We start from the raw sequence: 57,671 nt of genomic DNA on the forward strand, positions 1-57,671 counted from the left end.
TGAAATAAAAATAAAGAGGTGAACGTTGTGAATAAGGGATTAAAGCTGTTTGGCCTGTTTACCTCCTTTGGAATGCTGATCGTGCTCCTGCAGGGGGCACTTGTGACAAAAACAGGCTCTGGAGAAGGCTGCGGCGCAACCTGGCCACTATGCTTCGGTGAAGTTATTCCTCAATCTCCTGCACTGGAGACAATTATTGAATACAGCCACCGGCTTTGGTCGGGCTTGATGGGGCTTTTTGTTATTCTTCTGGCTATCTGGTCCTGGAAAAAACTTTCCCATTTACGTGAAACCAATTTTATGTCTTTAATGGCGGTGCTATTTATAATTTTCCAGGGGCTGATGGGAGCCGGAGCGGTGATCTGGGGCAATTCAGATGTAGTACTTGCCCTTCATTTTGGAATTTCAACGATATCATTTGCCGCCGTCGTGCTCTTGAATGTTCTCTCTTTTGAAGATGGCAAATACGGAGTTCCTGCTCCGCGAGTCACAAAAGGATATCGTTCTTATCTTATTTTTGTTCTTCTCTATTGTTACGCAGTGATTTATACCGGCGCTTTTGTGAAGCATGCAGATGCGACCTATGTATGCGGCGGTTTTCCTCTCTGCAATAGTCAATGGCTTCCTGAATTTACTGGCTCATTAGGATATGAAATAAGCATACATGTAGCTCATCGCTTTTTTGCAAGTATTTTATTCTTTTTACTGCTCTTTTTAATGATCTGGACTATCCGCAGCTATAAAGAATTCCGCAGTCTGCTGATCCCGGCTGTTGCCATTTTTGGACTCGTGATCGTGCAGATTACGGCCGGAATTTCTATTCTCTATGTGTCTTCTTATTTGACACCAGCACTTTTTCACGCACTAACTATCACAATACTATTTACGCTTCTATGCTATATGACTATGATCATTACCAGAAAACCAGCAGGTTAATCAAAAAACACTGCCGCATTGGAAATCGAATTCCAGCGGCAGTATTTTATTGCTTTTTAAAAGAAGTCGTATATAAAGGGAGTCTGTTCAGGGAGCAGACGGCTGAACTGTGAGATGCTCTCCTCTTCCCCTGTAATTAGTCCTGAATCCACTGCCTGCGATACGTTCAAATAGCCTAAAGTAAGAGCAGATAACGATTGGATTGACATTCTAACACCGTCCACTGCTTTGTTTTTATGTGGTTCAATTGAAATTCTGCCATCCTGGAAGGCGAGCACAAAGCTCCCATCGTTCCAATCACAAAATGAGTCATCAATCACAAGTGTCAATTCCCACTCGCCTTTAAAGGAAAACGGAAATTCCTCCAAAAGCTTTTGTACATCCACTACTCTCGCCATAAAATAACCTTCATTCTCTTCTTTTACTTTCGGGTCAGGAAGCATGAATCGATAGGAATCACCAGCATATGTGTGGATTTCGGCTTCTTCAATCATCGAATCGTGATTGGCGATAAACGCCCACAGCTGATGTTTTGCCTCATTATGAAGTGCCACAAGCTCAAATACCTTCATTTTCAGATTTTTAATTTCATAAATAAGATAACCAGCGTCTTTTCCAGACGAGTCTGAAAACACAGCAATCTGCCCAGTTTTTCTAATAAGAGTATTCTGCTTCCACCATTCTTCATCTCTTGCAATCATTCCGTTAAACAGTTTGGCAAATGGTTCATACACTTCCTGCAGGATCTGCCATTCTTCTTTCGTGATTCGCCTGATCTGACCCTGCTTTAACCCTCTTTTTTCTGGAAGCTGCTCTTTTGTCATTTTCCATGTATATGTATCCGCAAACATTTCCCAGCCAAACTTTCGATAAAAGGAAACGGAAAACGGGTAGAGAAAAGAAAATAAACAGCCACGCTCCCTCATATCCAGTAAGGAAGCCATTAACAGTTCTCTTACAATTCCTCCTCTGCGTGCCTCCGGCCATGTAGCAACACCTGCAACTCCGCACATCTTTACTTTTTTTCCCCCGGCAAAAACCTCAACAGGCAAGAGGTGAAGTTTGGAGAAAAGCTGGCCGTTCTGAACTGCCACCCAAATGTCCTCAGGTTTTATCTGCTTTCTGATTACTTCGATTTTGTCTTCGGTCAACGTGTGCTGAAATGCAAATTGTCCTAATTCCAATGCTTCATCTATCTCTTCGACTTTAAGTTTTCTAAGCTCCATACCGTTAATCTCCTTTGAACATCGCTATCGCTTTTTTTCGCTGCAGAGAATGAGTGACTGCAGGCGCTGGATAATCCTTGCCTATAATGCATTCCGCTTCTTGCTGCTGCCTTTGATTCATTTTCCACGGCTCGTGAATATACTTTTCAGTAACGCACCTTAATTAGGGCACATATTTTTTTATGAATGTGCCATCAGGATCAAATCTTTGACTCTGCCGGACAGGAGAAAACACTCGAAAATACGGTACAGCATCGACACCAGTAGAGGCCGCCCACTGCCAACCTCCTGCATTAGAAGCCGGGTCGTAATCAACCAGCTTTTCTTGAAAATACTTTTCACCGAGCCTCCAGTCCATTAAATAATCCTTGACGAGAAACGACGATGCAATCATTCTGCCGCGGTTATGCAGCCATCCTTCACTGTTCAGCTGACGCATAGCAGCATCGACGATGGGAAAACCGGTCGTTCCCTCCTTCCATTGCTGCAGGTGCTTTTCATTTTTCTCCCAAGTAATGTTTCGATATTGTTCTTTTAATTCCTTCCTTTTTAAATGAGGATGCGCAGCATAAATCATATTATAAAAATCACGCCAAGCCAGTTCACTTATAAAACTTTCTGCCCCTGCTGAGCCCTCCTCCAGTAATGGAGCAATAGCATCATTAATAGTCCTGATAGATATTCTTCCTGTTTTTAAATATGGCGACAGCAGGCTTGTGCCGTCCTCAGCTAATATATCCCGTTTTTCCTCATACTCCTCGGCTATATTCTCTGTAAAAAACTCAAGTCGTTTCATTGCATCTGCTTCAGTCGTCCTGGTCCAGGCTGTTTCTGCCCTCAATAAATAATTTTTAAAGCTGGCCCGCGCTCCGCTGTCGATGAGCTTTTTTTCGGCCTGTCTATTTATCATATCAGGCAGACTGCAGTTGTACGGTGCCATCTTTTCTAGAGTTCTCCACTTTCGATAATAGGGTGTAAATACTTGATAATAACTGTTGTCATCCTTTACAATTTCGTCTGCTGCATGAAAATGAGCATCCTTAAAACTGTAAACTTTCACCTCATTTTTTTCAAACATTTTTTTGATTTTGTGGTCTCGCCTTGCAGCTTCTGGAGTCTCATCTTCATTTAAAAAAAGTGTACTGAGCTTAGGCATCTTTTCGAGAAGCTCGGTAAAAGCCTCCTCTACTTCGCCGTATAACAAGGTGAGATGAATTCCTTTTTCACTGCATTCCTGCTCGAAGCTATTAAGAGATTGAAAAAAATAATCATGATGCGGACACTGTTTCTGTAAAAATTCAGGGTCAATGTGAAAAACAAACATCCAATTATCATCATGTTCAAGCAGATGCTGTTCAAGCTCAAACATCGCCCGGTTGTCATTCAGCCGCAGATCACGGCGGAACCATAATACTGAAGTTTTGTTCATTACTTACTCCTTTAGAACTCTTTATTTATATCACTCCATCCTATACCCCTTTCACTACTCTCTAACAGCCTCCAGAAGAAATCTACCCTATTTCTCCGCCGATCCTCCGGCCACTGCTTCCGCAGTATCCTCAAACAGTACTGGAACAAGCGCCGCGGAAAGCATACGCCTGCAGGGATGAAATCAACAAAATCAATACTTTTTTGTTTTCTAAAAAATACGGAGCTGCATAAGCAGCTCCGTACCAGAATCTTATTATTGATCAAGCTCGATTAGCAAATCTCCTGATTCGATTGCGTCTCCATCCTTCACATGAACATTTCTGATTTCTGCGTCAAATGGCGCCTGAACGGTCGTTTCCATCTTCATAGCTTCTGTTATCATCAGATGGTCCCCTTTTGTTACCTTTTCGCCTTTTTTGACTAACGTTTTAATGACGGTACCCGGCATCGTGGCACCAATTTGATTCGGATCTGTTTTATCTACTTTCGGTCGTTCAATTATATTTGTTTTTACATTCTGGTCTTTAATCATAACTTCACGAGGCTGACCATTAAGTTCGAAATAAACAATTCTGTTTCCGTTATCCTGAGGCTTTGAAATCGAAATCAGTTTAACAATCAGAGTTTTTCCCTGCTCAATTTCTACTTCTATTTCTTCCCCAAGCCGCAGACCATAAAAGAAGGTTGGTGTGTCGAGTACTGAGACATCACCGAACTGTTCACGGAATTTCTGAAATTCCATATAGACTTTCGGGTAAAGGGCATACGAAATCATATCATGGCTTGTCACCTGGCGGTCGAGCTGATTATACAGATCTTCTTTGATCTGCTGGAAGTCTGCTGGTTCCATGTTTTCACCAGGACGGTTCGTAATTGCCTCGCGACCTTTTAATATAACGCGCTGTAATTTTTCAGGGAAGCCCTGGTATGGCTGGCCTAAATATCCCTGGAACATTTCAACAACAGAGTCAGGGAAATCAAGGTTCTCGCCCTTTTCATACACATCCTCTTCATTTAAATCGTTTTGAACCATATAAAGCGCCATATCACCAACCACTTTTGAAGATGGGGTTACCTTGACCACATCACCGAACATGTCGTTCACGCGGCGGTACATCTTCTTTACTTCATTCCAGCGGTTACCGAGCCCTACTGCTTTAGCCTGCTGCTGAAGGTTGCTGTATTGTCCTCCAGGCATCTCGTGCATATATACCTCTGAGTGAGGAGCATTCATGCCGCTTTCAAACCCTTTGTAATACTTCCGGGTGTACTCCCAAAATTCACTTAGCTCCTCCATCGCTTTCACATCTATATTCGGCTCCCGGTCGGTACCTTTCACAGCATAATAGAGGGAATTTCCACTCGGCTGAGAAGTGAGACCGGCCATGGATCCAACGGCCACATCCACGATATCTACGCCCGCTTCGATCGCGCGGGTGTATTGAAGAATACCGTTACCGCTCGTATCATGTGTATGCAGATGGATCGGGATGTCAATCGAAGATTTCAGTTCCGAGATTAGCTGATAGGCTGCTTCAGGTTTAAGTACACCAGCCATATCCTTTATACCGAGTATGTGAGCACCTGCTTTCTCCAGCGCCACAGCCATATCTCTATAATATTTCAAGTCATACTTGTCCCGCTTTGGATCAAGAATATCTCCTGTATAGCAGATGGCCGCTTCAGCAATCTTGTTGTTATTGCGGACTTCATCGATTGCAAGCTGCATGCCTTCGAGCCAGTTCAAGGAATCAAATATCCGGAAGACATCAATACCTGCCTCTGCTGATTTTTCCACGAACTCTTTGATGACATTGTCCGGGTAGTTTTTATAGCCTACTGCATTGGAAGCCCTCAACAGCATCTGCAGCAAGACGTTTGGCATTTTCTCACGAAGAACCATGAGACGTTCCCACGGATCCTCATGCAGAAAACGCATAGACACATCAAAGGTCGCTCCACCCCACATTTCCGAAGAAAATAAGTTAGGAAGCATTCTTGCCGTCGGCTCTGCTATTTTCTTAAGATCATTTGTCCTGAAGCGTGTCGCAAGCAGGGATTGGTGGGCGTCACGGAAAGTGGTATCAGTCAGAAGAACTTCATTTTGTTCCTTGACCCACTCAGCCAGCCCTTCCGGTCCTCTTTCATCTAGGATCTGTTTTGTCCCGCTTGGAACTGCCTCACTTTTCTTTACTTTTGGAACACGAGGATTATCAAATATCGGCTTCTTCTCGCCCTCAAGGCCGGGATATCCATTTACAATCGTTTCACCGATAAAGGAAAGCATTTTTGTACCGCGGTCCTTCCGTTTTGGAAAAACAAACAATTCAGGAGAAGAGTCAATAAATGACGTATTATATTTACCTGATAAGAAATCCTCATGCTGAACGACATTTTCAAGAAATGCAATATTTGTTTTAATGCCCCGGATTCTAAATTCACGAAGGTTTCGGAGCATTTTTACCGCTGCTCCTTCAAACGTCAAAGACCAGGTGGAGACTTTTACGAGCAGGGAATCATAATGCGGTGTGATGACTGCACCCTGAAAGCCATTGCCGGCGTCGAGACGGACTCCAAAACCGCCGCTTGACCGGTAAGCCATGATCTTTCCTGTGTCCGGCATAAATTGATTGGCAGGATCCTCGGTTGTTACTCTGGATTGAATCGCATAGCCAAGTGTAAAGATATCCTTTTGCTTTGGAATAGCAAGAGTTCCACCATGCAGCGACTGCCCGTCTGCTACATGAAGCTGCGTCTGAACAATATCAACACCGGTAATCATTTCGGTAATTGTATGCTCTACCTGAATACGTGGGTTTACTTCAATAAAATAAAATTCTCCATCTGGATTTACCAGAAATTCTACGGTACCCGCATTTATATATTTGATTTTTTCAGCGAGCTGAACGGCTGCTTCACAAATTTTTTCGCGGAGATCATCTGATAGTGATACACTAGGTGCGATCTCTACGACTTTCTGGTGGCGTCGTTGAACTGAGCAGTCCCGTTCGTATAAATGAACTATATTTCCCTCTTTGTCACCAAGAATCTGCACTTCAATGTGCTTTGGGTTTTCAATGAATTTTTCGACATACACTTCATCGTTTCCAAAAGAGGACTTTGCCTCTGATTTCGCGCGGTTATAAGATTCCTCTACTTCATCTTCGCTGCGGACAATTCGCATACCTCTGCCGCCGCCGCCAAGAGAGGCTTTTATAATAAATGGAAATCCATGTTCTTCAGAAAATTGTTTGATTTCATCGAGACCATCTACAGGACCGTCACTTCCAGGAATGACTGGAAGGTCTGCACTTATTGCTGTCTCTCTTGCTTTGACCTTATCTCCGAACATCCTTAAATGTTCAGTTCCCGGCCCGATAAAAATAATACCTTCTTCCTCGCAGCGCTGGGCAAATTCAAGGTTTTCAGACAGAAAGCCATAACCTGGATGAATCGCGTCCACGTTATTTATTTTAGCTGTTTCAATAATGCTCTCAATATCAAGGTAAGCATCGATCGGCTTTTTTCCTTCGCCAATCAGATAGGCTTCATCAGCTTTATAGCGGTGAAACGCACCCGTATCCTCTTTGGAATATACTGCTACTGTGCGGATATGTAATTCTGTACACGCACGAAAAATGCGGATCGCTATTTCTCCCCGGTTCGCGACAAGAACCTTTTTAATGTTTTCTAATCCGTTCATGATTATTCCTCCTTGGTATAGTTACTCTCCACTCGTCAGTATGAATCTTGAGCTTATATCTCTTGCTCTGTTATGTTTACTGACAATTCGAAATATATTTTATCATACCATTTCTACATCAACTGTCAAAATTTTTAGAGTGATTCGTTTCAACAATTATTTCTTTACCCACACTTTAAATAGGATAAAACAGGAGAGGAAATGAGTAATTAATATTTATTTATACTTCTCAGCGTGTATCATTTATATAACTGAAGGATAAAAAGTAATTTTGGAGATTATCTCTCATTACGTGGATTATACAATAATCATGTTTCAGTTACGGTGAAAAAAATTATAAAAAAAATCTCTTTGAATGAATTTCATACGTCAATTTCAGAACTAATAATGCGAATATTGACAGGCATTTTCCCTATATCACTCGATTTTCGCTTCAGGTGAACGCTTTCCGTGGGCTTGGCCTTAGCACAGGAGTTCCGATATTTACATGCATGACAGGGAATTCGGCTGCCTTTTCGGCCGATAGCGGAACCAGTGTCCGAAAGGCCAGCTGTGGCTTCTAGAGGACGATTTTTTAGAATCCCTGCGCTGAAGATTCAACATTATTTTCTGATTTTCCGAGTGTAAGCCGCACCATTTAGATTTTTTCACGAAAAAAACCAAGCTACTCATTATGAATAGCCTGGTTTTTATTTTCCTACGGTGGCTTCGTGAAGAGAAGCAAGCCTCCGTTCTAATTCAAAGAGGATCTGTTTGCCAGTTGCCTCATCTATTAAATTTAAACGGATAGCAAAATCAATTTCACGGGACAAGCCAAACATCTGTGTATCCAGAACCTCTTCATAAAGAGGGCACTGGGGCATCGTAAGATTATCCATTTGTACTTCGATCAATTTCCGGATCTTTTCTGCGTCGGCTTTGAGAAGGGCGTATGCTTTTTCGCTATGTTCAGTTGCCGCCTTTACGCTCAAGGTGATCCCTCCTACTAGTTAACTACCTGTATATATCTTAGCGGCTATGAATAAAAAATGCAAGGTAAGACTTGTTAGCAAAATCCTACACTTAAAATATACTCAGCTTTCTTCGTTCTGCGAGTGTTTCTAGTAGTTTTACTCCGCCCGCACTGTTTCCTTTTTCATCCAGCGGAGGACTTACAATGCCAATCCCCGTGCCGTCCGGAAGCGCACTGACAAGTGCTCCTGATATACCACTCTTAGTCGGGATACCTGCTTTGATGGCAAACTCTCCACTTGCGTTATACATGCCGCATGTCACCATGAACGTTTTAACAATTCTTGCGATGCGCGGTGGAATAATCGATCGTCCAGTTGCGGGATCATTTCCGTTTCTTCCAATGACACTTCCGATTTTTGCCAGATCCCTGCAGGTTACACGCAGTGCGCACTGTTTTATATATACTTCAAGAAGCTCCTCCATATTCCCATGAACGACTCCGTGACTTTTCATGTAATGGCACAGCGCCAGGTTTAAATCTGCGTGTTCAAGCTCAGACTGAGCGGTCTCTTCGCAAATATTGATTGAAGTATTCTCGGTAAGCTCATGTACAAATGCCAGCAGCCTTCCCAATTTTTCTTCCGTTGAATTTCCAGCGAGAAGGCTTGTCACTGCCAGCGCTCCTGCATTGATCATAGGGTTCATCGGTCGGGAAGGCCTGCCTTCCTCCAGTGCCTGCAGAGTATAAAATGGATCTCCGGAAGGTTCCATTCCGACTTTTTGAAATACTGCCTCTTCCCCCTTATCCATCAAAGCAAGAGCAAGACTGATAATTTTTGACACACTCTGCAGCGTAAAAGGTTCTTCTACTTCCCCTGCAGTAATCGTTTTCTCACCGTTACAGACAACACAGCCAAACAGCCCGGGATCCGCTTTTTTCAGCGCCGGTATGTAATCAGGTATTTTTCCGTTCCGTGCCGCAAATCTGCATGATTGTACCAGCTGGCGGAGCTCATGTTCTTCCATCACGATTGCCATGATCCTACTCCTTTTTAATAGGTAGTTTCCACATGTGCTTTCATTCTCATACAGATATAATTTTATGATAGGATAATGGAAGCAAAGTATTTAGATAAAATTGAGTCCTTGTAAGTGCACAGTGATGCCCGCGCCGCACCGAGTCAGGCGCCGCGTAAATAAGGTCTATAAAGGAATTATTTGAGGAGGATGCAAAGTGGAATTTATCGTATTTATTTCCGGACGGGTCCGATATCCAATTACTATTGACCCGACGGTATGGATATTTGACGAAAGAAAAGTGGATCTGACCACTTACTTTGATCAGGACAACAGTGAAGAAGCAGAGCTTGAGCGCTACACGAAAGCAATATCTAAACAATGGGACAAAGAAATTACGGAGGGATCGCAGGCTCCGAAAAAAAATCCTACGAATGAGGTGCGCTCTAAAAAAGAACAGTTGATTCACGGCACCTTTGGGATACCGTTCCGACCTTTTATAGAAAATGCGGAACCTGAAGACGGGGCGGAAAAGGTAGTCATTCAGACTTCTGAAGGAGCGGAGCATATCGTCGCGCTGGAGCAGGCAAAAAGGTTTATAATTGGCTTTTCATATGACGGCCAGCCTCTCCGTGAAACTGGACCGATTCACGTATACAATGGTGATGGGAGCGACAGAGAAAATCCGATTCGATTTGTAACAGGATTTAAATTAGCATAGAGAACAGTCAGAGGTAACACTAAATACAGCCCGTGACTAAATACCTCTCGACCAAGTCCTGTTGCCAACATCGACACTAGCACGTCCGGTGCGTCGAGGAACAGCACGAGTCTCAAGACTCCACAGGCAGTGTTCTTTCTGCCGAGGAGGCTTGAGCCGTTCCCGTGGAAAACGAAGCGTTTTGACGGAGCACATATTGAAAACCCATAATGAACAGATAATCCAGACAGATTCATTAGAATCGTCTGGATTTTGCAATAAATAATTTACTTTTGTCCCAGCCTCTCACTTATTTTGGTGTGAATTTGACCACCAGTGCGGGAGCTGAACCATCAGAGGCTGTTGAGCCGGCTCATTTCTTATAATAAATCTGCTGCCAACTGGGCAAGGCCGGAGCGCTCTCCCTTTTCAAGCTTTACATGCCCGCTGATTGCTTGATCTTTAAAAGTTTCCACAATATAGGCGAGACCATTATTTAATTCATCGAGATACGGGTGGTCAATCTGTGCCGGGTCCCCCATGAGGACTATTTTACTACCTTCCCCTACTCTTGTTAAAATGGTCTTCACTTCGTGTTTTGTTAAATTTTGTGCTTCGTCAATAATAATAAACTGGTCCGGTATGCTTCGGCCGCGGATATAGGTCAGTGCTTCTACTTGAATAGATCCCATCCCGGCAAGAATTTGATCAAGCTCTCCCGGTTTATTTGCATTAAACAGATACTCTAGATTATCATAAACCGGCTGCATCCAGGGGCGCAGTTTTTCTTCTTTTTCTCCGGGCAGATAGCCGATATCCTTTCCCATTGGAACGACTGGCCTTGCCACTAAAAGCTTATTATACCGGCCCATATCCTCCGTCTGCAAAAGCCCGGCAGCCAGAGACAGTAGTGTTTTTCCCGTGCCGGCTTTTCCCGTCAGTGTGACGAGCGGGATGTCTTCACGCAGAAGCAGTTCGATGGCCATTTTTTGCTCTACATTTCTCGGCTTGATGCCCCAGACATGCTCAGGGTCGGTTACGAACGGCTTGACCATTTTTCCGGTTTTGTCGACCTTGGCAAGAGCAGATGAAGACCCTCCCAGTGCATCCTTCATAATGACAAATTGATGAGGATAAAGCCTTTCCTTCCCAAGTTCCATGACTGGAAGTTCATGCTGCTTATAATAATTATTCATGACATCCGGAGTGACCTCCAGCTGAAGTCTTCCTTTATAAATATTATCGTATTCAGTGACACGGTCGCTTAAAAAATCCTCTGCGTGGATGCCCAGTGCATCTGCTTTGACACGGACGAGCCCGTCCTTACTGACAATGATTACTTTTTTGGGATTTTCTCTGCCTTCCTGTTCTTTTTGCAGGTTCATTGCAACGGCCAGGATGCGGTTGTCATTTGTCATCTCCATAAATGTTTCTTTTAAATAGTGATAGGAGCGGTGATTTAATTCCACTCTCACCGTTCCACCGTCTTTGAGAACAACTCCTTCGTGAAGTTTACCTAGATGACGGAGTCCATCTAATATTTTTGCCGTTTGCCGTGCATTTCGGCCAATTTCATCCATATATCTCTTTTTACTGTCCATTTCTTCTAGTACTACGGCAGGTATGACGACTTCATTGTCTTCAAAATGAAAGATCGCCCGGGGATCCTGCAGGAGAACATTTGTGTCTATCACATATATTTTTGTCAAAGGATTTCCCCCTATTTTCCGCATAAGCTCTCTCTAAGCTTGTTCTATAGAAAGTGCTGGTACGGAGAATAAAATAAATACTGCTTTCTTTTTCTTATGCGTAAGGAAGATGGATATTGCGTAATTGTGGCTTACTTTTATAAATTGATGAAAGAACCCAGAAAAAATGGGCTTCCAGGTGACAATCCCGGACTAAGCCCTTTTTAACGCATTCATAACTTGACTATCCAGTTTTGCCGCTGCTTCAGCGTCATACATTTTTTCGTAATCAGGCTCTGCGGTCATTTTGCCGCCATAAAACATAATATCGCGCACTTCAATGACTTCGGTCTCAATTAATGCAAGCTTAATCGGAACATCAGACATTTTTTCTTCAAATATTCTTCCCCTGCCGGAAATGGCATAGGTAGATCCTTTACAGATTACCGTTAGTACAATCTGGTCATTCGCCTTAATGTCTTCCACAAGTCTTGAGCGGTTATCGATGGAAAATCGTATCTGCTTATCACCAATGGCATACACCCAGGAAATTGCCCGGACTGCCGGACCGCCTGTTTCATGATCTACAGTAGATACCGCGACATACCTTTCCTGCTGCAAATATGTCTGCAGCTCCGTACTTAATGAAGTTTCTACTCTGTTTGCCATGTCCTGACCTCCTGTCCCGTAACTTTAAAGCCCAAAGCTGCCTGGTTCTTATGACAGCTCTTATTTAAATAATACGACATAATACCGTAAAAATCCTTTCCCCATATTTATTTTTTCTATTTTTGTCCCCATTCATACGTTACATTTAACATGTTATACTAAAATGGCATGTTCGCCCTATGTGACATTGGAGTGTGAAAACAATGAAGGTAAAATGTGTCATTTGTGATACTATTAATGATTTAAATGATCGATCCCCCCAGGCAAAGAAGCTTCGTAATCGTCCAATTCACACTTATATGTGTGAGGAATGCGAAGAACGAATTAAAGTACGAACCCAGGAAAGAAGGGATACCGGGCACTTTCATCTTTACCGGGATCCGAAAAAAGACGATGACTGGTAAAGAATAAGTCCTTTAATACCTGATATAGAAGAGCCCTGGCGTGCAGCCGGGCTCTTTTTATATTGTGTCCTTTATCCAGCGGTCCACCCCGCCTTCGCAAGAACATCAGCAAAAGTTACTGCGTCCGTTTTCAGGGGTTTCCTCCATTCCGGAAGGAAATTCCGAATCAATGACTGCCCCCCTGCGACGCTCCATAATGAAAAATTCTCTTCCTGCCACCGTTGAGTCCTCACAATACAAATACGGCCTGGGTGCCAGTGGAAATAAGGGATGCAGCGCCTTGAGAACCTCACTTTCCCTTTTCATATTATGTGCTTTTTCTGCCACTGGACCGAGTGGCGGCCTCCTGAGAACAGCTTCCCAGGAGCCTTTCTTCAGAAGGTAGGTTAAATTAGAATGTCCGGATGGAAATTGCTCAATAGTTAGTGGATCTTCTGGTAGATCATTCAGGTGATTGTGAAGAAAATTTTCAAGCCGTGATACATTCAGCTCCTCCCCTTTGCGTACAGCAATGGTTTCGGGAGATTGACTATTCATTATTTGAAACCTCCAATGTATCCTCCTTCATGTCTTCCAGCTTTTTTCTCATATCATGCGGAATCTTTTCTGACTTCTCATTTTCAAAATTAAAATGAACGATGACTGCTTTTGCCTTTGCAATTAATCCTCTTTCACTTGAAATCTCATGAGACAGTTCAAAACTCGAATTTCCGATTTGAGTTACTGTTGTTTTAATGTGCAGCGTTTCATCAAAATATGCCTGCTGGATATAGTCGCACGTGGTAGAAGCAAGAATAAACGGCCAGTCACTAATTTCCATGCTCGAGCCGAGTTGCCTGAAACATTCGACTCTTGCTTCTTCAAGGTAAATAAAATAACTGATGTTACTAACGTGGCCCAGACCATCCGTTTCAAATACTCTGACCTTTACCTTCCATTCATGTGCCATTATTATGTCCCCTTTTTAATTATGCTTAAAGGAAGGATTTCTCTTTTCGAAAAATGCCTGAACCCCTTCTTGTATATCCTCTGTTTGAAATACCTCCACAAATAAATCCATTTCCTGTTTAATGCCTTCGTCTAAAGGCAGCTGCAAACCATCGTCAACTGACTTCTTAATCCTCGAAAGAGCCTCAAGTGATTGAGAGGTTATATGCGATGCCGCCTGAATGGCCATCTCCATTCCTTCTCCCTTTGGTACAACTTTGTTTACCAGACCTATTCGTTCAGCTTCCTCTGCATCCACCGGCTCTCCGCCAAACATCATCTCTTTAGCTTTCGCCGGGCCGATCAGCCTTGGCAGCCGCTGCGTGCCGCCGCCCCCTGGAAATAAACCAAGCTTCACCTCCGGAAGTCCAATCTCGGCATGCTCCTCTGCAATCCTCATATCGCATGCTAACGCAAGTTCACAGCCCCCGCCGAAGGTCATGCCGTTCAGCACGGCGATGGTTGGTTTGGGGAGAGATGCAAAATCGTTTAACATTTCATGAGTTTTCATTATTTCCTTTTTCATCTCCGGATTACCCATTAATTGAGGAAATTCTTTTATATCTGCTCCGGCAATAAACGCTTTTTCTCCCGCCCCTGTCAGAATTACACATATAACCTCTCGATCTCGGCGCAGGTCAAATGATATTTCTGCAAGTTCCTTCTGTACTTGTTTGTTCATCACATTTAAGGGAGGGTTAGAGATGGTTATAACTGCTACTCCATTTTCCTTTTCAGCGGTAACAAGTTGATTTTTCATTCAATGGCCTCCTTCAGTGGAATAGTTATACCAGCCTTTTCCCGTTTTTCTTCCGAGCTCCCCGGCTTTCACCTTCTTTTCAATAGATGGGGCAGGTTTATCAGCTGGGTCTCCTGTTTCATAATAGAGCTGCATATTAGCGTCATACATAACGTCAATACCCGACAAATCAGCAAGCGCAAACGGACCGATGGGATGATTTAATGCTTTTTCACAAATCAAGTCAATATCTTTAAAGTCAGCATAGCCTTCCTCGTAAAGAAACATCGCTTCTTTGGAGAGTGCAAACAAAATCCGGTTAGCTATAAATCCATAGATTTCTTTTTGCAGCAGTACTCCGGTCCGCCCGATCCGTTCACATATTCCCATCGCAAGCTGGGCAGTCTCTTCTGATGTCTGTGCACTTTTTACCACTTCGACACAATCCATAATCAGCGGAGGGAAAAAGAAGTGCATATTGCATATTTTCTCAGGACGTGATGCTGCTTCTGCTATTTTTGAATTAACAATCGTTGAACTGTTCGAAGCAAACACGGCTTCCGGAGGGGCATGTTTCTCAAGTTTTCGAAATACTTCTTTTTTTATATCAAGCCTTTCAATGACTGCTTCGATCACAAAATCTGTCTGCTGTACTGCCTGCTGGAAATCTGTAGTCAAATGAAGGTGGGAAAATGCTGTTTCCATTTCATTTTCAGTAATTTTTGATTTTTTGACCCAGCGGTTCATCAACTCCTGCAGCTTTAACTCTGCCTGTTGAAGGGCATCTTTGTTAATATCCTGGAGTGTCGTATTTATCCCTGCAAGTGCACAAAGCATCGCAATTTGGTGACCCATTGATCCTGCTCCAATGATTGTTATTTTCTTTACATCTGCTGCTTTCAATGCTCTGCCTCCCCATTAATTTTTATTTAAATAATTCAGGTATTGATCCCTTCGAGAATCATGTTGACGTAGATCTGTGCAATCTCTATATCTGATTTTTCACCGTCGGGATGAAACCACTGATACGTCCAGTTACAAGAACCGAGAATGCCGAGCGTAACAATATCAGCCTCGAGGTCTTTTCTGAACTCTCCAGCTTTGATTCCTTCAACTATCACTTGTTTCATTCCTAAGCGTATCTGATCTCGTTTTGGGCGGACTTCCTCTAGATGCTTATCACTCAAATGTCGGATTTCTCGAAAAAATACGCGTGCGCTCCTCCCCTGTGGAGCAATATTTGATATAAGCATGTGTACAAGTCTTTCAAGTTTTTTTCTGCTGCTAGCCGGGCAGTTCATAATGTGCTTCTGTTCTTTTAATAAATGGTCAATATACCTGCTGTGAATCGTCATGAGCACCTGTTCTTTGCTTGTGAAATAATAATAAAAAGTCCCTTTCGTTACATCAAGACGATCTGTAATTTCTTGAATGGACGTTTCAGTGAAGCCTTGTTCTTCAAAAAGGGCAATACTAGCTTTCAATATTTCTTCTTTCATGATTTGTCTCCTCAGGCTCTTTTCATTGTTTCTACGCTAATTCTAATCTTGAAACCCAGTTATCTGTACATTCGGGATTTCTACCAGGATATTGCTTTCTCCATGGACGATTCATTGCAGGAATTCCTCCTCGAAAATCAATATCTATAAAGCATTCATACCACCGTCCACTGCCAAAATTTCACCGGTCACGTAATCGGATGCTGCAGATGCCAGAAACAAAGCTGCACCCATCATATCCTCCTCCCCTCCAAAGCGTCGAAGAGGGGTACGGTCGATGATCATATCCCCTCCCATTTCCAGTACACCTTCTGACATTTTAGTCGGGAAAAATCCAGGGGCTATGGCATTAACATGCACATTATCCGGTCCCCATTTTGCAGCGAGATCTTTTGTCAGTGTAACAATGGCGCCTTTGCTCGTATTATATCCCACCGCATCGAGAAATCGAGGATCCGCTCCATTCAAACCAGCCACAGACGTAATATTAATAATTTTCCCTGATTTTTGATCGACCATATGCTTTCCAGCAGCCTTCGCCATGAGAAAAGCGCCAGTAACATTTACGTTCATCACCTTCTGCCAGGCTTCCAGCGGCATTTCAAGTGCTGGTGCCCCCCAGGAAGACCCGCTGTTGTTTACGAGAATATCGATGCTTTGAAAAGCTTCCAGTGTTTCCTTCACTACCCGGTGGACCTGTTCTTCATCGGTCACGTCACACGGAAGCGCAAGAACGTTTCCCCCTTTTTCAGCTATTTCTTCTGCCGCTTCCTCACAGGCCTGGACTTTCCGAGAACAAATCACTACGTTTGCCCCAGCTTCAGAATATGCCTGAGCTATTTGTCTGCCTAATCCACGGCCTCCCCCTGTCACAATCGCTGTCTTTCCTTCTAAACTGAAAAGTTTCTGAAAAATACTCATTTTTTCCTCCTTTTGAAATGTTAAAGTCCTCAATTTATTGATACAGCTCTGCTTCTCTTAAAGCTGCCTGATTACGCAGCTCAAGTTTTGCTACGGCCCGGCGGTGCACTTCATCTGGGCCGTCTGCAAGTCTTAGGGTCCGGATTGCCGCATAGCTTGCTGCAAGAGGGAAATCTTCACTTACTCCCGCCGCCCCCAGAGCTTGAATTGCACGGTCAATTACCTTTAATGCCATGCTCGGAGCCACAACCTTTATCATGGCAATTTCTTTGCGTGCTTCTTTATTACCTGCTTTGTCCATCCTATCTGCAGCTTTTAACACGAGAAGCCGAGCCTGTTCAATCTCGATTCTAGAATCAGCGATCCATTCCCGGATCACACCCTGACTCGAAAGTTTCTTAGCGAATGCCGTCCTTTCTTCCACACGTTCACACAGGATTTCCAAGGCTCGCTCAGCGGCGCCGATGGTTCTCATACAGTGATGAATTCTGCCTGGCCCGAGCCGCCCCTGGGCAATTTCAAAGCCTCGCCCTTCTCCCAGGAGTATATTTTCCTTTGGCACTCTGACATTAGTAAATGTAATTTCTGCATGCCCATGCGGTGCATCATCATAGCCAAATACCGGAAGCATCCGCTCTACTTTCACACCTGCAGTATTCATTGGAACTAAAATCATTGACTGCTGCCTGTGCCGTACTGCCTCTGGATCCGTTTTGCCCATAAAAATAAGTATTTCACAGCGAGGGTCTCCTGCCCCTGACGACCACCATTTGCGGCCGTTCAGAACGTATTCATTTCCATCCTTTTGTATGGAAGATTCAATATTAGCAGCATCCGAAGAAGCAACCGCCGGTTCTGTCATGCAAAAAGCAGATCGTATGCTCCCTTCTAATAAAGGAGTGAGCCATTTATGTTTCTGCTGCTCCGTTCCGTACCTTTCCAGCACCTCCATGTTTCCGGTGTCCGGAGCATTACAGTTAAATACCTCCGGCGCGATCGAGGAGCGCCCCATAATTTCACAGAGCGGTGCGTATTCTAGGTTGGTCAATCCTCTGCCGCGTTCGCTGTCAGGCAAGAATAGGTTCCAAAGTTCAGCAGTCTTCGCTTTTTCTTTCAAATCTTCCATAACTTCAGGAATGTTGGCAAAACTGTCCAGGCTTCGATTAAGCTGCTGCTTGTAAAGAATTTCATTTGGATAAATATGATCAGTCATGAATGTTGAAAGCTTATCACGCAGATCCTGCACCTTTGCAGAATAAGAAAAGTCCATCTAATCCCTCCAAATAGTAAATACTAACCGGTCGGTATGTTGGTAAGAAAAGAGACCAGCTCCCTTCAATCAATGAAAAAAGCTGGCATTGCCATTACTATATCTTACCTTTTCTGAAAATTCAATGGATTCTGCGTTCTATAAACGGAAGGCGGCGACTCCCGTTGGGGTCAGCGAAGTCTGAAAATCCATTATGACGAAGCTTCGCTGAGGCTGAATTAGTTGAAGACAAGCCCCTCGGAAAGCGTCCGCCTGCAGGGATGAAATCAACAAATGCTTTCTTATTCTTAAAAAAATACCATGGTCACCATCTGCAGGGATGGCGTCCATGGTATTTTTTAAGGGCTTTTGATACAGCCTCTTTCATGTTTTATCCCTGCATGGTTTCCTGCTGGTCGGCTTCGCGCTGCTCTCGTTTATGCTTTCGAAGCCGAACTTTATATATAAGCAGTACAATTCCTGCAGCAATTAGTGATTCTACGACAGCCATACCGACAGCGAAAATAGTTAGTGGAATAGCTCCAATCAACAAGGCAGTATACACTATCACATTTTTTAAAAGCGGAAGTTTCCGCGCGAAGCCGAGATTAAATACGACAACGCACATAATGACGACCGCTGCATACAGCAGAAACATACCAGTAGTAGGGTAGTTATGCACCTGCAGTAGACCTGCCGCCCAGCTTAATTGGTCGCGGCTGATATCAAGGTCATTCACATTTGCGGCTGCGATCACCATGATCCGTTCACCTCATTATATTAACATTTACGTCGTAGGTGAAGCTTCTGCATTTTTCTTCGCCAGCTTCGCCCGTTTTTCTTCCCGTTCTCTTGTGCTCTTGTCGAGAATTTTTTTACGGAGCCTGATTGATTCCGGAGTGACTTCACAATACTCGTCATCATTTAAATATTCGAGAGCTTCTTCGAGTGTCAAGAGGCGCGGCCTCTTCATCGTTACCGTGCTGTCTTTTGTGGCAGAGCGGACATTTGTCTGTTGTTTTGCTTTTACAATATTGACTGTCAAATCATTGTCACGTGTATGCTCGCCGACAATCATTCCAGCGTAGATTTCTGTCCCCGGCTCAACAAATAAGGTGCCTCGGTCTTCTACCTGCATCATACCATAAGGTGTGGTTTTTCCTGCTTCCATGGAAACGAGCACTCCCTGCCGGCGTCCTCCAACCTGCCCGGCATGAGCGGGCTTATAACCGTCAAAGGTATGGTTGAGAATCCCGTAGCCCTTTGTCTGTGCCATAAACTCAGTTGAATACCCTATCAGCCCACGTGAAGGAACCATAAAGTCCATACGCACCTGACCATCACCTTTGTTCACCATATCGAGCATTTCGCCTTTACGTTCCCCGAGTGATTCCATGATGTTGCCGGTGTAATCCTCCGGAACATCGACCTGCACTCGTTCGACAGGCTCAGAAACGACACCGTCTATTTCTTTAATGATTACTTCCGGTTTGGATACCTGCAGCTCATAGCCTTCCCGGCGCATATTTTCAATTAAAATTGATAAATGGAGCTCACCGCGTCCGGACACAGTCCAAACGTCAGGTGAATTTGTCTGCTCTACACGAAGACTTACATCTGTCTCCAGCTGAGTAAGGAGCCGCTCTTCCAGCTTGCGGCTTGTCACTTTATCTCCTTCCCGGCCTGCAAATGGACTGTTATTTACTAGAAATGTCATTTGCAGTGTTGGTTCATCTATACGAAGAGGCGGAAGCGCCTCCTGATGTTCAGTCGGACAGATGGTTTCCCCAACATTAATATCCTCTATTCCGGCAATCGCAATTAAATCACCAGCTTCTGCTTTATCAATTTCCATTCGTTTTAAACCCATAAACCCGAACAGCTTCGTTACTCTAAAGTTTTTCGTGCTGCCGTCCCGTTTAATGAGTGTTGCCTGATCTCCAGTTTTCAACGTTCCGCGAAAAACACGGCCTACCCCAATCCGTCCAAGGTAATCATTGTAATCAAGCATCGTTACTTGAAATTGGAAAGGATCATCACTGTTATCCACTGGGGCAGGTACATTATTTACAATCATTTCAAACAGCACATTCATGTTGTCATCCTGTTTTTCCGGATTTCTGCTTGCTGTACCGTTAATGGCAGAGGCATATACAACTGGAAAATCAAGCTGATCCTCGTCTGCACCAAGCTCGATAAACAAATCGAGCACTTCATCGACCACTTCCTCCGGTCTTGCCATGTCTCTGTCAATTTTATTAACTACTACAAGAGGTGTCAGCTTCTGTTCCAGCGCTTTTTTCAACACAAATCTGGTCTGCGGCATGCATCCCTCGTACGCATCCACAACAAGCAGGACACCGTCTACCATTTTTAAGATCCGTTCTACTTCTCCTCCAAAATCGGCGTGACCCGGAGTATCCATGATGTTGATACGTTTATCCTCATAGCGTACCGCGGTGTTCTTTGCTAAAATTGTAATACCGCGCTCACGTTCAATGTCATTGCTGTCCATCGCGCGTTCATCCACCTGTTCGTTTTCCCGGAAGGTGCCGGACTGCTTCAAAAGCTCATCCACTAGTGTCGTTTTCCCGTGGTCAACGTGGGCAATGATCGCAATGTTTCTTAAATCTGTTCTTAATTTCATTCTTTCTTAATCTCTCCTATCCTTTACGTGCACTTCCTCAACTAACCAAGTATATCACATATGAATACTTTACACACTTTTTCGAACACTTTTCATTTCTTCCTATTCATTGTACACTTAAATACGAGGAATTAATCTTCACTGGCAGGTGAATCCATGAACCGTGAAAAAGTACTATATCTATTAATAGCTGTCCTAGCCACCCTTTGCATTTCAGCAATCGGTGTTGCCATAGCTGAACGCTCCTGGCTGATCACCGCACTGAGCCTTATCGGAATGTATGCGGCATTTGCTGGAGCACGCAAGCTCCGGAGCCGGCAGGCGTCCGGTCAATAAAAAAACACATGCTCTTCCAGACGGGAGCGCATGTGTTTTTACTTATTTTTCAAAGCCTTCATGGTTGTGTACATAATGAAGCAGCTGCTTATGAAGTTTCGGACGCGCTGCCAAAATGGTATCTTTTTTCAGCATTGACGGTTCTTTTTCATTGAAGTTCGTAACGACCGCTCCCACCTCTTTTAAGAGAACAAGTCCAGCTGCGTAATCCCACGGTGCCAGCCGAAAGCTGATATAGCTGTCAAGACGGCCGCAGGCAAGATAGGCCAGTTCAATAGCAGCGGACCCGAAATTACGGACACTCCGGGATTTTCTAACCATGGTGTGCAATGACTGTTCTCCGTCCCGCTTTTCCCTGGCAAGCCACCTTCCGTTTAAGCCAATGACTGCTTCCGACAGATCCACCTCAGTAACCTGCGGAAGTCTTTCTCCATTTAAATAAGCGCCTTTTCCTTCCTGCGCCATAAACCATTCATCCTGCATGACATTATAAATTAAACCGACTTTGCCGATGCCGTCTTGAACAACGGCAACTGATATGGCGAAATTATATTTCTGGTGGACGAAATTAGTAGTTCCGTCGATCGGGTCAATTATCCATAAAACTCCGTCAGTCGACTCAATGTCCGCTCCTGCTTCCTCTTCGCCCATAACTTTGTGATGCGGATATGTTTTTTCAATATTTTCTGTCAAGAACCTTTCTATTTTAAAATCCATTTCCGTAACCAGATCATTCGGATTAGATTTCGTATCTATCTTCAGTGATTCGTGCAGGGACTGCCTCAGCATTTTTCCCGCTTCATTCATCCAACCTGCCGCTGTGTCCTGTACCTCTTCCCAATTTTCACTCATCGAACCACTCCTGCTGTGTCTGTCTATCCGTCCATTATCGCATAGGCTGGTTTAAAAAACACTTCTTGACAGTTTTTTCAATGATAAGCCTGTAATATTTTTATCATAGAAAGTTATTGACGGCTTTTGTGAAGGACTAAAATAACCTTTCTTAATAATTTTGTCCCTTCATGAAATTACTGGGAAATGCTCATAAATCCAGAGGATTGCAAATATGCTGAGTAAGAAGGCTCGAAATGAGGGATGAAATATGATTCGAGTGGCAGGAAGGCCGTATACCCAAAATGACCTGTTTCCCGGCGGAAGCACTGAAGCAATTATTTTGCAGAGGCTTATGGAAGACTCTGATGTTCATGCCTACCGAAGCATGGATGAATTAATATTTGAAGTGGAACTGCGCCGTCAGATTATTCTTAGTGCCAGAGCTCTGCACGATAGTGATGCAGATTTTGAAGTATTCATTCAATCAAGAGGCAACCCCCGCTACTGGAATGTATCTACGACAGGTGTTTTTCGGCTGCAGCGCGGTGTTCTGCCTGCGGATGCCATTAGGGATATCTTTATGAACAGTTCTCAGTACGGTTTTGAGTGTGCTACGGCTATGGTCATAATTTATTATGATGCCGTATTAAAGCTGCTTGGTGATCGTAAGTTTAATCAAATTTTCCCGGATCTTTATTTGTACAGCTGGCATTTTGATTCAGATCTTGGCATACAAGCGAGAAATTCCACTTTTCATATCCCTGGTGATGTTGTTTATTTTAATAACCCTGATTTTAACTGGAGTACTCCGCAATGGAGAGGAGAAAATGCTATTGTCCTCGAGGATGGAATGTATTATGGACACGGGATTGGCATGAAATCAGCGAGGGAGATGATAAATGAATTAAACCAGAGGCGTAATCCAGGTTCTACAATATCCGCTTATGTAACCACACAGGTGACCTTTCCGAATTTCAAGCATCTCGCACGCATCATGATGATGAGAGCTGATGCAGCACGGAAATTCCAGTACGTTATCATCGAGCACGATGAATGCTCTATTGATTTTGACCGCTACATTAAATATATGCATACGACATACCAGCGGCCCCATCCCTTCCCTCCCCGTTTTTAACGGGAGGGAGGCTCAGGGTCTTCAAGCAATCAATAGGTAATTACAGCAATGCAAAACTAAAAGTGAAGCCCGTTTAATAAATTCTATTTTTATTGCCTGCCCGCTAAAAGGTTGATAAGCCGCTCCACTCCTGAAAGCGGTATAACCACTTTTTAAGGTAGGCATTGTCTTCATATTCCTTGTACTCTGCAGTATATGTCCCATTTTCATTGTTCCAAATTCTATTGAAATAAGCCTCCGTTTCCTGCAAAAATGGTGAGCTGTTGTGACCGCTTACCCTGACATTCGTTTCGAGGTTAAAATTATGAAGGTTTCTCTTCGTAAAATTAGAAGAGCCTCCGATAAACGTCATTTCTTCGCCTCGCTTAGAAATGAAAAATTTCGAATGAAATTGTTCACCATCCGTTTCATACCAGCGAATATCAATGCCTCCTCCAGATTCTTCGATCAGTTCACCGGCAACAGGTCGATTGGGAATACCATTTTTTTCACTGCCGAAGGCATCCTTATTTACATCTAATACGATCTTAATGGAGACTTCTCTTTCCGCTGCTCCTAATAATTCCTGAATTATGTCCCGATCTGACAAATAAAACATTCCCAGTTTCAGTTCATCTCCGGCTTCTGCAGTGGTAATTTCCTCAAGTACATGATTTTTAATTTTCTTTTCCGTAAGGAGCTGCACCTGTTCGTTTTCTTCGTTTCGATCTGACTTCTCTGACGGCGAGACAGCAAAGTCATCAAATAGTTCTTTATCGGCACCCGACATGATCGCTGCTGCTTTTTCAGATGCAAGCAGGTCCTCAAGTATTCCACCTTGGAAAGTCACGGCGATATTTGAATGATGTGCACTTGCGTCATGTGGGTTTGCTGAAGTAACCATCCCTTCGTTTTCTGTAAGAACGGTTTTTCGATGATTTGCTTTAAAATGAAACATACTTAGATACGAGCGGATATTTACATCCGGTGCATCCAGACTAAACACATTTGGAAGCCACCCTTTCTCTGACGTGCCGAACCACTGAAGAAAAGTTCGGTGGATGCCTGAATACAGAGGATTCGAATCCCTCAGCTCAGAGAGATTTGTCATAAAGAGATGAATGTCATTTTCTTCGAGTTCTTTTAAATGATCGGGTAGATATGTTCCATAAAACGTATTTATTGGATCGGTAAGAAATATAATTTCCATTTCGGGATTCTGCTGTTTTTTTTCAATTAAGATATCAGATAACTGCTTTGATAAGGCCGGGAATTCCATCGATCGGTCATAGTCATCATTGAATAGAAACATATCAAGAAAAATGAACTCCTCCGCGTCTTCAATCATTTGAAACAACCGTTCAAATATTTCCTGCTCCTGCAGGGCACTGCCGTTTTCTGCTTCATAGGTTACATCATAAATAAACTCCAGCCCATCCGCCTCATGAACATCGCCTTCATATGAAATCCCTGGCGGCAATGGCTTCACATAGTGGTACACGGAAACTGAAAGAACCACTAGAACTGCTGCAAGAAGATATGGGCCGGGCCGACGCAGAATCGGTTTTTTATCCGGTGTCATTTTCGTTATCAAGTCACTATTCATAAGCACTTCCTCCAAGTTTCTCTCATTAGAAATTCTACAACTTCTCCGCGTTGTACCATCGGTTACCTTCCACAATTATTAAATTGGATATTTCTGAAATTAATCTTACCCTACCATATCATGACATCTGCACCAATACGTATGCCATATGATAGATTAATGCGTTTTTTGTGAAGTGCTTCACTTTTAATTGTTCCTGGACTCATAAAGAGTTATAGGGATCTGCATCATTTATTCCTGCAGCCAATTCAAATTTTTTATAGCCAAAAAAAGGCCGGGAGCTGCGTAGCAGCTGCCCAACCTTTTCCTATCAAAGAAAAATATATTTAATCTATTTATATCTCTTACACTTCGAGTCTAACTAATTCTTGCCTTAATGCTTCAAGACGCTCTTTACACTGATTCATCAGTTTAAGGTTTTCTTCAAGCATTGCATCGTGCAGACTGACAAGTTCATAGTCAATTTCCAACCGAAGCACCGGAATACGTTCTTCTGCATCTCTTCTTTTAAACGTCTGAATTACTTGTTCCATGCCACCCACCCCTTTTTTAGTCTACATGTCCTGGGTCAACAAGTTGCTGGAGGAAAGAAGTGCCAATTGCGAAATATTCAGATTTTTATGTTTCTGATATTATATCATATGATGTGGTGTTTGCAACAGATACTTTAATTTATAAATTTATATCCGCTTAAGACTAGTCTCAAGCCTATAAACACAATTGTTTGATTTTAATAGCAGGAGAAGGATATCATAAAACTAGATTATTACAATAATTTTTTATAATGATGAAAGGGGCTTTTCGCTTGGCTTTCCAAGGATTTCCAGGATTTTCACAAAAAGACTTTGAAACATTTCAGATCGACGGACTGGAGGATCGAATGGATGCGATCCGCGAAAGAATTCAGCCTAAATTTCAAGAAATAGGCGACTACTTAACCGAAGAGCTTTCCATGAAGCTGCGTAAAGAAATGCATTTACACATTGCCCAGCATGCACGCCGTTCGAAAAATCCACCAAATGACACATGGCTTGGTATTGCCGATGATAAACGAGGCTATAAAAAACACCCTCATTTTCAAGTTGGCCTATTTGATGATCATGTGTTTTTGTGGCTTGCATTTATTTACGAACTGCCGCATAAATCAGAAATTGCTAAGAGCTTTCTTGAGAATCGGAATAAAATCGAAAGACTCCCTAAGAAGTTTGTGATTTCGCCGGATCATATGAATAAGAATGCTTATACTTTGAAGGATACGCAAGGTGAGGATCTCGTTGAGGTGCTTGAACGTTTCAGGGATGTTAAAAAAGGTGAATTTTTGATTGGGCGTCATATAATGCATGATGATCCGCTTCTTCAAGACGGTGAAGCATTTTTACTCGAAGCAAAGAAAACATTTGAAAAGCTGATTCCGTTGTATAGACTTTCGCTGAAAGCTTAGATAAAGGCCAGCCTGGAGCTTTACTGCCCGGGTTGTTTTTCATTGTATGCTGCTTGTCTTATAGAAAGAACAATTTCGTGAATTATCTTACGATATTTATGCTGCCCTCCTTTTTGCCTGAATAAAATGAAAAGATCAGCCCACTGCTGAGCTGATCTTCCTATTCCATTCTTATTTTTTCTCCCGGTTCTGCCTTTCTCGCTTTTTGAACTGTCTTCCAGCAGGAAACGCCTGCCTTATCATCGAATTGTCTGCACCATTGTTTTTCCTCACTTTTTGATGGCACAATTTCTTTGAATCGATTGTAAAGTGCAAGAATGTCCTCCCGGGCAACAGCCTTGTTATGTGCCATTTCAATCGTTTGATAAAAATTTACAACATCAGTTATTTCATCGGTACTCCAATCCATAGATATGGGCATTTGAAGATTTTCTTCCATAATATATCCCTCCTATTCACACCATCGCGACTTCACATTTTCAGCTTCGTTCATCATTCGTTCAAACAACTCTTCGACACGCGGACAGTCTTTTATTCTGCCCATTACCTGCCCTGCCCAACCGAATCCTTTTGAATGATCCCCTTCGTATATATAGGATTTATTCGCTTCTCCACTAATATATTGTTTTAGTTTTTCATATTCAGGTGTTTTTGATTCCACCTCGAGGATTTTATCGGTCCAGCTATTGCTGATTGCTCTTGCCGGCGCTCCGATTGATCGCTTAATAATCACCGTATCATTTTCGGACCCTTCGAGCAGAGCTTGTTTATAAATACTATGTGCATGTATACATTCCTTCGTGGCGATAAATCTTGTTCCCATTTCAATCCCTTCTGCACCGAGAGCCAATGCCGCCATCATGGCTTTACCGTCACCGATCCCACCTGAAGCAATCACAGGAATATCAACGGAATCAACAACCTGTGGAATCAGCACCATTGTTCCGATGTCATCACGCCCGAGATGACCTCCTCCTTCCTGGCCGACTACCATCACCGCATCCGCTCCCAGCTCAGCTGCTTTTTCAGCCTGACGGCGGGCGGCAACAAGTACGAGCTTCTTGACGTTTGTTCCTTTCAGCATATCGATAATCGGTGCCGGGTTACCTCCAGTCATCGATATGACCTCTACTCCTTCTTCAAGTGCTGCTTCCACCATATGCTCAAATGGGCGGCCGTGCTTGCCAATTGCAAAGTTGACTCCGAACGGCTTGTCGGTTTTTTCTTTGACGAGCCTTATTTCTTTCTTTAATGCATCCTCATCCGGCAGAGACATGGCTGTGATTTGACCGAGACCACCGGCATTAGATACGGCAGCAGCTAAATCAGAATAAGCAAGATAAGCAAGTCCTCCTTGAATAATGGGGTATTTAATATGTAATAGCTCTGTTACTCGTGTGTTCATTTTCATTTCCATTCTGCCTCCTTAAACAGCTGCTTTTGTAAGCACTAACAGACTATATATCTCCATAACCTTTTTACTTCGAAATAAAACTGAGTTATCCCTGTTCCCCGAAGCAAAAACAGAAAAAATCTGTTATACTCAAGTTTGTTTTTATTGTGCGGGTGGGTGGGGGCCAGGCCCCTCCAATTTTCCCACAATTGGTTTACATAATTCAATTTAGTGTGTGAGGTGTTTGCTTTTGCTTACTCAATGGGATGCTCCTTTATTTGATGCGTTAAAGAGGCATGCGGCTGCTAAACCAGTTCCTTTCCATATCCCCGGTCATAAAAGTGGAAAAGGGATGAATGAAGAATTCCGCTCCTTCATTGGGGAAAATGCTTTGTCTATTGACCTTATTAATATTGAACCGCTTGATGACCTGCACCATCCTGCCGGCGTGATAGACCAAGCCCAAAAACTCGCAGCGGAAGCATTTGGTGCAGATTATACTTTTTTCTCCGTACAGGGCACGAGCGGAGCTATCATGACGATGATTATGTCTGTATGTGCGCCCGGTGATAAAATCTTAGTCCCACGCAATGTCCACAAATCCATAATGTCTGCAATTATTTTTGCTGGTGCTTCTCCCGTGTTCATTTATCCTGAACTTGATCATGAGCTTGGCATTTCACACGGTATTACACCGGAGGCAGCAGAACGTGCTATGCACCAGCACCCTGATGCCAAGGCTCTGCTCGTGATTAATCCGACATACTTTGGCGTAGCGGCTGATTTAAAAGAAATTGTACGGGTTTCTCATAAAAGAAACATACCTGTACTTGTCGACGAGGCACACGGCGTACACATCCACTTTCATAAAGACTTTCCACTCTCAGCCATGCAGGCTGGTGCGGACCTTGCAGCAACAAGTGTCCATAAGCTTGGTGGTTCTTTAACTCAAAGCTCTGTATTAAATGTAAAAGAAGGGCTCATCCGCGCTTCTCACGTTCAGGCGGTCATGAGTATGCTGACGACGACATCCACTTCATATTTGCTGCTTGCTTCCCTCGACACAGCAAGAAAGCATCTGGCAACAAGAGGTCCAGACCTGCTTGCCAGAACTTCGCTGCTAGCGGAGGAGACGCGCATCCTTATTAATGAAATTGATGGATGTCACTGTCCCGGTGAGGAAATGCTCGATGGTAAAGCAGTCTATGCAGTTGATCCTACAAAACTTATAATTTCTGTGTATCAACTGGGCATTACCGGCTACGAAGCTGAAAAGTGGCTCCGTACTCATTATAATATTGAAGTAGAATTATCGGATTTGTATAACATTCTCTGCATTATTTCATTTGGTGATACAAATAATGAAACCAGCTATTTAATAGAAGCACTCCAAGAGCTTTCTTTAGAAAAAAGAGCTGCCTTCTCCAGTGTTAAGGCACATGCTATCTCACTTCCAGATATTCCAGTTCTTTCTGTATCACCACGTGACGCCTTTTACGCTCCAACGGAAACGATTCCTTACGGTCATTCCGCTGGACGGATAATTGCTGAATTTATCATGATATATCCGCCAGGGATTCCGGTGCTGCTTCCTGGTGAAATCATTACTGAAGAGAATCTCAATTATATTACTGAAAATATTCTGGCCGGTCTCCCCGTCCAAGGCCCGGAAGACCCTACACTTCAATATATAAAAGTAATCAAGGAACACACACCAATTCGATGAATTCTGCTGAGTGTTCACACAGCAGGGCTGAACTTTGCAGAATATTTCATGTATATTCAGATCATAAAAAAAAGCCAGGACCCCGCTTTCGGGGACCCTGGCTTTTCTATCGGTAAATTATTTTTTCGCAATTCTTTTTTCATCACATTTTTTACATGAAGAAGAGTAAAGCGTTGCAACCTTTTCTCCTTCAATATGCTCAATGATCTGGTCACAAGTTTGGCAAACGATCGTTTCCATGTACATCCTCTCCTTTTGTAAGCGTTTTATCAGTCGGCTTATTTAATATAATATTATGACACATTTAAATTGTCAACCTTAAATTGTATAACACATTTATTTTATACCAACTAAAAAAGCTGCCTATTAGCAGCTTCAAGTTGTTGAGAAAGCCTTTTCAACAGCCTCTTTTTATAAAAAGCTGACACATAGACCTGTCAGCTTTCGTACGGTCATTCTTTCACTTGCAATAATTCCAATACGTAAAATGCAACGTCACCATTATGGTATTTATTCTTAGATTGAAGAACGGAAGGCGTTGACTCCGGGTCGATTAAACCGGCCACGTCCTGGGGCCAGCATCGACACTAGCACGTCCTGTGCGTCGCGGGAATAGCTTGAGGAAAAGACTCCGCGGGCAGTGTCAGGTGTCAAGGAGGCTGAGACCAAGCCCACGGGAAGCGGCCTCCTGCAGGGATGAAATCAACACAATCTATATTTTCTTACCTTATGAACAAATAAAATGGCTGGAAAACCACCAATTTTCAAAATATACAAAAACCCACGCTTCATAAAAGCATGGGTTCCCAACAACCTGAATCTGCCTTTTGGCAGTTTTCTATTAATATTGAGTATACAAAGTTGGACCTGGTATAATTTCCTTAAAATATTCAGATAAATGCTTCGTATCTTCATCAGATTCAATTCGGAACGACTTCTTAATAAAAGCTTCATTCTCCGTATCCTCGTGTCCGAGCAGAACTGATCGGCCGGTCTGCATACAGATAACCAGCGGTTTTCCAAAAAACATATCGGTGTAAACAATGCCAAAATCGTAACGGGACTCTTCAGTTGAAAGGCCGACAAAACGAACGCCAGTGGTTTCAAACTCCTCATACAATTTATCAAAAAATTCCATTGAGGCACCTCCTGGTTTGAATATTCTGACTATTATTATACACCTATTAGGCGGTTTCTGCAATTGATCCTCTATATGTCACGAGAATATTAAAATTGAGAAGAAACCGCCCCGATAAAATTACTAATTTCATTTAAAAAGATGAAATCCTCCTCCTGTATAACATAATTATCTGACCTGGTTTCTAACACAAGAACCCCCTGCAGCAATTGTCCATTAAAGAAAGGTACAAATAAAAAGGATTGATCTTTTTTAAAATAAGCTGTTGTTTTCCCCCGCATTGCACAAAGATGAAAAGGACTTTCTGCGATAGTCATTTCACGTTTAAACGGTAATAGACTAACATCCCCTACACTTTCAAAGGTCAGCCACGTGTTTTCAAATATGGCTGAATGGACGCAATAATGCCATCTCTTTTCCAGTGTATGTATGACACCCTCATAAAAGTCGTATAAAGATTTTGAATAATCGTGAGCGAGTCCGACTTCCATCCTCATTTCATCTAACAAATCAGATTTGCTCATGTGTCTGCCCCCTACGTCTAACCTGAAAATTTACTTTAATGACAGCTACTTTCTTTCTTTGCTGCCGCGAAGAGTTGCTGCTGTTCATTATTAATTGTAGAATATCACAGTTTTTTTATTTGAAAAGCACTTCCGGTTTGAAACGTCAATAAAAGTGAAGAAAATATATATTTCGACATCCGTTCCCGAGATTAAACTCATTAAATTATTCATTTTTTTATTAATAAAAAAGAGGCGGTCATTCCGCCCGCCTCGTACATTGCTGATGATTATATAACCGTTCACTTTGAGTCTGTTTCAATTTGGCCAGGATCAATAAATTCATATTTGTTTTCTCTGAAGCCGTCAACCATCTGCGGGAGTGCATCTTTTGTCCATTCACGGTCGTGCATGAGCAGGTTTGCTCCATCGCGGAGGTACTCGGTGTTCACCATGATGTCTGCTAGTGCGTCTGCATCTTGATAGTCAGCCTCCCAGTCATAGCCGTATGTCCAGTTCATGGAAAGCATGCCTTCTTCTTCAACAATTGCAGTAGATTCATCTGAATTAAGACCGAAAGGCGCCCGGAAAAATTCTGGCTTTTCACCAGTGATAGACTCGATTTCTTGATTTAATTGTACTATTTCCTCCCGCTGCTCTTCTTCCGAGGTCTCCGTTAAATTCACATGATTCATCGTATGATTGCCTATATGAAAGCCCATGTCCGAAATTTCTTTGAGCATCTGCTTTCCTTCTTCATCCTGAATAAAATGTCCGTTCACAAAAAATATCGCTGGAACTTCTGCTTCTTTTAAATATTCAGCCATTTCCAGACTGTATGAATCCGGAGCGTCATCAATCGTTACGAGAACAGCGCTGCTTTCGGTTTCTTCGGATGACTCCAGGGAAGCATCCTCCTGTATTTCGTATGTAATAGGTGGTTCTTCCGGCACTTCTTCTTGATTCTTTTGTTTCTCCTCTGATTCTTCTTCAGCTTTTTCTTTTTCATCTTTTACTTCAGCTTCTTGCTGCTTTTCCGGCTCCGCAGACGATGGTTGTGATTGTTCCTCCGCGTCAGCTCCGCAGCCTGCAAGAAGAAGTGCAATTAGCCCTAGTGGTACTAAGTATTTCAAAAAAGACCCCCCAATAATATCTAGATACAAACATATTATATCAAAAATTGTTAAAAAACGGGATAAAAAGTTAAATTCTGTTATGAAACTTTAGTCCTTAATTAATAATAAAATACGTAAGTCTTTTTTAATACCTATTGGTTAGACTATAATAAGATAGAGTATAAAAAAACATGCTGAATTTTTGTTGCGTCTGGACATACACATGTTATAATTGCCTTTGTGGCTTTTTATGGCGAATCTTGTCGTGCAGCAAAATTCGTGAAATAATTGGATTTATCAGGTCTCAAACATAGTAATTGTAAGATCAAAATTTTTTTGAGAAAGGTGGTAATGCCTGAGATGAAAAAATTAACACCCGTTTTTTACATCTCTTTTGTACTAGCACTAATTTTTATTATCTGGGGTGCAATAGCTCCGGACCATATCAGTACTGTTCTTGGAACAATTCAAGGTTATATTTCTGAACAGCTTGGCTGGTTTTATCTATTGTCTGCCACTGCATTTGTTATCTTCGTTTTCTATTTGATATTCAGTCCATATGGAAAAATTAGACTTGGTAAACCTGATGAAAGACCTGAATATAACTATTTCACTTGGTTTGCGTTTTTGTTCACCGCCGGTATGGGAATTGGTCTCGTTTTCTGGGGTGTAGCTGAGCCTCTTTATCATTTTTACGGACCTCCTTCTCAAGAGCCGGAATCAACGGCTGCGGCGGCTGCGGCGATGCGCTACTCGTTCTTCCACTGGGGTTTTCATCCGTGGGCTATTTATGCGGTAGTTGCACTATCACTTGCCTACTTTAAATTTCGCCATGATGCCCCAGGGGTTGTCAGTGCCTCGCTTCGCCCGATCTTTGGAGACAAGGTAGACGGACCGCTCGGAACTGTCATTAATGTCATCGTAGTATTTGCGACCATTTTTGGGGTGGCCACTTCCCTTGGTTTCGGAGCTGCCCAGGTAACCGGAGGTATCAGTTATACCTTTGACTTTATTCCGGATGGCACCGGCACGCAGCTGGTAGTCGTAGCCCTCATTACAGTGCTTTATTTGATTTCGGCCGGCACAGGGTTAAATAAAGGGATACGTATATTAAGCTTAACGAATGTATATTTAGCTGTTGGGCTAATGCTCTTTCTACTCGCTGTCGGACCGACTGTCTTTATTTTAGATGTATTCACTTCTACTTTAGGAGGGTATTTTCAGTACCTGCCGACGATGAGCTTCAACTCCGGGTCATTTAGTACTGACCGGGTCTGGCTGGAAAGCTGGACTATTTTCTATTGGGCGTGGTGGATTGCATGGTCTCCTTTCGTTGGTACGTTTATTGCCCGTGTCTCCCGCGGACGCACGATCCGTGAATTTTTACTAGGGGTACTCGCTGTACCAACTGCTTTTGGCGCCATTTGGTTTTCAGTTTTCGGCGGTACAGGATTGTTCCTCGATTCAGAACTCGGAGGGGCACTTTATGAAACAATGACCAATCGTGGTGACGAATATGCACTATTCAGCCTACTTGATCAGTTTCCGCTCGCTCCAATTATGATTACTCTAGCCATACTTTTGATCGTATCTTTCTTTGTTACTTCTGCAGACTCCGCCACCTTTGTGCTTGGGATGCAGACGACAAATGGAAGCCTGAATCCGCCAACCTCTGTGAAGATGGTATGGGGTATTATTCAATCCTCTGCTGCCGCCGTGCTTCTCTATTTCGGAGGCCTTGCAGGGCTTCAGACAGCGATGATTATAGCTGCCCTGCCGTTTACGGTGATAATGATCCTAATGGTAATTTCAATCTTTAAATCACTTCGAAGTGAAAAGCATATTCTTCAGACCGATCGGGCCGCAGTGCAGGCGGAACGCAACCGGCTACGGGAAGAAAAAGAAAAACTAAAGCGTGAAAAAGAAGAATTGAACCGTCAGGTTAAAGCTGACAAGCGCTCCTAAATATTTAACACCACTCCGGAGTTATCCTCCGGAGCTTTTTTTATAAAGAAAAACTTGATTTATGAACATGTCCAAACGGTAAAAGCCGTATTCATACAAAAAAAGCTGCACCAGCGGTGTTTTCCGCCAATGCAGCTTTATGTGAATCCTGTTTACTTTGTTACGTGTATTGGTGTTCCCATCGCAACCTCAGCTGCTTCCATTGTAATTTCACCAAGTGATGGGTGGGCATGAATAGTCATCGCCAGATCCTCGGCTGTCATTCCGGCTTCAATTGCAAGTCCAACTTCTGCAATCATATCAGAAGCATTCGGTCCTGCGATTTGGGCGCCGATGACAAGATCGTCCTCCTTACGGGTGATGAGCTTCATAAAGCCATCTGCGTTGTTAAGGGAGAGAGCTCTTCCGTTTGCCTGGAAAGGAAATTTCGATGCATTCACGTCATATCCTTCATCCTTCGCCTCTGCCTCAGTATAACCAACTGTCGCAAGCTCCGGATCAGAGAATACGACCATTGGAATGCCGATATAATCAATTTCTGCTGCTTCACCGGAAATAGCTTCTGCCGCTACTTTTCCTTCGTAGGAAGCCTTATGGGCAAGGGCAGGCCCGGCAATAATGTCGCCGATGGCAAAGATATTCTTTACACTTGTACGACATTGCTTATCTACTTTAATAAATCCTTTATCTTCAAGCTCTACCCCAATCTGTTCAAGTCCCATTTCTTCTGTGTTGGGCTTGCGTCCGACAGAAACGAGAACATAGTCTGCTTCGAACGTCTTCTCTTCGCCCTTCACTTCAGCTGTCAGCTTAACGCTGCTGTCTGATTCATCCACCGATTGAGCAAATGCTTCCGTTTCAATGGTGACGCCATTTTTCTTGAGCTTTTTCTGAACGAGCTGAGACATTTGCTTTTCGAAGCCGCCGAGAATCCGCTTTTCTCCTTCGAGAATAGTTACTTCAGAGCCAAGGTTTGCATAGGCACCTGCAAGCTCGACTCCAATGTAGCCGCCGCCGACAACTACAAGCTTTTCAGGTATCTCTTCCAATGCCAATGCTCCAGTGGAATTGATAACACGCTTGCTGTATTTCAAGCTAGGAAGCTCAATTGGTGTTGAGCCTGTAGCAATGATGCAGTTTTTAAATTTGTAAGTCTGCGAGCTGTATTCTTCGCTTGAAACCTTTACCTGGTCAGCATCAGAAAAATAAGCTTCCCCGCGGACTATATTTACTTTATTACCTTTTAATAATCCTTCTACACCGCCGGTCAGCTTCTTCACCACACCGGCTTTCCACTCCTGTACCTTAGAGAAGTCGATGTTTACTTTTTCCGTTGTAATGCCCATATCGCTTCCGCCTTCTTTTGCATCGTGAGCTTTATGTCCCGCTTCAATTAATGCTTTAGACGGGATGCAGCCCACATTCAAGCAGACACCGCCCATGTATTCTCTTTCTACGATCGTTACTTTTTGCCCGAGCTGAGCTGCGCGGATAGCTGCGACATACCCTCCAGGACCGGATCCAATAATGAGTGTGTCTGTTTCTTCTGCAAAATCTCCAACAACCATTCTTTACCCCTCCATTACTAATAATTCTGGATCATTTAATAAGCGCTTCACTTGGTTCAACGCGTTTTGAGCAGTGACTCCGTCTACCAGACGGTGGTCATAACTTAAGGATAAAGCAAGCATAGGGGCAATGACAACTTCGCCATCACGAACGATCGCTTTTTCCTCAATACGTCCAATTCCAAGAATTGCTACTTCCGGATGATTGATAACCGGAGTGAACCATAATCCCTTCGCTGAACCTACATTTGAAATGGTGGAGGTTCCGCCTTTCATTTCTTCGGATGAAAGCTTACCGTCCCGTGCTTTCGTCGCAAGCCCGTTAATTTCATCGGCAAGGCTGAAAATCGATTTGCGGTCTGCTTCTTTCACCACGGGCACGACAAGCCCTTGTTCAGTATCAGCTGCAATACCAATATTATAATAATTTTTGTACACAATTTCCTGATTTTCATCATCAATGGATGCATTTAGTGCAGGATACTTACGCAGTGCAGAGGTCAGTGCTTTTACCACATAAGGAAGATATGTGAGCTTGATCTCCTGCTCTGCTGCAATCGGCTTATATTTCCTGCGGTTTTCCACTAGTTTTGTTACATCCACTTCATCCATGTGAGTGACATGAGGTGCCGTATGCTTAGAGTTAACCATTGCTTTCGCAATAGCTTTGCGGATGCCTTTTAGAGGCACGCGCTCTTCCATGGCTGCTGTATCCTGTGCTGATGCCGGAGTTTGTTTTTCTGGTGCTGCCGTCTCTTCCGGCTGCTGATCGCCTTTATCAGCTGTTTCTGAATCCGCACCGCCTTCAAGGTAAGCTTCAATATCCTCCTTAATTACACGGCCATTTTTCCCGCTTCCTTTTACCTTGCGGATGTTAACATCTTTTTCACGGGCAAATTTTCGGACAGATGGCATTGCAATCACTCGCTTACCGTCATCTTCCTCCGTATCTCCACTTTCCTCTGAAGCGGTCTCCGTACTCTTTGCCTCAGCTTCCTGCTTTTCCTCACTTTTGTCCTCTGTATCTTCTTTTTCTTTCGGCTCTTCTGCTTTTTCTTCTTTGTCTTCGTCCTTATCACTGTTGTCCGAAGAGCTGTCACCGCTGCCATCATCAATTGTCATGATGACGTCGCCGACGACGCACGTTTCGCCTTCTTCTACTTTTACGTCTAACACGGTGCCATCAACCGAAGATGGAATTTCCACTACGGCTTTGTCATTTTGAACCTCACATAGGATATCGTCTTCTTGAACCGTGTCGCCTTTTTTGACAAAAAATTTAACTATTTCCCCTTCATGGATACCTTCACCGATATCTGGAAGTTTAAATTCGTAAGCCACTTATATTGCCTCCTTTAAATACGATTAACCATGAGAAAAGAGACTGAAAAAGAATCCATTACTCTCTTTCAGTCTTTCCCGTGTTTAGAAATTGATGACTGCTTTTGCTTTTTCGATTACATCATTATGGTTTGGAAGCCATACATCTTCAGCAGCAGCAAAAGGAAATACGGTATCAGGAGCAGTGACACGAAGAACCGGTGCTTCTAAATGCAGAATCGCTTCATCGTTAATATCTGCTACAACGTTCGCGCTGACACCTGCTTGTTTTTGTGCTTCCTGTACGACGATGGCACGATTTGTTTTCTTGACCGATTCAAGAACAGTTTCCATATCAATCGGACTTACCGTACGAAGATCTATCACTTCTGCTTCAATTCCCTCTTCCGCGAGCTCGTCTGCCGCTTTTAAGCATGCGTGGACCATGGCTCCGTACGTGACCATCGTAACGTCTTTACCTTCCCTTTTAATGTCTGCCTTCCCGAGTTCAATTGTGTATTCTTCTTCCGGTACTTCTTCCCGGAAGGAACGGTACAGCTTCATGTGCTCTAAGAAAACGACAGGATCGTTGTCACGGATTGCCGAAATCAACAGACCTTTTGCATCGTAAGGAGTAGCAGGTATAACTACTTTTAAACCTGGAGACTGAGCCATTAATCCTTCGAGGTTATCGGCGTGCAGTTCAGGTGTTTTTACGCCGCCGCCAAATGGAGCACGGATCGTAATCGGGGAATGGTAGTGTCCTCCGGAACGGTACCGCATTCTAGCCATCTGACCCGCCACAGAATCCATCGTTTCAAAAACAAAACCAAAAAACTGAATTTCCATTACAGGACGGAAACCTGTCAGTCCCAGACCAATAGCCAGCCCGCCTATTCCAGATTCAGCAAGTGGTGTATCAAATACGCGCTCTTCTCCAAATTCATCCTGCAGACCATCTGTTGCACGGAATACTCCGCCGTTTTTCCCCACGTCTTCACCGAAAACAAGTACTTCTTCGTCGTTTTTCAGCTCATTACGCATTGCATCGGTTATTGCCTGAATCATTGTCATTTGCGCCATAGCTTACTTCGACTCCTTCTCTCTATATTCTTCGAGCTGCTTCTGCAGATTGGCAGGCAGCGTTTCGTTCATGATCTCAATTAAATCTGAAACTTTCTGCTTTGGTGCATTGTCAGCTTCTTTAATAGCAGCTTTAATGTCGTCTTTTGCTTTATCAACGATTTCGTTTTCTTTATCTTCGGACCAGAGTTTTTTCTCCTCCAGGTATTTACGGAAGCGGACAAGTGGATCCTTCTTTTCCCACTCATCATCAAGCTCCGATGTGCGGTAGCGGGTTGGATCGTCCCCTGCCATAGTGTGCGGGCCGTAGCGGTAGCAGAGTGTTTCAATTAAAGTCGGCCCCTCATCATTCAGCGCATTTTCACGCGCATCTTTTGTAGCAGCATATACTGCCAGCACATCCATGCCGTCCACCTGTACTCCATTTATACCGGCAGCCACTGCTTTTTGAGCAATAGTCTTTGCTGCCGACTGCTGTTCCACTGGCACAGAAATCGCAAAGCGATTATTTTGAACAATGAAAATAGCAGGAGCATTGTATGCACCGGCAAAGTTCATTCCTTCGTAGAAATCCCCCTGCGAGGCACCACCGTCTCCTGTGTAAGTAACTGCGACGTTATCTTTATTCTTCCTTTTAAGTCCGAGTGCTACACCGGCTGTCTGCACAATCTGTGCACCGATAATAATTTGAGGCATAAGAACGTTTACTTCTTCCGGAATCTGTCCTCCGTGAAAATGTCCACGTGAATATAGAAAGGCCTGGTAAAGAGGCATTCCGTGCCATACAATCTGCGGGACATCACGATACCCTGGCAGAATCCAGTCTTCTTTTTCCAGCGCATAGTGAGAACCGATCATTGAAGCTTCCTGCCCTGCCACTGGCGCATAGAATCCAAGACGTCCCTGGCGGTTCAAGGAGATCGCACGTTGATCCCATATGCGTGTATACACCATTCTTTCCATCATTTCCGTTAGCTCTTCATCTGACAGATCAGGAAGCGCTTCTTTATTAACAACTTTCCCGTCTTCATTTAAGATTTGAAACATTTCAAAGTGACCTTCTACTTTTTCCATTTCTTTCGTAGCCACAAATGTTCACCTCTTCCTTTCTTTCCTTTAAATAGAATTGCACAGCCTGCAATTACCTATAGAAAAGTACCCACACGCCCAAAAATAAAAGAACGCAGCATCATGCGCCCTCTTTAAAAAGGGTGGCAAAAAAACCGGATACTCTTGCCAGCCTGACCATCCTTGTCCTTAGAGTGTCCACTTCAACTGAAAACATCACATTTAACATTTACATTCCGGCAGACTTTTACTATCAAATTACCCTAAGTTCAAGTTTGATAATCATGCAATATCGATTATCCGACAAGCTGTTTCATTTGTTAATTAAAAAAAGTGAAACAACTTTATCCCATACATAGAATAAACTAAAAGAAAAAGGTTCGTCAATTCTTTTTACTTATAGTCTTTAAGCTTTTTTAGTGTTTCAAATTCGAGCATAAATATTAGAAACTGTTATATATCATTATTTTTTTTGATGCACACAGTCTTTGTGTTTGTAAGCGTATTCTGCGACATTTTTCCTGGTTGATACAGATAGCAGGACAATTTTTTCTTAAAAAATATAAAATACCCCGAAAAGCGTGACAGCCTTTCAGGGTAGCTGATTATTAAGAGTCCGCCTCTTCTGCTTTTTCCGTTTCCTCAGAGTCAACTTCCAGTCCGGCTGCCAGGTACAGTGCTTCTTTTGCCTCGTTATATTCGTCGGTAAACTGATTAAAATTGTCTCTACGTTCAACTACACTGCTGTATGTATCATTTACGAGATCTATTTGTTCTTGAAGTTCATCGACCGTGAGTTCTTCATTTTTAAATGATTCGTATAATTTCATGTCGCTCTCTATCGCTGAGCTATAGCTTTCGTACAGTTGTCCATAGGCTTCATATCTGCCCGCCATCGCTTCTTTTACCGCATCAGCTTCAGCATCGGCATCTTCAATACCGTCCATCTCTTCTTCTCCGAGCTTGTATTCCTCATAAGCTTCATCAATACTTTCTTTTTCTTTCTCAAGTAATTCTGAGCGTTCTTCTGCATGACCCGCGGCTTTATCTGCCAGCTCTTCAATTTCGTCAATTTCATCGAGCCCTAAAGCCAGCATTTCGTCATAAAGCTCCTGCTCCTGCTGCTCAAGTTCAATCATCGGTTCCTGCTGTTCCTGAAAGCCTTCCTCTAATGATACTGCCTCCTCAAGGTGGGTATACACCTGCTCTTCGGCACTGCTGCTGCAGGCAGCAAGAGAAATGCTCAATAGAACAATAAGTACCAGGGCCCCCTGTTTATGTATGAACACCTTCACTTACCCCTCCCGCTTGTCTTACAAGTTATATGTATAAACGATGCATAGTTACCTTACCAATCATAAAGGAAGCTATGGGCGAAATCAATATCACTGACTAACTTTACAAAGTTTCCTCCAGATGGGTAATCACCCAAACAAAACTCAGCTTTTTACATAGGGTATTAAAGAAAACGTCCCCAGGATGTTGATTAAAGGAGGGAACACTATGTGGGGTAACAACAGCAATTACGGTTATGATCCTTGCGGATACGGTGGTTATGGTCACGACAGAGGATGTGGCTTTGCGCTCATCGTTGTATTGTTTATTCTGCTTGTCATAGTAGGAGCATCAAAATTTTATTGTAAAGATTAATCCACCAGCAGATCCGGAGAAGGCTCCCTTCAGAGCCTCTCCTTTTCTAATTACATGTTCGTCAAAATTTGATATACTAACAGCAATATAATCTAAACTTGATAGTAGTTTGGCATACTGTTTATTACTTAGAATATACGCCGAACTTCCCCATTATTTTTTACTGATCACAGGAGGCAGCAACATGATAACAATGAAAGATATAGTAAGAGAAGGTCACCCGGCGCTTCGCGAGGTTTCCCAGGAAGTACAGCTTCCTTTATCGGCAGAAGACCGCCAAACGCTGGAAAGCATGCTTGATTTCCTTAAAAACAGCCAGAATCCTGAGACGGCTGAAAAATATGAACTCCGGTCCGGAGTCGGCCTGGCTGCTCCCCAGCTTGGAATAAAAAAGCGGATGTTTGCCATGCACTTGACCGATGATCGGGAACAGGAATACAGCTATGGATTGATCAACCCGAAAATAGTCAGCCATTCCGTCGAATTAACACACCTTGAAGGTGGAGAAGGCTGTTTATCGGTGGACCGGGAAGTTCCGGGTTCAGTGCCGCGTTACGCTCGTATAACGATAGAAGCCGCAACACTCGAGGAAGAGAAAGTGAAATTGAGGCTGCGCGGGCTGCCCGCCATAGTATTTCAGCATGAACTGGATCATTTAAACGGTGTTATGTTTTATGATCGAATTGAGGATTACGAGGATGAGCTTAAAAAAGAACTTCCGAAGCTTTAAATATGAATGGTGAACAGATGATTAAAGAACGCTTCCAATTATCAATTATGATAGTCGGAAGCGTTTTATTTTACCCTGTATGCTGATGAATCTTTTTTAGGAGGCAACGTCATAAGTCATGCAGCCGCGGGGGCAGCTTCAAAATACATTGCCTGCAATTATGAAAAACTTGCCTTCTCGACTAAAATGTATGTGCTAGGAAAGGAGCCCGATTTTTCTCAATCCTTCTCTTATCCCATCTTCATACACAGGTGAAGTTACCATATCAGCTTCCCTTTTTACTTCCTCAAGGGCATTGCCCATTGCGATACCGATACCGGCTTCCCGGAGCATTTCTCTATCATTTAAGGCATCCCCAAATGCAGCTGTTTCATCCATTGAATATCCTAAATGCTTCGCGACAGCCCTCAATCCTTCCGCTTTGGAGCCGCCGGTTGGCAGGACATCCAAAGCGAGCCTGTGCCAGCGTACAAAATCAAATGGTTTAAATTGACGGGAATATTGATCCTCTTCCTCTCTGCCGCAGAACAACAGAGCCTGATATGTTTCCGTCTGTTTATAAAAGGATTCATCGATTGGAGGATATTCCATCTTTAGATCCCTCAGACTTTCTGCAATATCCGCATGTTTATCCTGGTTTGCCCTTGCCTCTTCGTGATCTAAAAACACCATTGGATGCTCCGATTTATCAGCAAACTGACAAAGCTTCTCTAAATCTTGCATGTGCAGTGGTTTTTTCTCAATTACTTCTCCATCCGCTACCACATACGATCCGTTGAAGCTCACAAACGTAGAGATATTAAGCTCCTTGCGAAGGTCTTCAAACATAAAAGGAGCTCTACCTGTCGCAATCGCAACATACACACCCTGCTCCTGCAGTACTTTAATCGCTTCCTTCGCTGACTGCGGAAGGATCATGTCCTTCGTAAACAATGTCCCATCAATATCAAAAAATACAATTTTCGGCTGGCGCATGATTTCCCCTCTTTTCGTTTTTTCTCCACTCCATCATTTTTCTTTATTATTTTTTCTCCATAAATAGTATGAAACATTTTTTCATGAATGAAAAGAGAACACACTTTAGTTTCCATTATTTAAAAGGAAAATTTTCGTGCCAAAGTTTCCACACTATAACAAACAGAGTGAAGTACGGAGGTGTGAAACAATGAAAAAATGGCGGAAGAAAATAATCAATCGGTGCCGAAAACTTCTCCCAAAACAGCGGTATTTACCGAATGGATCAAATGCAATTACTCCTGTTGTGTTGAAATAATTTCATAAATCAGCTACAATTTGATAATTGGAATCACGTGCGTATCGTTTTATTTTCTTTTTTTCCCTTTTAAAAAGATGAAAAGAGAATACGATTGATTTATAATAACGGTATCAAAGAAGCCGGCTTAATCTGAATGGGATATCGCAGAGGACTTTTGCCCGCTGATCGGAAGCGGTATTCCAAAAGGATTTCAATAGAAGATTAGATAAAAGGAGAGATATTTAGATATGATCTACAAAGTATTTTATCAGAAAAATTTCATGGAGGTACCAGTCCGTGAAAATACAGACTCGATCTTAATCGAAGCAGATAGTGAAAAAGAAGTGAGAAGACACCTCGCTGATAAAAAGTATAATATCGAGTTTATTCAGCAGGTTTCCGATGAGCAGCTCGCCTTTGAAAAACAGAGCGAAGATTTCAAATTGGAGAAGAAATAACAGATGAAACAATTAAATAAAAATCAAGTAGCTGTTTTTGCCTTGGGCGGCTTAGGCGAAATCGGTAAAAATACGTATGCTATTGAGTATCAGGATGAAATTATTATTATAGATGCAGGAATCATGTTTCCAGAAGATGAACTTCTCGGTATTGATTATGTCATTCCTGATTACACTTACCTTGCTAAAAATAAGGATAAAATCAAAGGGCTGTTTGTTACGCACGGCCATGAAGACCACATTGGCGGAATCCCATACCTTCTCAGAGAGATGAATATTCCGGTTTACGGCGGGCAGCTGGCAGTCGGTCTATTAAAAGGAAAGCTGGAAGAGCACGGACTGCTCAGGAAAGCGAAATTAAATATTGTAAAAGAGGATCAGACTATTTCTTTTAAAAAATTAAAGGTTTCGTTTTTCCGCACGACCCACAGCATACCCGACTCCTTTGGGATTGTCGTCAACACACCGGAAGGCAATATTGTACACACTGGGGATTTCAAATTTGATTTCACTCCAGTAGGTGAGCCGGCAAATCTGTCGAAAATGGCGCAGATCGGCGAAGACGGAGTGCTCTGCCTTCTTTCCGACAGCACCAACAGTGAAGTTCCCGGTTTTACCATGTCGGAACGTAAAGTCGGAGAAAGTATTAACAATATATTCAGGCAGGCAGAAGGCCGCATTATTTTTGCGACATTCGCCTCGAATATTTACCGTCTTCAGCAGGCGGTAGAAGCAGCCGTTAAACACGGACGCAAGATTGCTGTTTTTGGCCGGAGCATGGAGTCAGCCATTACTATCGGCCAGGAGCTTGGCTATATTAAAGCTCCAAAGGATACATTTGTAGAGCCTTCTCAGCTGAACCGCCTTCCTGATGATCAGGCTGCGATACTCTGTACAGGAAGCCAGGGCGAGCCCATGGCTGCGCTCTCCCGGATTGCTCATGGTACGCACCGTCAGATTCAAATCATTCCAGGGGATACTGTTGTATTTTCAAGCTCACCTATTCCTGGAAATACGTTGTCGGTTAACAAAATTATTAATCAGCTCACACGTGCCGGCGCGAGAGTAATTCACGGGTCATTAAACAATATTCATACGTCGGGTCACGGCGGCCAGGAGGAACAAAAGCTGATGCTCCGGCTGATCCGTCCAAAGTACTTTATGCCGATTCACGGTGAATATAGAATGCTTAAAAACCACGTGAGACTTGCAAAGGATTGTGGTGTTCCAGAGGAGAATTCCTTTGTAATGGAAATTGGAGATGTGCTTGCACTGACCAATAAGAGCGCTGCACTGGCTGGAAAGGTGCCGTCCGGTTCTGTTTATGTAGATGGAAACGGTATCGGTGACATCGGCAATATTGTGCTGCGCGACCGCCGAATCCTATCCGAGGAAGGGCTGGTTGTCGTTGTGGTAAGTATTGATATGAAAAACTTCAAAGTGTCTGCTGGTCCGGACATTATCTCTCGCGGGTTTGTATATATGCGTGAATCCGGAGAGTTGATAAACGACGCCCAGCGCAAATTAACATCTCATTTAGATGAGGTAATGAAACGAAAAACAACGCAGTGGGCAGAAATTAAAAATGAAATCATTGACCAGCTTTCTCCTTATTTATATGAACGCACAAAGAGAAAACCAATGATTTTGCCAATTATCATGGAAGTATAAGAAAAACCGGACAAAGTCCGAGGCCACTGAAAAAGTCCTTTCTATCTGAAAGAGCTGTTAATGTTTGTTGTGGATTATACAAAGGGAAAAACGAAAAAGAGTGATTTTCTTTGGTTTATAAAAGAAAATCACTCTTTTTTTGTACAAACGATATAAGATTGAAGCGAAGAATAGCGAATGGAAACATAGACACGGATATGAGGTCGCCTCATCTTCGGGTCTCGAAGGCATGCGCATTCAAGGTGCTATGGCGATTTTTACAGCTAATGTGAAACAAATCGTTAAACGAATGGAAGGAATAGAGGGCACAAACCACTTGAAATTATACGAAGATCGGTCTGTGAGGAAATTAAATTCCACAGAGACCGCTTTATTAAAATTCTACTTTTCAAAGACCTTCAGTTTTTCAGTAGCTTCAAAAACCCGACCGGTTTTTTGGAGACGATGGAGTTTATTATTAAATTGAAGAACGGAAGGCGGCGACGTCGGGATCAGCGCCGTCTGAAAATCCATTCTGACGAAGCTTCGCTGAAGCTGAATTAGTTGAAGACAAGCCCCACGGAAAGCTTCCGCCTGCAGGGATGAAATCAACATAATCTTCCTTAATCTTTTAAAAGAAAGCGGCTGTGCCAATATATTTTTGGTAACAGCCGCTTTTATATTAAGTTCATCCTAAGTGCGACTCAGACGGGTGATTTACGCCAGGAAACTTTCTCAGTGCAGCTGCTTCACTGCCGCAAATGTATGCAATCAGCCTTCGTTATCATCAATCCAATGGTTTTCGAGCCGGTTTATATCAGCATCCGCACCAACAACAATCAATATATCCCCGTTTTCTATAGCTTCATTTGGCTGTGGCGATACTTTTATATCATCGCTTCTTTTAATAGCGAGAATGTTGCAGCCGTATTTTTCACGAAAGTCAAGATCAATAATTGTTTCTCCGGCAATCTTTTGGCCGGCCATTAATTCGACAATGCTGTATTCATCAGAAAGCTCTAAGTAATCCAGTACATTTTTCGATACAACGTTATGCGCGATTCTCACACCGATATCTCGTTCAGGGTGAACGACTTCATCCGCCCCGATACGATTCAGCACCTTTTCGTGGTGAAGATTCTGCGCTTTAACAGTAATGTGCTTCACGCCGAGCTCATCCAAAATTTGAGTTGTCATAATGCTGGCAAGAATATTATCCCCGATTGCTACAATGACATGGTCAAAATTTCGTATCCCCAGTCCGCGCAGTGCTTTTTCATCTGTGCTGTCGGCAATGACTGCCTGTGTCACGATATTTGAAAACTCGTTTACTTTTTCTTCATCACTATCGATCGCAAGAACATTCATGCCTTCTTCGGCAAGACGTTTGCAGATACTGCCTCCAAAACGCCCCAGTCCAATCACAGCAAATTCCTTTTTCATCTGCGTTCCTCCATTGCACTATAATGCTTCAGCTTTACCTATTTTATCGGATACCGGAGCGGGAAGCAAAACAATTTTACGGTTTCTGAAGCTCTCCCCATGTGAGTGGACCGACGATGCCGTCCACCGCAAGCTTTCTCGCATACTGATAAGCTCTCACTGCTTTGGATGTTTTGGGACCGAAGATTCCATCTGTCTGCCCAGGAGAGAAGCCAGCCTTCCGGAGCAGGGACTGCAGGGAGACTACGGCTTCTCCTCTCATTCCCTCTTGCAGCATCGGCCGCTTGGCTGCAAATGATCCTGCTTTCTGACGGACGGCGCCTCGAAAATCATGCATGTTAAGCGCCGGGCACCGTGTTGAAGAATTTCCAGGGCATTCGGAATGACCGAAAACGGCGAGCTCAGGCTTGTCTTTCTGCAGATAACGCACCAGTTCCACCGCCGCTGCATATTGCTTTAGCGGTGGTGAATGTGTTGTGAAATCACCAACAAGGCAGATGCCGATTGATTTCAGATTGTGACTGGAAACATGATACGACACAGTAGTCAGCTTCTGAGTTTCCTGAACGATCCCATTTTTTAAAATAACGTAATGATAACCGATACCAGGCCAGTCATGGTGATTAATGTGAAAATTGGCAAAAGCCAGCGAAGTTCCTGAGCTGGTAGCACTGTGGTGAATTACAATTTGACGGACAGCTGATAAATCTCTTTTGTGATAGCGTTTGTGATTATGAATGGGCAGAGACTGTGAGATATTTTTAATTATTATTGAAACCACCTCCACTGTCTATATGAATTCATCGAATGAAAATGGAGGAGGTGAGTTTTTGCTAATTATTCACAGATGCCCAGCGTCCGTTTTCGAGCCGCTTTTCTTCAGCTGAAAGCTTCAGTTTTTTGAGTATTTTGGTGAGATCTTTTGCTTCCTTATAAGTTACGATCGAGATAACCGAACCTGCCCTGCCCATCCTGCCTGTTCTCCCGGCACGGTGGGTATATTCTTCAGCGTGCATCGGAACATCTAACTGAATGACGCAGGGGAGGTCTTCAATATCAAGGCCTCTGGCAGCAAGGTCCGTCGCAAGCAACAGTTCAATTTTTCCATTACGAAAAGAAGTAATCGCCTGTTCACGCTCCAGCTTCGAGCTGCCCCCGCTGAGTACAGCAAGCTTAAGCTTTTTATAGATCAGCTTGCCGGCAGTTTCTTCGAGCTTATCTGCGTCTTTTATAAATACGAGTGCTGGGACGTTTAGAGTGCGGATAAGCCGGCGGAGCTGGTCCACTTTCTCCCGTCTCTCACATATTACATACGAATGATCTACTCTTTGTCTATCCTCGTCACTCGCTGTCAGACGGACCACTTTGTAGTTCTCCAGGATTTCAGATGCATAATGCTCTAATTCTGCTGGAATTGTAGCAGAAGTGAAAATCATCTGCCGCTCCCGCGGGGCAGCTTTCCAGATTCGCTCTAAACTCTGCATATGCTCTTTCGTCATCAGCTGGTCACACTCGTCAACGATGATCTTGTTTACTCCATGTATCTTAAGCTTTTTGCGTTCCATCAGCTCAATCAGCCGTCCTGGGGTTCCGATGACAATGTGTACTGGTTTTTTTAATTTATCTATTTGCCGATTTATGTTTGCCCCGCCTATAAACGCCGCCGTCGTAATGGCGCTTCCGTCTGTCCATCTTTTTACTTCGGTATGAATCTGCATAACAAGCTCACGTGTAGGGGCTACAATGACGGCCTGTGTCTGGTGGTTTTTCGTGTCAATTCCAGAAAGAACCGGAAACAAGTAAGCAATTGTCTTACCGCTGCCAGTCGGTGATTCAAATAATAGGTCATGCCCTTCAGTCAGCAGCGGAATAATTGCTTCCTGCACCTCGGTCGGTTCTGCAAAGCTTTGCTTCTGCCAATTGTCCTGAAGAAAGGCGGGGAGCTGCTTTATGATGGATGTTTCCTGCATTTTATGCCTCTTTTCTTATTAGTAAGATTGCTCGACTGTTTATAAAATACCATAGATAACGGAAAAAAAGAAAGACTGCCAGCATTTTTGCGGCAGCCTTCCGTAATAAAGGTGATTTATTTCTTTTCTGTGTTCCCGAGCACGCGGTTGACCCGTTTTGTCAGCATCTTCATTCCGCCCCCGCCTGCCTGGAAATGGCGAAGTGCGCCGTCCTTATCGAACACATAATAAGCTGGGACATATTCGTTTTGAAACGCATCAGTCAGCTTGTGCTCATTATCTACAAAAATCGGCTGTGTGATACCGTGCTCCTCAGCCACTTTTTGAATCTGGTCCAGATCGAGATCCTTTTCAGAACGCGGCATATGAACAGCCACGACATTTAAGTCATCCTTATATTCATCGCGGAATTCATTTACATTCGGCATGGCTTCTTTGCACAGGCCGCAGCTTACGGACCAAAAATGAAATAGTGTCGGTTTGTCGCCGATTAGATCATCCTTCGTAACTTCTCCGTTATACCAGGCAGTCGCACCGGTAATATCAGGCATTTCCGATCTTAGTTTAAGTGCCATTAACCCATACTCCTCCTTTGTCTCGATGTAGAAACCTTTATAAGCATATTACAGTAAAATACGTCTTATTCCATAAAAGAGGCCCAACCTCGGAGTCAGACCTCTTTTTCATGATTTAATTACAATTAAACGCTCAGTGTTTCCTGGCCAGGCTTCCAGTTTGCCGGGCAGAGTCCGCCAGTCTGCAGTGCCTGCAGAACACGAAGAGTCTCGTCCACATCACGTCCGATATTATTATGATTTACCACAGAATACATCAATTCGCCTTCCGGGCTGATAATAAACAGACCACGGAGTGCTACACCTTCATCCTCAATCAGAACGCCGTAGTCACGGGAAATCTGATGATTGGTATCTGCAGCGAGGGGATATTCCAAATCTCCAAGACCGTTATCATCGCGGGAGGTATTAATCCACGCCTTGTGAGTGTGGATAGTATCCGTAGATACCCCGATAACCTCTGCATCTAGATCTTCGAATTCATCGTAGCGGTCACTGATTGACGTTATTTCTGTCGGGCAGACAAATGTGAAGTCCATCGGATAGAAAAATAGTACTGTCCACTTGTCTTCCTTCATGTTTTCTTCCAGGCTTACTTTTCCAAATTCTTTATCCGGCAGAACTGCATCCATCTCAAAACGAGGTGCCTGCTTAGCTACCATGCGCTTTTCACTCATTAATAATCCACTCCTTTAATCTCTATTATCTGTAAACACATAGATTATTATAATACGACTTCCTAATTAAAGTCAATATTATATTATAATCAATGTAAATAGTACATCCACACACAATATAAACTTTACCCTGCTGTGATAATTTCAAACCTATAATTGTGCGGATATATTATAAATATTTAATGAGAAAATGCTTGTAGTATTTCTCATTCCAAATACAACACTAATAGATTTTAAACTGAAAGTAAACCTTTGCGCATTTGAGCTCTGTGAAATTTTTGTGTTATACTTTTCGACGAACTTAAACATACTTAGTTTTACTTCATCAAATCAGGGTAAACAAAAATCGACACGTTCAGTTTAAGGAGAGGATCATATGGGACAAACGTTTAATTTTGAAAGCGGGTTCTGGGCCACATTGGTCGGAGGGGCTTCCTTAATTGCATTACAGATTCTGCTCGTTATTATTGGTTATTTTATAGCACGAGCCATCGGAAAAAAAGTAATTACCCGAGGTTTTTCCCGGATGCAGGATCGAAAGAATGTACATCCCGGTCGGATCCAAACCTTATTAAAGCTTTCCATCAGTATTTTCTCGTATATATTAGTATTTGTGTTAGTTACCATAGTGGTTGGTATCTTCGGACTTGATATTGCACCGCTCATTGCAGGAGCCGGTGTTGTCGGACTGGCCATTGGTTTCGGTGCTCAGGGCCTTGTCAGTGACGTAGTAACTGGCTTTTTCATTTTACTTGAGAAACAAGTAGATGTTGAAGAGTATGTAACGGCCGCGGGTATAGACGGCATCATTGAAGAAGTCGGACTTCGAACCACACAGATCCGCGGCTTTGACGGCACTCTTCATTTTATTCCTAACCGGGAAATAAGCACCGTTTCCAATCATACCCGCGGTAATATGAGAGCTCTTGTCGATATCAGCATTTCCTATGATGATAATATGGATGAAGCGATAAAGTTACTGCAGGAGGTCTGTGACCAGGTGGCGGCAGAAGAACCGGCGGTAGTTGAAGGCCCGAATGTTCTTGGGGTACAGTCGCTCGGAGATTCAGATGTCGTTATCCGCATTCTTGGTAAAACTGAAAATATGGAGCAGTGGGGCATTGAAAGAAAACTCCGTAAAGCCTGTAAAGAAGCACTTGATGCCCATGGTATTGAAATTCCCTTTCCACATCAGGTATATGTGGAAAAAAAGGAAGCGTAAGCACTGCGCAAAAATAAAACCGGCCATACAGTCATGGCCGGTTTTCCCGTGCATAAAGAGAGCTCTATGATTTTAAACTAGTTAATCTGGGGCAACGTCTTCTTATCCTTTTTTAGCTCAGATTGACAAAGCGGACACACTGGCTTCTTCTCAAAAGTGAAATTCTCCCTCATCCAGCCATTGCAATCATCATTCGTGCACGCCCAGATGGACGTCTCCACTTCCGGTCGTTCTTCTTTTCTATTATTATAATAAGACATGCTCATTACCCCTTCCTCTTTCCATTATAACCTATTTTCGATCACAGTATGATAGAAAGAAGAAAGTTAAGTTCCCTGCTTTAAAAAATTTTGAGTTAATTAATCATTAAATACCGCTCAGGTTCAGCTTTCTGAGCTTTGCCTGGAACTTTTAAAAAACTCAATCATGTGATCTACTGCCACTTGTATCGCGTCTTCCTTTGGCTCAATTCTGCTGTCATGCAGACCGTAAGGAGTATCGACTCCAAGCCAGAACATAACCCCGGGGATTTCCTCGAGAAAGTATCCAAAATCCTCTCCAGTCATTGCTTCCCCACATTCTACAAGATGTACACCGCTTCGACGTTCTGTAAAATTCATAAAGTCTCGTGTCAGCGCCTCATCATTATACACCTGACAATAATTAGCACCCCAGTCAATTGTTGATTCGCAGGTAAAGCCCGTTTCGATACCGCGGACAAGAGCTTCTATTCTCTCTTTTACCTCATGCATACTCTCTATGGATAAGGAACGGATGGTACCTTCCAGCCTCGCTTTTTCTGCAATAATGTTCTGCTTCGTGCCTCCTGTAATTTTGCCGATTGTCACTACCCCAGAATCAAGCGGATCAACGTTCCTTGCAACAATTGTCTGCAGCTGTGTAACGAGGTGGCTTGCTGCGACCACCATATCATTCGCTGTATGCGGACGGGCTGCATGGCCTCCTCTGCCAGTCAGATCAATGAAAAGTTCAGACGTATTGGCAAAGAGAAGTCCAGGTTTTGTGGCAATTGTGCCGACTGGATAGTCAGGAGCAATATGGAGAGCGTATATTTCATCCGGTTTCCACTTCTTAAATTCAGCGGAAGCAAGCAGCGGTTCTGCCCCGCCAGGCCCCTCTTCAGCTGGCTGAAAAATAAAAAGCAGGTTGTCATCCGGCTGATTTTCGGCAAAGTAATGCAGGATACCAAGCGCAATTGTCATATGAAGATCATGTCCGCAGGCATGCATCATTCCCTCATGCTCGCTCATAAAATCGTAGGTAGTATTCTCTTCAATCGGAAGGCCGTCGATGTCCGTTCGATAGCCGATTGTTCTCAACGGAGCGGTGCCTTCTACAAATACAAGCAGGCCAGTTTTCCACTCCGTGAGGCTAAGATGCTGTTTCGGCATTTGACTAAGAATTTTTTTCAGATAAGTCTGCGTTCTTACTTCACTGAAGCCGATTTCCGGGATACGGTGAAGGTCGCGTCGAATCGATATTAATTTATTATACTTCATTACTGAGCCCCCTCTCTCCGTGCGGCAAGCTCTTCTTCTAAGGCTAGAACAAAGGTGTCCGTTTCTTTTTCGGTCAGTGTCAGCGGTGGAAGAATCCGGATAATCGTCCCCTGCGTCACATTAACCATAAAACCGCGGTGAAGCAGCTGACGTTGAATCTGCTTTACTTCTTTTGAGTCTGCATGAAGAAGTACTCCGAGCATCATGCCCCGGCCGCGGATTTCTTTAATCTGCCCGCCGGATCTCACCTTCAAAAACTCAAGCTGCTCCCATAAATAATCAGCACTGCGGCGGCCTTCTTCAAGCCCATTCTGGTCAAAAAGCACATCAAGTACAGCATTACCCATGGCCGCGCTCAGCGGAGACGGACCAAAAGTGGTTCCGTGGTCACCCGGCCGAAAAAGATCCTCTACTCTTTTTCCTGCAATAATACCTCCAAGCGGAAGTCCTCCGCCAATTCCCTTTGCAAATACAATTATATCCGGCTGCACACTCGTATGCTGATAAGAAAAAAATTTACCAGTGCGGCCGATTCCTGTTTGAATTTCATCAATACAGAATAAAATGCCATACTTACGGCAGAGCTTTTCTGCTCCTTCAAGATATTCCCTGCTAAGAGGCATAATACCTCCGGACCCGAGTACAGGCTCCAGTAAAAGAGCCGCCGGTTTATCTTCTTTAAGCACGCGTTCAAGCACTTCAAGGTCCTCTGCTTTTGTTTCATATACAGGATAGTCAGCGGCAGGAAAATCCTGATATATTCCTGGCTGCCTTGTTAATTTAACTACACCGAGAGTCCTTCCGTGAAAACTATTTTGAAGCACTGCCACCCCGTTGTTATTGTTACCAGCATGTTTTTTCCATTTATGAATCAGCTTGACGGCAGCTTCTGTCGCTTCTGCACCGGAATTGGCAAAAAACACTTTCCCAGGAATAGACTCCCTGAGCAGTCGCTCGGCAAGTGTGATAGCAGGCTTATTTAAAAAGACATTGGATATATGCAAAAATTGCTTCGCCTGCTCGTTTAATTTTTCAAGAAGATAAGGGTGAGAGTGACCAAGGATGTTCACGGCAAGTCCTGTGAAAAGATCGAGATATTTTTTGCCCGTGTCGTCAATTAAACAGTTCCCTTCTCCACGTTCAATAGTAATCGGAAGCCTTTGATACGTATTCATTAAATATTGCTGATCCTTATCCATCCAATTCATGGCTGCTTCGTTCCTTTCTAAAATGATGAAGATAGCAGGAAGGCTGCCCGGCCGGAAAGTAACGTTCCGGGCAGGCAGCCTTGTTGATTAATCTTCGTTTAAGCGGCGCAATTCTTTCTTAATTTCCGTTTTTCCTCTTGTTTGATCGTCAATTTCTTTAATAACACGCGCTGGCGTCCCGGCTACTACCGTATTTGGAGGAACATCCTCTGTAACGATGGCTCCTGCTGCTACAACGGCTCCTTTGCCAACCTTAACACCTTCGAGCACGACGCAGTTTGCACCGATTACAACATTATCCTCGACAAGCACCGGCTGAGCGGATGGAGGTTCAATGACACCAGCCAGAACCGTGCCGGCTCCAATGTGGCAGTTTTCTCCTACTGTCGCACGGCCTCCCATGACTACATTCATGTCAATCATAGTATTTTCGCCGACGACAGATCCAATATTGATAGAGGCTCCCATCATGATCACGGCATTTTTGCCAATTTCCACTTGATCGCGGATGATTGCTCCCGGTTCAATTCTTGCCGGAATATCCTTCATATCAAGCAGGGGAATTGCAGAATTACGGCGGTCATTCTCTACCACATAATCATCGATTTTATCACTGTGGTCCTCAATTGCTTTTTTAATATCCTTCCATTCTCCGAATAACACACCCGTATTACCCGTGATGAAAGTTTTCGTTTCATTGCCGAAGCCGATATTTTCAAGCTCCTGCCCTCTTATATGTACCTTTACGGGAGTTGATTTTTCACTTTCAGAAATAAAAGCAATAATTTCGTTTGCATCCATTTGCTTCATGTTAGCTGCCTCCTTATCCATTCTCTTCAATAGGGTATCACAGTGAGACATTTTAGGAAATAGTTACGGCTTTATTTGAAGGAATACCGCTCTACTTTATCGAAGATGGCAGAGAAGTGATAGTAAACATATGAAGGAGGATTTTTTCATGGGATTAACAGCAGATATTTGTGATGATTTTAAAGAGGAAGTGGTACTTGCCGATCCATTATTTATTCCGTTCGGCAAAAATGTATCCTTTTACGGCCCGGTACATACGGTTAAAGTTTTTGAAGACAATGTTCTGGTAAAGCAGGCCCTCGAGTCCCTCCCCGAAGGCAGTGTATTAGTAGTCGACGGCGGCGGGTCGGAACGCTGCGCTCTCATGGGCGACAACCTGGCTGCGATCGCTGAAGAACGAAATTTAGCCGGAGTCATATTAAACGCGTGCATCCGGGATTCTCGTGAAATTAACGAAATGCCTGTTGGAATTCATGCGCTTGGCACAAACCCATTTAAATCCATCAAAAAAGGAGAAGGCAGTTCCGACATCACGCTGAGATTCGCAAATGCAGAATGGCGTCCAGGTATGTGGGCTTATGCAGATGAAGATGGCATCCTCCTTGCGGAAGAAAAGCTCTCATTAAAATAAGGTAGAGCTGTCTCATAAGTTATTGGAGACAGCTCTATTACATGTTATCTAGAAGATTACATCTTACCCCGCCTGCAGAGCTGCAGCAGCTGGTTCTGCGGACACTGGTTCCGCTATCAGCCTAAAAGCAACGCAAATTCCCATTCATGCAAATAGCGTACCTCATGTCCGCATCCAGCTCCCAGGGGGAATAGCAAAAAACAAAAAGCTTCCGAATATCATTTTTCGATAATCGGAAGCTTATTACATTCTTCAGAGACTGCTATGTTCCAGCCTCTTTTAATCACGACCTTGTCCCGGACAATATTGAGCAGCCCACTTTTTCATTATTTTTGAAATTGGGCGGTTTCTGTTGAACCTTTCAGTGCTGTAGTAGAGGATGTTCCACCGGAAATTACCTGTGCCACCTCGTCAAAATAGCCAGTCCCTACTTCTCGCTGATGGCGTGTAGCAGTATACCCGTCTGCTTCACTGGCGAACTCTGCCTGCTGCAGTTCAGAATATGCTCCCATTCCGCGGGCCTTATAGCCACGGGCCAGTTCAAACATGCTGTGATTGAGAGCATGGAAACCTGCAAGGGTCACAAATTGGAATTTATAGCCCATTTTAGCGATCTCAGCCTGGAATGTTTCAATCGTTTCTTTATCCAGATTTCCTTCCCAGTTAAATGAAGGTGAACAGTTATACGCGAGCATTTTTCCAGGGAACTTTTCGTGAATGGCATCAGCAAAACGCTTCGCCTCTTCAAGGTCCGGCTTTGAAGTTTCGCACCAGATTAAGTCTGCGTAAGGTGCATATGCCAGTCCACGCGCGATGGCCTGATCTATTCCAGCCTTTGTTCTGTAAAAACCTTCCGCTGTGCGTTCGCCTGTAATAAACTGATGGTCCGCCGGATCAATATCGCTGGTGATCAGATCTGCCGCATCAGCATCCGTCCTTGCAAGCAGAAGGGTTTTCGTGCCGCTCACATCTGCAGCGAGTCTGGCGGAAATTAGATTTCTGACTGCTACCTGCGTCGGAATTAATACTTTCCCTCCTAAATGTCCACATTTCTTTTCTGAGGCGAGCTGATCTTCAAAGTGGACACCGGAAGCACCGGCTTCAATCATTGCTTTCATGAGCTCGTATACATTAAGCTGTCCGCCAAAGCCTGCTTCCCCATCAGCTACGATCGGAGCAAAGTAATCAACATCCTCGTCGCCTTCCATATGCTGAATTTGATCGGCGCGCTGCAGTGCTTGATTAATACGTTTCACTACATTCGGCACACTATTCGCAGGATATAAGCTTTGATCGGGATACATCTGCCCGGCCAGGTTTGCGTCAGCTGCCACCTGCCAGCCGCTCAAATAAATCGCTTTCAAACCAGCCTTTACTTGCTGTACTGCCTGATTGCCTGTTAATGCGCCAAGCGAATTTACATACGGTTCATTATGAAGATGCTTCCAGAGCTTTTCAGCTCCCTTTTTCGCCAGCGTGTGTTCGATCTCCATGGATCCACGGAGCCGCACAACGTCCTCTGCGGAATAGGTTCTTTCTATGCCGATCCATCTTTCATCCTTATCCCATTCTTCCTGAAGCTTTTTTGCTTGTTCTTGAAGTTTACCCATTTGTTCTCATCTCCTCTGTTTTAGTACAGTATTTTTTCTATGTATTTATAATATAACAGTATAAACTGTTATGCAACATGTTTTTTAAAATTTCTTTGAAAATACTTTTAATCCCTTGAAATAAGCACATCTGTATCATAACAGATAAAAGATTATTTCCTTTTTATGGAAAAGTGTGCAAAAGCTGCAGACACTTCTGCTGCCCCGTCAGCTGGCCGCTGACTGCGGGATTTTCAGCAATAGCAATGAAAATAAAAAGTCCCCTTCAATTAAACGAAGGAGACTCCATCACTTATTTTGTTTCATACCACATATACTCAACCTTACTGGAGGATTTATCAGATTTTTCAATGATAATATCAGCTGTGTCAAACGTATAGACCTCTGTCCATAATTGATCCATGTCATTGTAGTAACTCTCGTCCGCTTCCCCTGCCGCTTCTTTTATTTCCTCTGTGGTAAGAGAATGTCCTGACGGCTGGTATGCAAGAGCCTGCACGGTTTGATCATTGGAGTCGATAAAAAAGGTAAACTCCCCGTACTGTTCGTATTCCGCTCCTTCAAAAGAGCCTTTCTCTTCCGCAGTTCCGAAAATCAATTCTACGTTATCAGCCGGCTCACCAAGCATATTGAGGTACTCATCTGCCTTTTCTCCTGCTACTTCACTAAACATATTCCGTGCTTCGTCTGTTTGTTCGGACGCTTCATTCGTACTGACACTTTTTACTTCCGTGGGAGCTTCTTTTACTACTGCTTCGTTCTGCTCGTATTTTTCTGCACCGGCTGCAGTCTCTGATTGTTCGTCTGCGGTGCCGCAGCCGGAGGCGAGTATAAATACCAGCCCTGCAGCCGTAATAATTGAATATCTCATCGTATCCCCCATTTTCTGACTGACCTTCTCATCTAATAGACTCATTCCTTCTCCTTTAATAAATTACACACATATTACAAGGGTTATAAAAAATGAGACGAAAGTCATACATTGATAAGTATTTAATTACGAATGCTGTCCGGCTGCCATCGAATAACGTTTAACAGCTTGGTTTTCTTTCTTTTCAATGAGATGCAGCTTCGCGGTACAGAAAATAGTAACACATAAAATGAGTAAAGAACCGAGCACGATGCCATTCCAACCAAAGGACGGCCACAGCAGACCGTAATAAAAGCTGCCAAGACTTCCTCCAAGGTAATAAGCAGTGAGATAGAGTCCGGATGCGCTAGCTTTTGCTTCCTTCGCATGGCGCGTTACCCAGGAGCTGGAGCTTGAATGGACAAAAAAGAA

Annotated in this window: 57 protein-coding genes and 1 pseudogene (1 of these 58 running past the window's edge); 14 read left to right on the forward strand and 44 right to left on the reverse strand. The window is 43.4% G+C overall.

Going from position 1 to position 57,671, the window contains the following annotated elements:
- Positions 1-27: 27 nt before the first annotated feature.
- Positions 28-936 (forward strand): COX15/CtaA family protein, encoded by a 909-nt coding sequence (locus ACE4RR_RS02625; RefSeq protein WP_375533838.1) that lies wholly within the window; start codon positions 28-30, stop codon positions 934-936.
- A gap of 56 nt (positions 937-992) precedes the next feature.
- Here the strand turns inward: ACE4RR_RS02625 and ACE4RR_RS02630 are convergent, their stop codons facing one another.
- From ACE4RR_RS02630 to glsA, 5 genes and pseudogenes are all read right to left on the reverse strand, one after another.
- Positions 993-2,162, reverse strand: a complete 1,170-nt coding sequence (locus tag ACE4RR_RS02630; protein ID WP_375533839.1) for a GNAT family N-acetyltransferase — start codon at positions 2,160-2,162, stop codon at positions 993-995.
- A gap of 4 nt (positions 2,163-2,166) precedes the next feature.
- A pseudogene (locus ACE4RR_RS02635) lies at positions 2,167-3,591 on the reverse strand (cryptochrome/photolyase family protein).
- A gap of 255 nt (positions 3,592-3,846) precedes the next feature.
- Positions 3,847-7,296 carry a pyruvate carboxylase gene (gene pyc, locus ACE4RR_RS02640; RefSeq protein ID WP_375533840.1) on the reverse strand — a complete coding sequence of 1,150 codons (3,450 nt, stop codon included), beginning with the start codon at positions 7,294-7,296 and terminating at the stop codon, positions 3,847-3,849.
- Between the two features lie 689 nt (positions 7,297-7,985).
- On the reverse strand, positions 7,986-8,267 hold the full coding sequence (locus tag ACE4RR_RS02645) for an Fpa/YlaN family protein (protein ID WP_375533841.1): 282 nt from the start codon (positions 8,265-8,267) through the stop codon (positions 7,986-7,988).
- Between the two features lie 91 nt (positions 8,268-8,358).
- Complete coding sequence (gene glsA / locus ACE4RR_RS02650; RefSeq protein ID WP_375533842.1) at positions 8,359-9,288, reverse strand: glutaminase A; 930 nt, start codon at positions 9,286-9,288, stop codon at positions 8,359-8,361.
- 196 nt (positions 9,289-9,484) lie between these two features.
- On the opposite strand from glsA, the gene ACE4RR_RS02655 reads away from it, so the two are divergent.
- A complete protein-coding gene (locus tag ACE4RR_RS02655; RefSeq protein WP_375533843.1) occupies positions 9,485-9,988 on the forward strand; it encodes a peptidyl-prolyl cis-trans isomerase in 504 nt (167 codons plus the stop codon).
- Positions 9,989-10,347: 359 nt separating this feature from the next.
- Here ACE4RR_RS02655 and ACE4RR_RS02660 read toward each other — a convergent pair whose 3' ends face one another.
- A complete protein-coding gene (locus tag ACE4RR_RS02660; protein ID WP_375533844.1) occupies positions 10,348-11,676 on the reverse strand; it encodes a PhoH family protein in 1,329 nt (442 codons plus the stop codon).
- Between the two features lie 192 nt (positions 11,677-11,868).
- On the reverse strand, positions 11,869-12,324 hold the full coding sequence (locus ACE4RR_RS02665; protein WP_375533845.1) for a pyridoxamine 5'-phosphate oxidase family protein: 456 nt from the start codon (positions 12,322-12,324) through the stop codon (positions 11,869-11,871).
- Positions 12,325-12,527: 203 nt separating this feature from the next.
- On the opposite strand from ACE4RR_RS02665, the gene ACE4RR_RS02670 reads away from it, so the two are divergent.
- A complete protein-coding gene (locus tag ACE4RR_RS02670) occupies positions 12,528-12,728 on the forward strand; it encodes a YlaI family protein (RefSeq protein WP_375533846.1) in 201 nt (66 codons plus the stop codon).
- A gap of 105 nt (positions 12,729-12,833) precedes the next feature.
- On the opposite strand, the gene ACE4RR_RS02675 is transcribed toward ACE4RR_RS02670, so the two are convergent.
- The 9 genes from ACE4RR_RS02675 to typA all read right to left on the reverse strand — a co-directional run bounded on the left by ACE4RR_RS02675 (position 12,834) and on the right by typA (position 20,770).
- Positions 12,834-13,265 (reverse strand): phosphotransferase, encoded by a 432-nt coding sequence (locus ACE4RR_RS02675; protein WP_375533847.1) that lies wholly within the window; start codon positions 13,263-13,265, stop codon positions 12,834-12,836.
- Positions 13,258-13,677, reverse strand: a complete 420-nt coding sequence (locus tag ACE4RR_RS02680) for an acyl-CoA thioesterase (RefSeq protein ID WP_375533848.1) — start codon at positions 13,675-13,677, stop codon at positions 13,258-13,260. Before ACE4RR_RS02680 ends, ACE4RR_RS02675 begins: the two co-directional genes overlap by 8 nt.
- 15 nt (positions 13,678-13,692) lie before the next feature.
- On the reverse strand, positions 13,693-14,475 hold the full coding sequence (locus ACE4RR_RS02685) for an enoyl-CoA hydratase/isomerase family protein (protein ID WP_375533849.1): 783 nt from the start codon (positions 14,473-14,475) through the stop codon (positions 13,693-13,695).
- Positions 14,476-15,357: a 3-hydroxyacyl-CoA dehydrogenase family protein gene (locus ACE4RR_RS02690; protein ID WP_375533850.1), complete on the reverse strand. Its 882-nt coding sequence runs from the start codon at positions 15,355-15,357 to the stop codon at positions 14,476-14,478.
- 35 nt (positions 15,358-15,392) lie between these two features.
- Positions 15,393-15,953, reverse strand: coding sequence for a TetR/AcrR family transcriptional regulator (locus ACE4RR_RS02695; RefSeq protein WP_375533851.1), 561 nt, complete (start codon positions 15,951-15,953; stop codon positions 15,393-15,395).
- Between the two features lie 144 nt (positions 15,954-16,097).
- The gene (locus ACE4RR_RS02700) at positions 16,098-16,874 is read right to left on the reverse strand and encodes an SDR family oxidoreductase (RefSeq protein WP_375533852.1); all 777 of its coding nucleotides are present in this window, start codon (positions 16,872-16,874) and stop codon (positions 16,098-16,100) included.
- 34 nt (positions 16,875-16,908) lie between these two features.
- Complete coding sequence (locus ACE4RR_RS02705) at positions 16,909-18,144, reverse strand: acyl-CoA dehydrogenase family protein (protein ID WP_375533853.1); 1,236 nt, start codon at positions 18,142-18,144, stop codon at positions 16,909-16,911.
- Between the two features lie 370 nt (positions 18,145-18,514).
- Complete coding sequence (locus ACE4RR_RS02710) at positions 18,515-18,883, reverse strand: YlaH-like family protein (RefSeq protein WP_375533854.1); 369 nt, start codon at positions 18,881-18,883, stop codon at positions 18,515-18,517.
- A 27-nt stretch (positions 18,884-18,910) separates the two neighbouring features.
- Positions 18,911-20,770, reverse strand: a complete 1,860-nt coding sequence (typA, locus tag ACE4RR_RS02715) for a translational GTPase TypA (protein WP_375533855.1) — start codon at positions 20,768-20,770, stop codon at positions 18,911-18,913.
- A gap of 156 nt (positions 20,771-20,926) precedes the next feature.
- On the opposite strand from typA, the gene ACE4RR_RS02720 reads away from it, so the two are divergent.
- The gene (locus tag ACE4RR_RS02720; RefSeq protein ID WP_375533856.1) at positions 20,927-21,106 is read left to right on the forward strand and encodes a DUF5325 family protein; all 180 of its coding nucleotides are present in this window, start codon (positions 20,927-20,929) and stop codon (positions 21,104-21,106) included.
- A 42-nt stretch (positions 21,107-21,148) separates the two neighbouring features.
- On the opposite strand, the gene ACE4RR_RS02725 is transcribed toward ACE4RR_RS02720, so the two are convergent.
- Complete coding sequence (locus tag ACE4RR_RS02725) at positions 21,149-21,958, reverse strand: inositol monophosphatase family protein (protein WP_375533857.1); 810 nt, start codon at positions 21,956-21,958, stop codon at positions 21,149-21,151.
- A gap of 250 nt (positions 21,959-22,208) precedes the next feature.
- Between ACE4RR_RS02725 and ACE4RR_RS02730 the strand changes: the two genes are divergently transcribed.
- Positions 22,209-23,075: a protein-glutamine gamma-glutamyltransferase gene (locus tag ACE4RR_RS02730; RefSeq protein WP_375533858.1), complete on the forward strand. Its 867-nt coding sequence runs from the start codon at positions 22,209-22,211 to the stop codon at positions 23,073-23,075.
- Positions 23,076-23,178: 103 nt separating this feature from the next.
- Here the strand turns inward: ACE4RR_RS02730 and ACE4RR_RS02735 are convergent, their stop codons facing one another.
- Positions 23,179-24,660, reverse strand: coding sequence for a phospholipase D family protein (locus ACE4RR_RS02735; protein ID WP_375533859.1), 1,482 nt, complete (start codon positions 24,658-24,660; stop codon positions 23,179-23,181).
- A gap of 344 nt (positions 24,661-25,004) precedes the next feature.
- Complete coding sequence (locus ACE4RR_RS02740) at positions 25,005-25,193, reverse strand: hypothetical protein (RefSeq protein WP_375533860.1); 189 nt, start codon at positions 25,191-25,193, stop codon at positions 25,005-25,007.
- A 272-nt stretch (positions 25,194-25,465) separates the two neighbouring features.
- Here ACE4RR_RS02740 and ACE4RR_RS02745 point away from each other — a divergent pair, with 272 nt between their 5' ends.
- Positions 25,466-26,101, forward strand: coding sequence for a YktB family protein (locus ACE4RR_RS02745; protein WP_375533861.1), 636 nt, complete (start codon positions 25,466-25,468; stop codon positions 26,099-26,101).
- 160 nt (positions 26,102-26,261) lie between these two features.
- Here ACE4RR_RS02745 and ACE4RR_RS02750 read toward each other — a convergent pair whose 3' ends face one another.
- Together ACE4RR_RS02750 and ACE4RR_RS02755 are read right to left on the reverse strand one after the other, a co-directional pair.
- On the reverse strand, positions 26,262-26,540 hold the full coding sequence (locus tag ACE4RR_RS02750) for a UPF0223 family protein (RefSeq protein WP_375533862.1): 279 nt from the start codon (positions 26,538-26,540) through the stop codon (positions 26,262-26,264).
- A gap of 12 nt (positions 26,541-26,552) precedes the next feature.
- Positions 26,553-27,512, reverse strand: coding sequence for an NAD(P)H-dependent flavin oxidoreductase (locus ACE4RR_RS02755; RefSeq protein WP_375533863.1), 960 nt, complete (start codon positions 27,510-27,512; stop codon positions 26,553-26,555).
- Between the two features lie 232 nt (positions 27,513-27,744).
- Between ACE4RR_RS02755 and ACE4RR_RS02760 the strand changes: the two genes are divergently transcribed.
- On the forward strand, positions 27,745-29,220 hold the full coding sequence (locus ACE4RR_RS02760) for an aminotransferase class I/II-fold pyridoxal phosphate-dependent enzyme (RefSeq protein ID WP_375533864.1): 1,476 nt from the start codon (positions 27,745-27,747) through the stop codon (positions 29,218-29,220).
- A 117-nt stretch (positions 29,221-29,337) separates the two neighbouring features.
- Here the strand turns inward: ACE4RR_RS02760 and ACE4RR_RS02765 are convergent, their stop codons facing one another.
- The 4 genes from ACE4RR_RS02765 to ACE4RR_RS02780 all read right to left on the reverse strand — a co-directional run bounded on the left by ACE4RR_RS02765 (position 29,338) and on the right by ACE4RR_RS02780 (position 31,994).
- Positions 29,338-29,460, reverse strand: coding sequence for a GapA-binding peptide SR1P (locus tag ACE4RR_RS02765; protein ID WP_375533865.1), 123 nt, complete (start codon positions 29,458-29,460; stop codon positions 29,338-29,340).
- A 601-nt stretch (positions 29,461-30,061) separates the two neighbouring features.
- Positions 30,062-30,358 carry a DUF3055 domain-containing protein gene (locus ACE4RR_RS02770; protein WP_375533866.1) on the reverse strand — a complete coding sequence of 99 codons (297 nt, stop codon included), beginning with the start codon at positions 30,356-30,358 and terminating at the stop codon, positions 30,062-30,064.
- Positions 30,359-30,447: 89 nt separating this feature from the next.
- Positions 30,448-30,882: a hypothetical protein gene (locus tag ACE4RR_RS02775; RefSeq protein WP_375533867.1), complete on the reverse strand. Its 435-nt coding sequence runs from the start codon at positions 30,880-30,882 to the stop codon at positions 30,448-30,450.
- Positions 30,883-31,163: 281 nt separating this feature from the next.
- Entirely contained in the window at positions 31,164-31,994 is an 831-nt protein-coding gene (locus ACE4RR_RS02780; RefSeq protein ID WP_375533868.1) for a polysaccharide deacetylase family protein, read from the reverse strand.
- A 342-nt stretch (positions 31,995-32,336) separates the two neighbouring features.
- Here ACE4RR_RS02780 and ACE4RR_RS02785 point away from each other — a divergent pair, with 342 nt between their 5' ends.
- The gene (locus ACE4RR_RS02785) at positions 32,337-33,941 is read left to right on the forward strand and encodes a glycine betaine uptake BCCT transporter (RefSeq protein WP_375533869.1); all 1,605 of its coding nucleotides are present in this window, start codon (positions 32,337-32,339) and stop codon (positions 33,939-33,941) included.
- Between the two features lie 152 nt (positions 33,942-34,093).
- Here the strand turns inward: ACE4RR_RS02785 and lpdA are convergent, their stop codons facing one another.
- The 5 genes from lpdA to ACE4RR_RS02810 form a co-directional block, all read right to left on the reverse strand.
- Entirely contained in the window at positions 34,094-35,509 is a 1,416-nt protein-coding gene (lpdA, locus tag ACE4RR_RS02790; RefSeq protein ID WP_375533870.1) for a dihydrolipoyl dehydrogenase, read from the reverse strand.
- Between the two features lie 3 nt (positions 35,510-35,512).
- A complete protein-coding gene (locus ACE4RR_RS02795; RefSeq protein WP_375533871.1) occupies positions 35,513-36,850 on the reverse strand; it encodes a dihydrolipoamide acetyltransferase family protein in 1,338 nt (445 codons plus the stop codon).
- Positions 36,851-36,934: 84 nt separating this feature from the next.
- Positions 36,935-37,912, reverse strand: coding sequence for an alpha-ketoacid dehydrogenase subunit beta (locus ACE4RR_RS02800; RefSeq protein WP_375533872.1), 978 nt, complete (start codon positions 37,910-37,912; stop codon positions 36,935-36,937).
- Between the two features lie 3 nt (positions 37,913-37,915).
- Entirely contained in the window at positions 37,916-38,986 is a 1,071-nt protein-coding gene (pdhA, locus tag ACE4RR_RS02805) for a pyruvate dehydrogenase (acetyl-transferring) E1 component subunit alpha (protein ID WP_375533924.1), read from the reverse strand.
- Positions 38,987-39,588: 602 nt separating this feature from the next.
- On the reverse strand, positions 39,589-40,275 hold the full coding sequence (locus ACE4RR_RS02810) for a YkyA family protein (protein ID WP_375533873.1): 687 nt from the start codon (positions 40,273-40,275) through the stop codon (positions 39,589-39,591).
- Positions 40,276-40,483: 208 nt separating this feature from the next.
- Here ACE4RR_RS02810 and ACE4RR_RS02815 point away from each other — a divergent pair, with 208 nt between their 5' ends.
- Together ACE4RR_RS02815 and def are read left to right on the forward strand one after the other, a co-directional pair.
- Complete coding sequence (locus ACE4RR_RS02815; protein ID WP_375533874.1) at positions 40,484-40,630, forward strand: YjcZ family sporulation protein; 147 nt, start codon at positions 40,484-40,486, stop codon at positions 40,628-40,630.
- Positions 40,631-40,814: 184 nt separating this feature from the next.
- The gene (gene def, locus ACE4RR_RS02820) at positions 40,815-41,360 is read left to right on the forward strand and encodes a peptide deformylase (RefSeq protein ID WP_375533875.1); all 546 of its coding nucleotides are present in this window, start codon (positions 40,815-40,817) and stop codon (positions 41,358-41,360) included.
- Between the two features lie 195 nt (positions 41,361-41,555).
- On the opposite strand, the gene ACE4RR_RS02825 is transcribed toward def, so the two are convergent.
- Positions 41,556-42,335, reverse strand: a complete 780-nt coding sequence (locus ACE4RR_RS02825; RefSeq protein WP_375533876.1) for a Cof-type HAD-IIB family hydrolase — start codon at positions 42,333-42,335, stop codon at positions 41,556-41,558.
- 528 nt (positions 42,336-42,863) lie between these two features.
- Between ACE4RR_RS02825 and ACE4RR_RS02830 the strand changes: the two genes are divergently transcribed.
- The gene (locus ACE4RR_RS02830; RefSeq protein ID WP_375533877.1) at positions 42,864-43,073 is read left to right on the forward strand and encodes a DNA-dependent RNA polymerase subunit epsilon; all 210 of its coding nucleotides are present in this window, start codon (positions 42,864-42,866) and stop codon (positions 43,071-43,073) included.
- Positions 43,074-43,076: 3 nt separating this feature from the next.
- Positions 43,077-44,744, forward strand: coding sequence for a ribonuclease J1 (gene rnjA / locus ACE4RR_RS02835; protein ID WP_375533878.1), 1,668 nt, complete (start codon positions 43,077-43,079; stop codon positions 44,742-44,744).
- Positions 44,745-45,125: 381 nt separating this feature from the next.
- On the opposite strand, the gene ACE4RR_RS02845 is transcribed toward rnjA, so the two are convergent.
- The 6 genes from ACE4RR_RS02845 to ACE4RR_RS02870 all read right to left on the reverse strand — a co-directional run bounded on the left by ACE4RR_RS02845 (position 45,126) and on the right by ACE4RR_RS02870 (position 49,388).
- Positions 45,126-45,335, reverse strand: coding sequence for a hypothetical protein (locus tag ACE4RR_RS02845; RefSeq protein WP_375533925.1), 210 nt, complete (start codon positions 45,333-45,335; stop codon positions 45,126-45,128).
- A gap of 159 nt (positions 45,336-45,494) precedes the next feature.
- Positions 45,495-46,166 (reverse strand): potassium channel family protein, encoded by a 672-nt coding sequence (locus ACE4RR_RS02850; RefSeq protein ID WP_375533879.1) that lies wholly within the window; start codon positions 46,164-46,166, stop codon positions 45,495-45,497.
- Positions 46,167-46,242: 76 nt separating this feature from the next.
- Entirely contained in the window at positions 46,243-46,947 is a 705-nt protein-coding gene (locus tag ACE4RR_RS02855; protein ID WP_375533880.1) for a peptidoglycan recognition protein family protein, read from the reverse strand.
- A 52-nt stretch (positions 46,948-46,999) separates the two neighbouring features.
- The gene (locus ACE4RR_RS02860; RefSeq protein ID WP_375533881.1) at positions 47,000-48,136 is read right to left on the reverse strand and encodes a DEAD/DEAH box helicase; all 1,137 of its coding nucleotides are present in this window, start codon (positions 48,134-48,136) and stop codon (positions 47,000-47,002) included.
- 116 nt (positions 48,137-48,252) lie between these two features.
- On the reverse strand, positions 48,253-48,711 hold the full coding sequence (locus ACE4RR_RS02865) for a TlpA disulfide reductase family protein (protein WP_375533882.1): 459 nt from the start codon (positions 48,709-48,711) through the stop codon (positions 48,253-48,255).
- A gap of 125 nt (positions 48,712-48,836) precedes the next feature.
- Positions 48,837-49,388: a peroxiredoxin gene (locus ACE4RR_RS02870; RefSeq protein WP_375533883.1), complete on the reverse strand. Its 552-nt coding sequence runs from the start codon at positions 49,386-49,388 to the stop codon at positions 48,837-48,839.
- A gap of 376 nt (positions 49,389-49,764) precedes the next feature.
- Here ACE4RR_RS02870 and ACE4RR_RS02875 point away from each other — a divergent pair, with 376 nt between their 5' ends.
- On the forward strand, positions 49,765-50,610 hold the full coding sequence (locus ACE4RR_RS02875; RefSeq protein WP_375533884.1) for a mechanosensitive ion channel family protein: 846 nt from the start codon (positions 49,765-49,767) through the stop codon (positions 50,608-50,610).
- A 77-nt stretch (positions 50,611-50,687) separates the two neighbouring features.
- Here the strand turns inward: ACE4RR_RS02875 and ACE4RR_RS02880 are convergent, their stop codons facing one another.
- From ACE4RR_RS02880 to dapD, 4 genes are all read right to left on the reverse strand, one after another.
- Positions 50,688-50,870 (reverse strand): cold-shock protein, encoded by a 183-nt coding sequence (locus ACE4RR_RS02880; RefSeq protein ID WP_375533885.1) that lies wholly within the window; start codon positions 50,868-50,870, stop codon positions 50,688-50,690.
- 123 nt (positions 50,871-50,993) lie between these two features.
- Positions 50,994-52,130 carry an N-acetyldiaminopimelate deacetylase gene (locus ACE4RR_RS02885; protein ID WP_375533886.1) on the reverse strand — a complete coding sequence of 379 codons (1,137 nt, stop codon included), beginning with the start codon at positions 52,128-52,130 and terminating at the stop codon, positions 50,994-50,996.
- A complete protein-coding gene (locus tag ACE4RR_RS02890) occupies positions 52,130-53,338 on the reverse strand; it encodes an aspartate aminotransferase family protein (protein ID WP_375533887.1) in 1,209 nt (402 codons plus the stop codon). The genes ACE4RR_RS02885 and ACE4RR_RS02890 overlap by 1 nt, the downstream gene beginning before the upstream one ends.
- 87 nt (positions 53,339-53,425) lie before the next feature.
- Positions 53,426-54,148 (reverse strand): 2,3,4,5-tetrahydropyridine-2,6-dicarboxylate N-acetyltransferase, encoded by a 723-nt coding sequence (gene dapD / locus ACE4RR_RS02895; RefSeq protein ID WP_375533888.1) that lies wholly within the window; start codon positions 54,146-54,148, stop codon positions 53,426-53,428.
- A 148-nt stretch (positions 54,149-54,296) separates the two neighbouring features.
- Between dapD and rraA the strand changes: the two genes are divergently transcribed.
- Positions 54,297-54,779, forward strand: coding sequence for a ribonuclease E activity regulator RraA (gene rraA / locus ACE4RR_RS02900; RefSeq protein ID WP_375533889.1), 483 nt, complete (start codon positions 54,297-54,299; stop codon positions 54,777-54,779).
- Positions 54,780-55,105: 326 nt separating this feature from the next.
- Here rraA and aceA read toward each other — a convergent pair whose 3' ends face one another.
- The 3 genes from aceA to ACE4RR_RS02915 form a co-directional block, all read right to left on the reverse strand.
- Positions 55,106-56,389: an isocitrate lyase gene (gene aceA / locus ACE4RR_RS02905; RefSeq protein ID WP_375533890.1), complete on the reverse strand. Its 1,284-nt coding sequence runs from the start codon at positions 56,387-56,389 to the stop codon at positions 55,106-55,108.
- 292 nt (positions 56,390-56,681) lie between these two features.
- Complete coding sequence (locus tag ACE4RR_RS02910) at positions 56,682-57,305, reverse strand: hypothetical protein (protein ID WP_375533891.1); 624 nt, start codon at positions 57,303-57,305, stop codon at positions 56,682-56,684.
- A gap of 81 nt (positions 57,306-57,386) precedes the next feature.
- Positions 57,387-57,671 carry the final stretch of an MFS transporter gene (locus tag ACE4RR_RS02915; RefSeq protein ID WP_375533892.1) on the reverse strand. 942 nt of this gene lie beyond the right edge of the window, so only the last 285 of its 1,227 coding nucleotides appear in the window; its start codon lies beyond the right edge, outside the window; its stop codon occupies positions 57,387-57,389.

It is taken from the genome of Alteribacillus sp. HJP-4, from assembly GCF_042139015.1.
In the GTDB taxonomy this organism is placed as follows: Bacteria; Bacillota; Bacilli; order Bacillales; family Marinococcaceae; genus JBHIKY01.

Bases quoted from the DNA above. Each gene is read 5' to 3' on its own strand.
- ACE4RR_RS02630 (WP_375533839.1), bottom strand. From the start codon at position 2,162: ATGGAGCTTAGAAAACTTAAAGTCGAAGAGATAGATGAAGCATTGGAA.
- pyc (WP_375533840.1), bottom strand. From the start codon at position 7,296: ATGAACGGATTAGAAAACATTAAAAAGGTTCTTGTCGCGAACCGGGGA.
- glsA (WP_375533842.1), bottom strand. From the start codon at position 9,288: ATGGCAATCGTGATGGAAGAACATGAGCTCCGCCAGCTGGTACAATCA.
- ACE4RR_RS02665 (WP_375533845.1), bottom strand. From the start codon at position 12,324: ATGGCAAACAGAGTAGAAACTTCATTAAGTACGGAGCTGCAGACATAT.
- ACE4RR_RS02670 (WP_375533846.1), top strand. From the start codon at position 12,528: ATGAAGGTAAAATGTGTCATTTGTGATACTATTAATGATTTAAATGAT.
- ACE4RR_RS02675 (WP_375533847.1), bottom strand. From the start codon at position 13,265: ATGAATAGTCAATCTCCCGAAACCATTGCTGTACGCAAAGGGGAGGAG.
- ACE4RR_RS02680 (WP_375533848.1), bottom strand. From the start codon at position 13,677: ATGGCACATGAATGGAAGGTAAAGGTCAGAGTATTTGAAACGGATGGT.
- ACE4RR_RS02685 (WP_375533849.1), bottom strand. From the start codon at position 14,475: ATGAAAAATCAACTTGTTACCGCTGAAAAGGAAAATGGAGTAGCAGTT.
- ACE4RR_RS02695 (WP_375533851.1), bottom strand. From the start codon at position 15,953: ATGAAAGAAGAAATATTGAAAGCTAGTATTGCCCTTTTTGAAGAACAA.
- ACE4RR_RS02700 (WP_375533852.1), bottom strand. From the start codon at position 16,874: ATGAGTATTTTTCAGAAACTTTTCAGTTTAGAAGGAAAGACAGCGATT.
- ACE4RR_RS02705 (WP_375533853.1), bottom strand. From the start codon at position 18,144: ATGGACTTTTCTTATTCTGCAAAGGTGCAGGATCTGCGTGATAAGCTT.
- ACE4RR_RS02710 (WP_375533854.1), bottom strand. From the start codon at position 18,883: ATGGTGATCGCAGCCGCAAATGTGAATGACCTTGATATCAGCCGCGAC.
- typA (WP_375533855.1), bottom strand. From the start codon at position 20,770: ATGAAATTAAGAACAGATTTAAGAAACATTGCGATCATTGCCCACGTT.
- ACE4RR_RS02720 (WP_375533856.1), top strand. From the start codon at position 20,927: ATGAACCGTGAAAAAGTACTATATCTATTAATAGCTGTCCTAGCCACC.
- ACE4RR_RS02725 (WP_375533857.1), bottom strand. From the start codon at position 21,958: ATGAGTGAAAATTGGGAAGAGGTACAGGACACAGCGGCAGGTTGGATG.
- ACE4RR_RS02730 (WP_375533858.1), top strand. From the start codon at position 22,209: ATGATTCGAGTGGCAGGAAGGCCGTATACCCAAAATGACCTGTTTCCC.
- ACE4RR_RS02735 (WP_375533859.1), bottom strand. From the start codon at position 24,660: ATGAATAGTGACTTGATAACGAAAATGACACCGGATAAAAAACCGATT.
- ACE4RR_RS02740 (WP_375533860.1), bottom strand. From the start codon at position 25,193: ATGGAACAAGTAATTCAGACGTTTAAAAGAAGAGATGCAGAAGAACGT.
- ACE4RR_RS02750 (WP_375533862.1), bottom strand. From the start codon at position 26,540: ATGGAAGAAAATCTTCAAATGCCCATATCTATGGATTGGAGTACCGAT.
- ACE4RR_RS02755 (WP_375533863.1), bottom strand. From the start codon at position 27,512: ATGAAAATGAACACACGAGTAACAGAGCTATTACATATTAAATACCCC.
- ACE4RR_RS02765 (WP_375533865.1), bottom strand. From the start codon at position 29,460: ATGGAAACGATCGTTTGCCAAACTTGTGACCAGATCATTGAGCATATT.
- ACE4RR_RS02770 (WP_375533866.1), bottom strand. From the start codon at position 30,358: ATGGAATTTTTTGATAAATTGTATGAGGAGTTTGAAACCACTGGCGTT.
- ACE4RR_RS02775 (WP_375533867.1), bottom strand. From the start codon at position 30,882: ATGAGCAAATCTGATTTGTTAGATGAAATGAGGATGGAAGTCGGACTC.
- ACE4RR_RS02785 (WP_375533869.1), top strand. From the start codon at position 32,337: ATGAAAAAATTAACACCCGTTTTTTACATCTCTTTTGTACTAGCACTA.
- lpdA (WP_375533870.1), bottom strand. From the start codon at position 35,509: ATGGTTGTTGGAGATTTTGCAGAAGAAACAGACACACTCATTATTGGA.
- ACE4RR_RS02800 (WP_375533872.1), bottom strand. From the start codon at position 37,912: ATGGCGCAAATGACAATGATTCAGGCAATAACCGATGCAATGCGTAAT.
- pdhA (WP_375533924.1), bottom strand. From the start codon at position 38,986: ATGGAAAAAGTAGAAGGTCACTTTGAAATGTTTCAAATCTTAAATGAA.
- ACE4RR_RS02815 (WP_375533874.1), top strand. From the start codon at position 40,484: ATGTGGGGTAACAACAGCAATTACGGTTATGATCCTTGCGGATACGGT.
- def (WP_375533875.1), top strand. From the start codon at position 40,815: ATGATAACAATGAAAGATATAGTAAGAGAAGGTCACCCGGCGCTTCGC.
- ACE4RR_RS02825 (WP_375533876.1), bottom strand. From the start codon at position 42,335: ATGCGCCAGCCGAAAATTGTATTTTTTGATATTGATGGGACATTGTTT.
- ACE4RR_RS02830 (WP_375533877.1), top strand. From the start codon at position 42,864: ATGATCTACAAAGTATTTTATCAGAAAAATTTCATGGAGGTACCAGTC.
- rnjA (WP_375533878.1), top strand. From the start codon at position 43,077: ATGAAACAATTAAATAAAAATCAAGTAGCTGTTTTTGCCTTGGGCGGC.
- ACE4RR_RS02850 (WP_375533879.1), bottom strand. From the start codon at position 46,166: ATGAAAAAGGAATTTGCTGTGATTGGACTGGGGCGTTTTGGAGGCAGT.
- ACE4RR_RS02860 (WP_375533881.1), bottom strand. From the start codon at position 48,136: ATGCAGGAAACATCCATCATAAAGCAGCTCCCCGCCTTTCTTCAGGAC.
- ACE4RR_RS02865 (WP_375533882.1), bottom strand. From the start codon at position 48,711: ATGGCACTTAAACTAAGATCGGAAATGCCTGATATTACCGGTGCGACT.
- ACE4RR_RS02870 (WP_375533883.1), bottom strand. From the start codon at position 49,388: ATGAGTGAAAAGCGCATGGTAGCTAAGCAGGCACCTCGTTTTGAGATG.
- ACE4RR_RS02875 (WP_375533884.1), top strand. From the start codon at position 49,765: ATGGGACAAACGTTTAATTTTGAAAGCGGGTTCTGGGCCACATTGGTC.
- ACE4RR_RS02880 (WP_375533885.1), bottom strand. From the start codon at position 50,870: ATGTCTTATTATAATAATAGAAAAGAAGAACGACCGGAAGTGGAGACG.
- ACE4RR_RS02885 (WP_375533886.1), bottom strand. From the start codon at position 52,130: ATGAAGTATAATAAATTAATATCGATTCGACGCGACCTTCACCGTATC.
- ACE4RR_RS02890 (WP_375533887.1), bottom strand. From the start codon at position 53,338: ATGAATTGGATGGATAAGGATCAGCAATATTTAATGAATACGTATCAA.
- dapD (WP_375533888.1), bottom strand. From the start codon at position 54,148: ATGAAGCAAATGGATGCAAACGAAATTATTGCTTTTATTTCTGAAAGT.
- rraA (WP_375533889.1), top strand. From the start codon at position 54,297: ATGGGATTAACAGCAGATATTTGTGATGATTTTAAAGAGGAAGTGGTA.
- aceA (WP_375533890.1), bottom strand. From the start codon at position 56,389: ATGGGTAAACTTCAAGAACAAGCAAAAAAGCTTCAGGAAGAATGGGAT.
- ACE4RR_RS02910 (WP_375533891.1), bottom strand. From the start codon at position 57,305: ATGAGTCTATTAGATGAGAAGGTCAGTCAGAAAATGGGGGATACGATG.